Source organism: Streptomyces sp. NPDC001544 (genome assembly GCF_042894285.1).
In the GTDB taxonomy this organism is placed as follows: Bacteria; Actinomycetota; Actinomycetes; order Streptomycetales; family Streptomycetaceae; genus Streptomyces.
Genome location: NZ_JBIAVN010000006.1, coordinates 354,754 through 409,944, shown reverse-complemented (window position 1 = coordinate 409,944; position 55,191 = coordinate 354,754). Strand labels below are relative to the sequence as shown.

The 55,191-nt window shown below is 72.3% G+C and carries 50 protein-coding genes and 6 pseudogenes (2 of these 56 cut by a window edge); 34 read left to right on the top strand and 22 right to left on the bottom strand.

Annotation, left to right across the window (positions count from 1 at the left end):
- The 12 genes and pseudogenes from ACFY0F_RS19135 to ACFY0F_RS19080 form a co-directional block, all read left to right on the top strand.
- Positions 1-682, top strand: partial view of an FAD/NAD(P)-binding protein gene (locus ACFY0F_RS19135; RefSeq protein WP_388795116.1) — the 3' end only. 1,091 nt of this gene lie to the left of the window's left edge; 682 of the gene's 1,773 nt are visible here — the last part of the coding sequence; the start codon falls outside the window, past its left edge; its stop codon occupies positions 680-682.
- Positions 683-720: 38 nt separating this feature from the next.
- A complete protein-coding gene (locus ACFY0F_RS19130; protein ID WP_388795113.1) occupies positions 721-1,482 on the top strand; it encodes an amino acid ABC transporter ATP-binding protein in 762 nt (253 codons plus the stop codon).
- Positions 1,483-1,530: 48 nt separating this feature from the next.
- Positions 1,531-2,493, top strand: a complete 963-nt coding sequence (locus ACFY0F_RS19125) for an LLM class flavin-dependent oxidoreductase (RefSeq protein WP_388795110.1) — start codon at positions 1,531-1,533, stop codon at positions 2,491-2,493.
- Positions 2,490-3,440, top strand: coding sequence for an LLM class flavin-dependent oxidoreductase (locus ACFY0F_RS19120; RefSeq protein WP_388795107.1), 951 nt, complete (start codon positions 2,490-2,492; stop codon positions 3,438-3,440). The genes ACFY0F_RS19125 and ACFY0F_RS19120 overlap by 4 nt, the downstream gene beginning before the upstream one ends.
- 43 nt (positions 3,441-3,483) lie before the next feature.
- Positions 3,484-4,266 (top strand): DUF1684 domain-containing protein, encoded by a 783-nt coding sequence (locus ACFY0F_RS19115; protein ID WP_388795104.1) that lies wholly within the window; start codon positions 3,484-3,486, stop codon positions 4,264-4,266.
- A 261-nt stretch (positions 4,267-4,527) separates the two neighbouring features.
- Positions 4,528-5,427 carry a S1 family peptidase gene (locus ACFY0F_RS19110; protein WP_388795101.1) on the top strand — a complete coding sequence of 300 codons (900 nt, stop codon included), beginning with the start codon at positions 4,528-4,530 and terminating at the stop codon, positions 5,425-5,427.
- A 376-nt stretch (positions 5,428-5,803) separates the two neighbouring features.
- Positions 5,804-5,929 (top strand): annotated as a pseudogene (locus ACFY0F_RS19105) (S1 family peptidase); the annotation flags it as partial.
- A 178-nt stretch (positions 5,930-6,107) separates the two neighbouring features.
- Complete coding sequence (locus tag ACFY0F_RS19100) at positions 6,108-9,569, top strand: DNA polymerase III subunit alpha (RefSeq protein WP_388795098.1); 3,462 nt, start codon at positions 6,108-6,110, stop codon at positions 9,567-9,569.
- Positions 9,566-10,540, top strand: a complete 975-nt coding sequence (locus ACFY0F_RS19095; protein WP_388795095.1) for a hypothetical protein — start codon at positions 9,566-9,568, stop codon at positions 10,538-10,540. Before ACFY0F_RS19100 ends, ACFY0F_RS19095 begins: the two co-directional genes overlap by 4 nt.
- A gap of 117 nt (positions 10,541-10,657) precedes the next feature.
- Positions 10,658-10,765: pseudogene (locus tag ACFY0F_RS19090) on the top strand (enolase C-terminal domain-like protein); the annotation flags it as partial.
- 179 nt (positions 10,766-10,944) lie between these two features.
- Positions 10,945-13,473: an FG-GAP-like repeat-containing protein gene (locus tag ACFY0F_RS19085; RefSeq protein WP_388795092.1), complete on the top strand. Its 2,529-nt coding sequence runs from the start codon at positions 10,945-10,947 to the stop codon at positions 13,471-13,473.
- Between the two features lie 65 nt (positions 13,474-13,538).
- On the top strand, positions 13,539-14,516 hold the full coding sequence (locus ACFY0F_RS19080; RefSeq protein ID WP_388795089.1) for an FG-GAP repeat domain-containing protein: 978 nt from the start codon (positions 13,539-13,541) through the stop codon (positions 14,514-14,516).
- An 86-nt stretch (positions 14,517-14,602) separates the two neighbouring features.
- On the opposite strand, the gene ACFY0F_RS19075 is transcribed toward ACFY0F_RS19080, so the two are convergent.
- Positions 14,603-14,989, bottom strand: coding sequence for a hypothetical protein (locus ACFY0F_RS19075; RefSeq protein ID WP_388795086.1), 387 nt, complete (start codon positions 14,987-14,989; stop codon positions 14,603-14,605).
- Between the two features lie 148 nt (positions 14,990-15,137).
- On the opposite strand from ACFY0F_RS19075, the gene ACFY0F_RS19070 reads away from it, so the two are divergent.
- Entirely contained in the window at positions 15,138-15,362 is a 225-nt protein-coding gene (locus tag ACFY0F_RS19070) for a hypothetical protein (protein WP_388795083.1), read from the top strand.
- A 21-nt stretch (positions 15,363-15,383) separates the two neighbouring features.
- Here the strand turns inward: ACFY0F_RS19070 and ACFY0F_RS19065 are convergent, their stop codons facing one another.
- A complete protein-coding gene (locus ACFY0F_RS19065) occupies positions 15,384-15,797 on the bottom strand; it encodes a winged helix-turn-helix transcriptional regulator (protein WP_388795080.1) in 414 nt (137 codons plus the stop codon).
- A 102-nt stretch (positions 15,798-15,899) separates the two neighbouring features.
- Between ACFY0F_RS19065 and ACFY0F_RS19060 the strand changes: the two genes are divergently transcribed.
- Together ACFY0F_RS19060 and ACFY0F_RS19055 are read left to right on the top strand one after the other, a co-directional pair.
- The gene (locus ACFY0F_RS19060) at positions 15,900-16,751 is read left to right on the top strand and encodes an alpha/beta fold hydrolase (RefSeq protein WP_388795266.1); all 852 of its coding nucleotides are present in this window, start codon (positions 15,900-15,902) and stop codon (positions 16,749-16,751) included.
- 63 nt (positions 16,752-16,814) lie between these two features.
- Positions 16,815-17,251, top strand: a pseudogene (locus ACFY0F_RS19055) (IS5 family transposase); the annotation flags it as partial.
- 4 nt (positions 17,252-17,255) lie between these two features.
- Here the strand turns inward: ACFY0F_RS19055 and ACFY0F_RS19050 are convergent.
- Positions 17,256-17,527, bottom strand: a pseudogene (locus ACFY0F_RS19050) (hypothetical protein); the annotation flags it as partial.
- A 5-nt stretch (positions 17,528-17,532) separates the two neighbouring features.
- A pseudogene (locus ACFY0F_RS19045) lies at positions 17,533-17,742 on the bottom strand (response regulator transcription factor); the annotation flags it as partial.
- A gap of 215 nt (positions 17,743-17,957) precedes the next feature.
- Here ACFY0F_RS19045 and ACFY0F_RS19040 point away from each other — a divergent pair.
- Positions 17,958-18,818: an esterase/lipase family protein gene (locus ACFY0F_RS19040; protein ID WP_388795077.1), complete on the top strand. Its 861-nt coding sequence runs from the start codon at positions 17,958-17,960 to the stop codon at positions 18,816-18,818.
- A gap of 168 nt (positions 18,819-18,986) precedes the next feature.
- On the opposite strand, the gene ACFY0F_RS19035 is transcribed toward ACFY0F_RS19040, so the two are convergent.
- On the bottom strand, positions 18,987-19,121 hold the full coding sequence (locus ACFY0F_RS19035) for a hypothetical protein (RefSeq protein ID WP_388795074.1): 135 nt from the start codon (positions 19,119-19,121) through the stop codon (positions 18,987-18,989).
- 139 nt (positions 19,122-19,260) lie between these two features.
- On the opposite strand from ACFY0F_RS19035, the gene ACFY0F_RS19030 reads away from it, so the two are divergent.
- The gene (locus tag ACFY0F_RS19030; RefSeq protein WP_388795071.1) at positions 19,261-19,875 is read left to right on the top strand and encodes a class I SAM-dependent methyltransferase; all 615 of its coding nucleotides are present in this window, start codon (positions 19,261-19,263) and stop codon (positions 19,873-19,875) included.
- Between the two features lie 12 nt (positions 19,876-19,887).
- Here ACFY0F_RS19030 and ACFY0F_RS19025 read toward each other — a convergent pair whose 3' ends face one another.
- Positions 19,888-20,388, bottom strand: coding sequence for a DUF402 domain-containing protein (locus tag ACFY0F_RS19025; RefSeq protein WP_388795068.1), 501 nt, complete (start codon positions 20,386-20,388; stop codon positions 19,888-19,890).
- Complete coding sequence (locus tag ACFY0F_RS19020) at positions 20,369-21,298, bottom strand: GNAT family N-acetyltransferase (protein WP_388795065.1); 930 nt, start codon at positions 21,296-21,298, stop codon at positions 20,369-20,371. Before ACFY0F_RS19020 ends, ACFY0F_RS19025 begins: the two co-directional genes overlap by 20 nt.
- Before the next feature lie 71 nt (positions 21,299-21,369).
- Between ACFY0F_RS19020 and ACFY0F_RS19015 the strand changes: the two genes are divergently transcribed.
- A complete protein-coding gene (locus ACFY0F_RS19015; protein ID WP_388795061.1) occupies positions 21,370-21,741 on the top strand; it encodes a GntR family transcriptional regulator in 372 nt (123 codons plus the stop codon).
- A 36-nt stretch (positions 21,742-21,777) separates the two neighbouring features.
- Here the strand turns inward: ACFY0F_RS19015 and ACFY0F_RS19010 are convergent, their stop codons facing one another.
- Positions 21,778-22,554, bottom strand: coding sequence for a DUF72 domain-containing protein (locus ACFY0F_RS19010; RefSeq protein WP_388795058.1), 777 nt, complete (start codon positions 22,552-22,554; stop codon positions 21,778-21,780).
- 15 nt (positions 22,555-22,569) lie between these two features.
- On the bottom strand, positions 22,570-23,664 hold the full coding sequence (locus ACFY0F_RS19005; protein WP_388795055.1) for a DUF5925 domain-containing protein: 1,095 nt from the start codon (positions 23,662-23,664) through the stop codon (positions 22,570-22,572).
- 197 nt (positions 23,665-23,861) lie between these two features.
- Here ACFY0F_RS19005 and ACFY0F_RS19000 point away from each other — a divergent pair, with 197 nt between their 5' ends.
- The gene (locus tag ACFY0F_RS19000; RefSeq protein WP_388795052.1) at positions 23,862-24,668 is read left to right on the top strand and encodes an SGNH/GDSL hydrolase family protein; all 807 of its coding nucleotides are present in this window, start codon (positions 23,862-23,864) and stop codon (positions 24,666-24,668) included.
- A gap of 3 nt (positions 24,669-24,671) precedes the next feature.
- On the opposite strand, the gene ACFY0F_RS18995 is transcribed toward ACFY0F_RS19000, so the two are convergent.
- The 4 genes from ACFY0F_RS18995 to ACFY0F_RS18980 all read right to left on the bottom strand — a co-directional run bounded on the left by ACFY0F_RS18995 (position 24,672) and on the right by ACFY0F_RS18980 (position 31,045).
- The gene (locus tag ACFY0F_RS18995) at positions 24,672-26,276 is read right to left on the bottom strand and encodes a protein kinase (protein WP_388795049.1); all 1,605 of its coding nucleotides are present in this window, start codon (positions 26,274-26,276) and stop codon (positions 24,672-24,674) included.
- Between the two features lie 27 nt (positions 26,277-26,303).
- Positions 26,304-27,869: a sulfite exporter TauE/SafE family protein gene (locus ACFY0F_RS18990; RefSeq protein ID WP_388795046.1), complete on the bottom strand. Its 1,566-nt coding sequence runs from the start codon at positions 27,867-27,869 to the stop codon at positions 26,304-26,306.
- Positions 27,866-29,398: a tetratricopeptide repeat protein gene (locus ACFY0F_RS18985; protein WP_388795043.1), complete on the bottom strand. Its 1,533-nt coding sequence runs from the start codon at positions 29,396-29,398 to the stop codon at positions 27,866-27,868. The genes ACFY0F_RS18990 and ACFY0F_RS18985 overlap by 4 nt, the downstream gene beginning before the upstream one ends.
- A 108-nt stretch (positions 29,399-29,506) precedes the next feature.
- Positions 29,507-31,045: a DUF4331 domain-containing protein gene (locus tag ACFY0F_RS18980; RefSeq protein WP_388795039.1), complete on the bottom strand. Its 1,539-nt coding sequence runs from the start codon at positions 31,043-31,045 to the stop codon at positions 29,507-29,509.
- A 179-nt stretch (positions 31,046-31,224) separates the two neighbouring features.
- Between ACFY0F_RS18980 and ACFY0F_RS18975 the strand changes: the two genes are divergently transcribed.
- The 3 genes from ACFY0F_RS18975 (at position 31,225) to ACFY0F_RS18965 (ending at position 33,009) form a co-directional block, all read left to right on the top strand.
- Positions 31,225-31,809 (top strand): sigma-70 family RNA polymerase sigma factor, encoded by a 585-nt coding sequence (locus ACFY0F_RS18975; protein ID WP_388795037.1) that lies wholly within the window; start codon positions 31,225-31,227, stop codon positions 31,807-31,809.
- Complete coding sequence (locus ACFY0F_RS18970) at positions 31,806-32,618, top strand: anti-sigma factor domain-containing protein (protein WP_388795034.1); 813 nt, start codon at positions 31,806-31,808, stop codon at positions 32,616-32,618. The genes ACFY0F_RS18975 and ACFY0F_RS18970 overlap by 4 nt, the downstream gene beginning before the upstream one ends.
- A gap of 115 nt (positions 32,619-32,733) precedes the next feature.
- Positions 32,734-33,009, top strand: coding sequence for a hypothetical protein (locus ACFY0F_RS18965; protein WP_388795031.1), 276 nt, complete (start codon positions 32,734-32,736; stop codon positions 33,007-33,009).
- Positions 33,010-33,034: 25 nt separating this feature from the next.
- Here the strand turns inward: ACFY0F_RS18965 and ACFY0F_RS18960 are convergent, their stop codons facing one another.
- From ACFY0F_RS18960 to ACFY0F_RS18950, 3 genes are read right to left on the bottom strand one after another with little or no spacing between them, the layout of a single operon-like run.
- Positions 33,035-34,231 carry a CaiB/BaiF CoA transferase family protein gene (locus ACFY0F_RS18960; protein ID WP_388795028.1) on the bottom strand — a complete coding sequence of 399 codons (1,197 nt, stop codon included), beginning with the start codon at positions 34,229-34,231 and terminating at the stop codon, positions 33,035-33,037.
- 31 nt (positions 34,232-34,262) lie between these two features.
- The gene (locus tag ACFY0F_RS18955) at positions 34,263-35,039 is read right to left on the bottom strand and encodes an ABC transporter permease (RefSeq protein ID WP_388795025.1); all 777 of its coding nucleotides are present in this window, start codon (positions 35,037-35,039) and stop codon (positions 34,263-34,265) included.
- Positions 35,036-36,007, bottom strand: a complete 972-nt coding sequence (locus ACFY0F_RS18950; RefSeq protein WP_388795022.1) for an ATP-binding cassette domain-containing protein — start codon at positions 36,005-36,007, stop codon at positions 35,036-35,038. The genes ACFY0F_RS18955 and ACFY0F_RS18950 overlap by 4 nt, the downstream gene beginning before the upstream one ends.
- Positions 36,008-36,070: 63 nt before the next feature.
- On the opposite strand from ACFY0F_RS18950, the gene ACFY0F_RS18945 reads away from it, so the two are divergent.
- Positions 36,071-36,790: a TetR/AcrR family transcriptional regulator gene (locus ACFY0F_RS18945; protein WP_388795019.1), complete on the top strand. Its 720-nt coding sequence runs from the start codon at positions 36,071-36,073 to the stop codon at positions 36,788-36,790.
- Positions 36,791-36,862: 72 nt separating this feature from the next.
- Here ACFY0F_RS18945 and ACFY0F_RS18940 read toward each other — a convergent pair whose 3' ends face one another.
- The 3 genes from ACFY0F_RS18940 to hmgA all read right to left on the bottom strand — a co-directional run bounded on the left by ACFY0F_RS18940 (position 36,863) and on the right by hmgA (position 40,730).
- Entirely contained in the window at positions 36,863-38,029 is a 1,167-nt protein-coding gene (locus ACFY0F_RS18940; protein ID WP_388795016.1) for a type ISP restriction/modification enzyme, read from the bottom strand.
- Between the two features lie 600 nt (positions 38,030-38,629).
- Complete coding sequence (locus ACFY0F_RS18935) at positions 38,630-39,376, bottom strand: GntR family transcriptional regulator (protein ID WP_388795013.1); 747 nt, start codon at positions 39,374-39,376, stop codon at positions 38,630-38,632.
- Between the two features lie 28 nt (positions 39,377-39,404).
- Positions 39,405-40,730: a homogentisate 1,2-dioxygenase gene (gene hmgA / locus ACFY0F_RS18930; protein WP_388795010.1), complete on the bottom strand. Its 1,326-nt coding sequence runs from the start codon at positions 40,728-40,730 to the stop codon at positions 39,405-39,407.
- 152 nt (positions 40,731-40,882) lie between these two features.
- Here hmgA and ACFY0F_RS18925 point away from each other — a divergent pair, with 152 nt between their 5' ends.
- The 10 genes and pseudogenes from ACFY0F_RS18925 to ACFY0F_RS18880 all read left to right on the top strand — a co-directional run bounded on the left by ACFY0F_RS18925 (position 40,883) and on the right by ACFY0F_RS18880 (position 52,069).
- Positions 40,883-41,506, top strand: a complete 624-nt coding sequence (locus ACFY0F_RS18925) for a hypothetical protein (protein ID WP_388795007.1) — start codon at positions 40,883-40,885, stop codon at positions 41,504-41,506.
- Positions 41,507-41,584: 78 nt separating this feature from the next.
- Positions 41,585-42,205 carry a TetR family transcriptional regulator gene (locus ACFY0F_RS18920; protein ID WP_388795004.1) on the top strand — a complete coding sequence of 207 codons (621 nt, stop codon included), beginning with the start codon at positions 41,585-41,587 and terminating at the stop codon, positions 42,203-42,205.
- A 101-nt stretch (positions 42,206-42,306) separates the two neighbouring features.
- Positions 42,307-44,559 carry a molybdopterin oxidoreductase family protein gene (locus tag ACFY0F_RS18915; RefSeq protein ID WP_388795001.1) on the top strand — a complete coding sequence of 751 codons (2,253 nt, stop codon included), beginning with the start codon at positions 42,307-42,309 and terminating at the stop codon, positions 44,557-44,559.
- A 133-nt stretch (positions 44,560-44,692) separates the two neighbouring features.
- Complete coding sequence (locus tag ACFY0F_RS18910; RefSeq protein WP_388794998.1) at positions 44,693-46,108, top strand: CitMHS family transporter; 1,416 nt, start codon at positions 44,693-44,695, stop codon at positions 46,106-46,108.
- 21 nt (positions 46,109-46,129) lie between these two features.
- The gene (locus tag ACFY0F_RS18905; protein WP_388794995.1) at positions 46,130-47,377 is read left to right on the top strand and encodes an MFS transporter; all 1,248 of its coding nucleotides are present in this window, start codon (positions 46,130-46,132) and stop codon (positions 47,375-47,377) included.
- A 102-nt stretch (positions 47,378-47,479) separates the two neighbouring features.
- Positions 47,480-48,268, top strand: a complete 789-nt coding sequence (locus ACFY0F_RS18900) for a hypothetical protein (protein WP_388794992.1) — start codon at positions 47,480-47,482, stop codon at positions 48,266-48,268.
- The gene (locus ACFY0F_RS18895) at positions 48,255-48,887 is read left to right on the top strand and encodes a class F sortase (protein WP_388794990.1); all 633 of its coding nucleotides are present in this window, start codon (positions 48,255-48,257) and stop codon (positions 48,885-48,887) included. The genes ACFY0F_RS18900 and ACFY0F_RS18895 overlap by 14 nt, the downstream gene beginning before the upstream one ends.
- A 109-nt stretch (positions 48,888-48,996) precedes the next feature.
- Positions 48,997-49,349, top strand: a pseudogene (locus ACFY0F_RS18890) (ATP-binding cassette domain-containing protein); the annotation flags it as partial.
- A 233-nt stretch (positions 49,350-49,582) separates the two neighbouring features.
- A complete protein-coding gene (locus ACFY0F_RS18885; RefSeq protein WP_388794987.1) occupies positions 49,583-50,971 on the top strand; it encodes an aldehyde dehydrogenase family protein in 1,389 nt (462 codons plus the stop codon).
- Between the two features lie 15 nt (positions 50,972-50,986).
- Positions 50,987-52,069, top strand: a complete 1,083-nt coding sequence (locus ACFY0F_RS18880; RefSeq protein ID WP_388794984.1) for a zinc-binding dehydrogenase — start codon at positions 50,987-50,989, stop codon at positions 52,067-52,069.
- A 4-nt stretch (positions 52,070-52,073) separates the two neighbouring features.
- Here ACFY0F_RS18880 and ACFY0F_RS18875 read toward each other — a convergent pair whose 3' ends face one another.
- The 3 genes from ACFY0F_RS18875 to ACFY0F_RS18865 all read right to left on the bottom strand — a co-directional run bounded on the left by ACFY0F_RS18875 (position 52,074) and on the right by ACFY0F_RS18865 (position 54,599).
- On the bottom strand, positions 52,074-53,024 hold the full coding sequence (locus ACFY0F_RS18875; RefSeq protein WP_388794981.1) for a DMT family transporter: 951 nt from the start codon (positions 53,022-53,024) through the stop codon (positions 52,074-52,076).
- A gap of 165 nt (positions 53,025-53,189) precedes the next feature.
- Positions 53,190-53,900, bottom strand: a complete 711-nt coding sequence (locus ACFY0F_RS18870; RefSeq protein WP_388794978.1) for an ArsR/SmtB family transcription factor — start codon at positions 53,898-53,900, stop codon at positions 53,190-53,192.
- Positions 53,901-53,957: 57 nt separating this feature from the next.
- The gene (locus ACFY0F_RS18865) at positions 53,958-54,599 is read right to left on the bottom strand and encodes a TetR/AcrR family transcriptional regulator (protein ID WP_388794975.1); all 642 of its coding nucleotides are present in this window, start codon (positions 54,597-54,599) and stop codon (positions 53,958-53,960) included.
- 90 nt (positions 54,600-54,689) lie between these two features.
- Between ACFY0F_RS18865 and ACFY0F_RS18860 the strand changes: the two genes are divergently transcribed.
- Positions 54,690-55,191: the start of an acyl-CoA dehydrogenase family protein gene (locus ACFY0F_RS18860; RefSeq protein ID WP_388794972.1), read on the top strand. 650 nt of this gene lie beyond the right edge of the window; only the first 502 of its 1,152 coding nucleotides appear in the window; it begins with the start codon at positions 54,690-54,692; the stop codon falls past the right edge of the window.

Genomic DNA, 55,191 nt, shown 5'->3' with positions numbered 1-55,191 from the left:
ACTCGACCACCCCCTGCGCGGGGCGCGGTACACCTCGCACGAGGAGTTCCAGAACGGGCTGCGGGAGTACGTCGAGGGCGACCTGAGCCGGCGGCACGACGCACGGCACAGCCCCGACCTGGCGGTCTTCCTCGGGCTTCTCTCCGTCTACGGGCAGCTGATCCGGCTCGGCTCCATCGGTCCCTGGTGGCACGGGTTCTTCAGCTACCTCGCCTCCGGACCGCCCGGACCCCGGCTGCGCCAGATGCTCGCCCTGTCCCGGGCGGGTCTGCTGAAGTTCGTCGGCGCCGACATGACCGTCACCGCCGAGCACGGGGAGTTCCGGGCGTCCAGCCCCACCGTGCCCGGCTTCTCGGTGGGGGCCCGGGCGCTGGTCGAGGCACGGCTGCCCGAACCCACCGTCGGCCGGGCCCGCGACACGCTACTGCGCGCCCTGCACGCCGATGGCGCCGCCGAGACCCCCGACGGGCTGCTCCGGGTGGACCCCTCCGACGGGCGGATCCTCGACCGGTCCGGCCGGCCGCATCCCCGGCGCTTCGCCCTCGGCCCGTACACCGACGGACGTACCCCCGGCGCCTTCACCCGGCCCCGCACCGGCGGTCCCGCCTTCCGGCAGAACGACGCCACCGCCCGGGCCGCGCTGGCCTTCCTGGGCGGCCTGGCGTTCCGCGCCGCCGCGTGAACCGCCCCCCACCACACTTCCAGTAAGGGATTCACTCGATGAGCGTCATGGTCGACATCAGGTCCGTCCACAAGAGCTTCGGCCCGCTGGAGGTGCTCAAGGGCATCGACCTGCAGGTGCGCGCCGGCGAGGTCACCGTCGTCCTCGGCCCCTCCGGCTCCGGCAAGTCGACGCTGCTGCGCACCATCAACCACCTGGAGAAGGTGGACCGGGGTGTGATCAGCGTGGACGGCGCCCTGATCGGCTACCGGCGATCCGGCGACAGACTGCATGAACTGCCCGAACGCGAGGTGCTCGGACAGCGCACCCGGATCGGTTTCGTCTTCCAGAACTTCAACCTCTTCCCGCACCTCACCGTGCTGGACAACGTCACCGAGGCACCGGTGTCCGTGTTGAAGCGGCCTCGCAGGGAAGCCGCGGAACACGCCCGCGGGCTGCTCGCCCGGGTGGGTCTCGCCGAGAAGGCCGACGCCTACCCCAGGCAGCTCTCCGGCGGTCAGCAACAGCGGGTCGCCATCGCCCGCGCGCTCGCCCTGGAACCGAAACTGCTGCTCTTCGACGAACCGACCTCCGCGCTCGACCCCGAGCTGGTCGGTGAGGTCCTGGACGTCATCAAGGACCTGGCCCGCCAGGGCACCACGATGATCGTCGTCACGCACGAGATCGGCTTCGCCCGCGAGGTCGCCGACACCGTCGTCTTCATGGACGGCGGCCGGATCGTCGAGCAGGGCACACCCGCCGACGTACTCGACCGGCCACGGCACGAGCGGACCCGGGCGTTCCTGTCCAAGGTCCTCTGAGCGACGGCCCCGCACAGCCCGAAGGTCCCCGAGAAAGGGTTGCTCCCCATGAGCTCAACGTCCGGCCGGGCGCTGCTGCACCTGGCCGCCGCCGTCGACCAGCCGTCGGCGTACGACGCCGGCTCCTACGTGGAGCTGGCCCGGCTCGCCGAGAGCGGCGGGCTCGACTTCGTCACGCTCGACGACACCTTCGCCGGTCCCGGGCCCGAGCCGCTCGCCGTGCTGTCCCGGGTGGCGCCCGCCACCCACCGGGTCGGTCTGGTCCCGACCGTCACGACCACGCACACCGAGCCCTCGCACGTGCGGTCCGCCGTCGCCACCCTCGACTGGGTCAGCCGCGGCCGGGCGGGCTGGCGGATCGGCGTCTCCACCACGGAGGGCGAGGCCCGTCTCCTCGGCCGTCGGCAAGCCGCTCCCGCCGACGAGTTGTGGCGGGAGGCGGCCGACGTGGCCGCGAGCCTGTGGGACGGCCGCATCGTGCCCCGGCCCCCGCAGGGCCACCCCGTCCGGGTGGTCGACGCGACCGACGGCCCCACTCGGTCGGTCGCGGCGCGCTACGCCGACGTGGCCCTGGTCCGCGTCGCCGACCCCGCACAGGCCGCCGCCGTACGCGACCGGCTGCGCGACGAGGCCGCCGCGTCCGGGCGGCACCCGGACACCCTTCGGGTCCTGGTCAGCCTGATCGTCGACCTCGGCGACGGCGAGCACGCGGCCGCACCGGGCCACGGCGGGGGCGGCCCCCGGCAGACCGCGCAGGGCCCGCTGTACCGGGGCGGCCCCGTCGACCTCGCGGAGCTGATCGCGACCTGGCACGCGGACGGCGTCGTCGACGGCTTCCACCTCGTCCCCGCCGAGCCGCGCCGTGACCTGGAGCGGCTCGTCAACGGCACCGTCGCGCTGCTCCAGCACCGCGGCCTGTTCCGCACCTTCTACCCGGGCAGCACGCTCCGGGAGCACCTGGGCCTGGCCCGGTCCGCCCACCAGTACGCCGTGACGGGGGGAGTGCGATGACCGTACGGCCCCGAAGACGTATGCACCTGGCGGCGCTCTCCCACCTCGACCCGAGCTCGACGCCGCGGATCGAGTTCTCCGCCTTCGAGCACCTGGCCCGCACCGCCGAGCGGGGCCTGCTCGACTTCCTCTTCCTCGCCGAGGGGCCGGAGCCGCGCGAGCACGACGGCCGTATCCACGACCCGGACGCGGTGGAGCACCCCGAGCCGCTCACCGTGCTGAACGCCCTGGCCGCCGTCACCGAGCGGCTGGGGCTCGCCGCCACCGTCGACGCCGCCCGCGACCACCCGTACGAACTCGCCCGCCGCCTCGCCACCCTGGACCACCTCAGCGCGGGCCGGTCCGCCTGGCACCCGGTGACCTCTTCGGACGCCTTCACCGGGGAGAACGGGGTCGTCGAGTCCGTCGCGGTGGCCCGGCGGTTGTGGGACTCCTGGACCCCGGACGGGCTGTCGGGGCATCCGGTGGTGATCCAGACGGGGGACTCCGACGAGTTCCGGGAGTGCGCCGCGTCCACCGCCGACGTGCTCTTCACCGGGCACGGGACCCCGGAGGCCGGGCGCTCCTTCTACGCCGACGTCAAGCGCCGCCTGGGGAAGCACGGCCGCTCACCGGACGACCTGAAGATCATGCGGGGTGTCACCGTCGTCCTCGGCGACACCGCCGCCGAGGCGCAGGAGCGGGCCGCCGGGAGCGGAGCGCAGCAGACGGACCGTCAGTTCCTCGCCGGCACTCCGGAGGCGGTGGCCACGGAACTGGAGGAGCTCGTACGACGGGGCGCCGCCGACGGCTTCGTCCTCGTCCCCCACGGCATCTCCGGCGGATTGGACGAATTCGTGGACCGTGTCGTGCCGCTGCTGCAGGAGCGCGGTGCGTTCCGCATGCGGTACGAGGGCGCCACGCTGCGCGCCCACCTCGGCCTGCCCGGCCCGGTATGGAATGGCTGAACCCCTATGGAATTGTTGATCAGCATATGGAAGGTTTGATCATATGACGACCGATGCGTCCTCCGACTGGAGGCGGTGGCACGAGGAGCGCGTGGACACGGTGTCCGCGCCCTACGGGCCGCTCGCGCTGACCGGCACGTACTGGATCGAGGACTATCCGGAGGGGCAACTTCCGGACATCCCCGGTCTCTGGGCCGTGGACGGTGACGAAGTGGTGCTCACCGCCACGGCGGCCGACGGCCTGACCGTGGACGGCCGGCCCTTCTCCGGCGGGACGCGCCTGACCGCCGACAGCGGGCCGGAGGAGTCGTCCAGGGTCGCGCTCGGCAAGCGGCGGCTGGTCGTGCTGGTGCGTGAGGGGATCTGGGGAGTCCGGGACTACGACCCGGACGCCGAGGCCCGCCGGGCGTTCCGGGGCATCGACGCCACCCCGTACGACCCGCGCTGGTCGGTACCGGGGCGCTTCACCCCGTACGACGGGACACGCACCGTCCGGGTCGGTACCGCGGACGGGATCGAGCGCGGGCTCGCCCTCACCGGAGAGCTCGCCTTCACCCTGGCCGGGCGAGAACTGACGCTCCAGGTGGCGCGGCAGGCGAGCGGTGTGCTGTGGGCGGTGTTCGCCGACGCCACCAGCGGCGACAGCAGCTATCGGTTCCGGTTCCTGTACCCGGCCGCTCCCGACGCCGACGGCCGGACCACCGTCGACTTCAACCGGGCCCTGCTGCCACCGTGCGCCTTCGCAGACCACTTCATATGCCCCTTCCCGCCACCGGGGAACACGCTGGACGTCGCCGTCGAGGCGGGGGAGCGGGGACTTCTCTGAACCATCCGGCTCCCATGCGGTCCTGACAGGGTGTCAAAGCGCACGAATCACATCGAGAACGCGCACAGTCGGCACAGACCGCACACAGTCGCACGGCCGAAAGGCGCCCTTGCGCCTACCGGCCGTTCGATCGAATACTCCCCCACAGCGCTTGTCAGGGGCACGGTGTGTCCGGATTCCGCACGTTGACACCCCCCTGGCTGCGCCTCACGGGCCCCGACCCCACGCGGGCCCCCGACTTCCCCTGGGAGGGAACGAAACGTGAGGATCAAGCGCAACATCCCCCGCAGCCCCATCGCGAGACGGACCCGGCTGACCGCCGTGGCCGGCGCACTGGTGGCCGCGGCCGCGTTCGCCGTCCCCACCGCGAACGCGAGTGACGCCCAGACCTTCAGCTCCGCCCAGCTCAGCACGGTGAGCAGCTCCGTGCTCAAGGCGGACGTCCCCGGCACGGCCTGGGCGGTCGACAGCAAGAACGACCGGGTCGTCGTCACCGTCGACAGCACCGTGTCGCCGGTCGAGATCGCCAGGATCAAGCGGCAGGCCGGCGCCGGCTCCGGTGCCATCAGCATCAAGCACACCCCCGGCACGTTCAAGAAGCTGATCAGCGGCGGCGACGCCATCTACGGCGGCTCCTACCGCTGCTCCCTCGGTTTCAACGTGCACAAGGGAAGCACCTACTACTTCCTGACCGCCGGGCACTGCGGTGAGGTCGCCTCCACCTGGTACAGCAACTCCAGTCACAGCACGGTGCTGGGCACGAACGTGAGCTACAGCTTCCCGGGCAACGACTACGCGCTGGTCAAGTACACCAACTCCTCGATCGCGCACCCGAGCGCGGTCGGCAGCCAGACCATCTCCAGCGCGGCCACCCCGTCCGTGGGCACCACCGTGTACCGCCGGGGCTCCACCACCGGGACCCACAGCGGCCGGGTCACCGCGCTGAACGCCACCGTGAACTACGGCAGCGGTGACGTCGTGTCCGGCCTGATCCAGACCACGGTCTGCGCCGAGGGTGGCGACAGCGGCGGCCCGCTGTACGGCGGTTCCGTCGCCTACGGTCTGACCTCCGGCGGCAGCGGTGACTGCAGCTCCGGCGGTACGACCTTCTTCCAGCCGGTCACCGAGGCGCTGAGCGCGTACGGCGTGAGCGTCGGCTGACGGTCCCTCCGGGCCGGTTCGGGCCGCCGCGCGCGATCGGCGGATTCCAGTGATCGCCGCACCATGTGATCACTGACGTGTGGCGAGCAGTTCGGACAGACGCTCGGCTGGGGTTTCCCAGCCGAGCGTTTTGCGTGGGCGGCCAACGCCGCGAAGTATGACGTCACCGGTGCCGGTCAAGTGTGTGGTGCCCGCCGCGCACGGGTCGCCAAGCGTGTTCGGGCGCGGACTCCTGCGGCGACCGGTGCGAGCGTAGGTGGTGGCCAGGTACGTCCACGAGGCGGCGGGCGAACGGTACCTCGCAGACACCTGCGAGCAGGTCGTCATCGGGCCCCCGGATCGACACGCTGCGCTCGGCGGACGGGCCTGCTTGGCTGGTTCCCGATCCAGTGGCAGTCTCGGCCTGACCTCCGGGGGCAGCGGTGACTGCGCCCTGGGCGGTGCGACGTTCTTCCATCCGGTCACGGAGGCCCTGTCGGCGACGGGTGCCAGGATCGGCTGATCCGCGGACCCGGCAGCCGGGCGGTTGCGTCCAGAGAGGGCTGGACTGCCGCGTTTGCGCAGGTGGACGTGCCCGAACGCATGTCGCACGCTTGTTCGGGGATGAGGGTATGGTGGGGGTGGGAGTAGGGAACTGATGTTCGAGAGTCGTTCGGGGCTCATGAGAGCGGGAGGTGCGTGTGCCGGGTTTCACGCATCTGCACACCGTCTCCGGGTTCTCCCTGCGCTACGGCGCCTCGCACCCGGAGCGGCTGGCCGAGCGTGCCTCCGAACGCGGCATGGACGCCCTCGCCCTCACCGACCGTGACACTCTCGCCGGTGCGGTCCGCTTCGCCAAGGCCTGTGCCGGAGCCGGCGTCCGTCCGCTGTTCGGGGTGGAGCTGGCGGTGGAGGGACCGGAGGGGCGGGACGGCGCCGCGCGCCGGGACGCGGCCGCCTCGACGGAGCGGCGGCGTACCCCCGTCCGCGGCGGTGCCTTCATCGACGAGTCGACACCCCGAGTGACCTTCCTCGCCCGGGACGGGGCCCGTGGCTGGGCCGGCCTGTGCCGGCTGGTCACCGCCGCCCACACCGCCGAGGGCGTCCCGCTGCTGCCCTGGTCCGACAACCACGGCGACGGCCTGACCGTCCTGCTCGGCCCCGCCTCCGACGTCGGCCGCGCCCTCGCCGCGGGCCGCCCCGACCGGGCCGCGAAGCTCCTCGCGCCCTGGCGCGAGGTCCACGGCGACGCCCTGCGCCTGGAGGCCGTCTGGCACGGCCGCAAGGGCACCGGCCCCGGCTCCCTGCGGCTGGCCGCCCGCACCGTCGGCTTCGCCGCCGAGCAGGGGATCCGGCCGGTGCTCAGCAACGCCGTCCGGTACGCCGACCCGGGCCTCGGCCCGGTCGCCGACGTCCTGGACGCCGCCCGCCGCCTGGTCCCCGTCGACCCCGCCAAGGAGCTGGACTCCGGTGAGGCCTGGCTGAAGGACGCGGAGGCGATGGCGCGGGTGGCCGAACGGGTCGTGGAGGCCGCGGGCTACCGGCGCGACACCGCCCACCGCCTGCTGGAGCAGACCCGGGCGACGGCCGCGGAGTGCCTGGTCGACCCCGAGGACGACCTCGGCATCGGCACCGTCCACTTCCCCGAGGCGCACCTGGTCGGCGCCGGCCGGCGCACCGCCCAGCGGACGCTGGCCTCGCGGGCGGCGGCGGGGATGGTGCTGCGCGGCTACTCCGGCGACCGCGCCTACTGGGAGCGGATGCACCGGGAGCTGGACATCATCGCCCACCACGGCTTCGCCTCGTACTTCCTGACCGTCGCCCAAGTGGTCGACGACGTACGGGAGATGGGCATCCGGGTGGCGGCGCGGGGCTCCGGCGCGGGCAGTCTCGTCAACCATCTGCTCGGCATCGCGCACGCCGACCCGGTCGAGCACGGACTGCTGATGGAGCGCTTCCTGTCGAAGGAGCGGGTCGTGCTGCCCGACATCGACATCGACGTGGAGTCCGCGCGCCGTCTGGAGGTCTACCGGACGATCATCGGCCGGTTCGGCACCGAGCGGGTCGCGACGGTCGCGATGCCGGAGACGTACCGGGTCCGCCACGCGATCCGCGACGTGGGCGCGGCCCTTTCCATGGACCCCGCCGAGATCGACCGCGTCGCCAAGTCCTTCCCGCACATCCGGGCCCGCGACGCCCGCGCGGCCCTGGAGGAACTGCCCGAGCTGAAGGAACTCGCGGGGGAGAAGGAGCGTTACGGCAGACTCTGGGAGCTGGTCGAGGCCCTCGACGCCCTCCCGCGCGGAGTCGCCATGCACCCCTGCGGAGTGCTCCTGTCCGACGCCTCCCTCCTGGCCCGTACGCCGGTCGTGCCGACCAGCGGCGAGGGCTTCCCCATGTCGCAGTTCGACAAGGACGACGTGGAGGACCTCGGCCTGCTCAAGCTGGACGTGCTGGGCGTGCGGATGCAGTCGGCGATGGCGCACGCGGTCGCGGAGGTGAAGCGGGCGGCGGGCACCGAGGTGGACCTCGACGGCCTGCCGCCCGGCGACCCGGCGACGTACCAGCTCATCCGCTCCACCGAGACGCTCGGCTGCTTCCAGATCGAGTCGCCGGGGCAGCGGGACCTGGTGGGGCGCCTGCAGCCGGCCACTTTCCACGATCTCGTCGTCGACATCTCCCTCTTCCGGCCCGGCCCGGTCGCCGCCGACATGGTGCGGCCGTTCATCGAGGCCCGGCACGGGCGGGCGCCGGTCCGGTATCCGCACCCGGATCTGGAGGGGCCGCTGAGGGAGACGTACGGCGTCGTCGTCTTCCACGAGCAGATCATCGACATCGTCGACATCATGACCGGCTGCGGGCGCGGCGAGGCGGACCGGGTGCGGCGCGGGCTGTCGGACCCGGAGTCGCAGGGGCGGATCAGGTTCTGGTTCGCGCAGCACGCGGCGGCGAACGGCTATGACGCGGAAACGATTCAGCGGACCTGGGAGATCATCGAGGCCTTCGGCTCCTACGGCTTCTGCAAGGCGCACGCGGTCGCCTTCGCCGTGCCGACCTACCAGTCGGCGTGGCTGAAGGCGCACCACCCGGCCGCCTTCTACGCGGGGCTGCTCACGCACGACCCCGGGATGTACCCCAAGCGGCTGCTGCTCGCCGACGCCCGGCGGCGCGGGGTTCCGGTGCTGCCGCTGGACGTGAACGTGTCGGGGGTCGCACACAGGATCGAACTGGTGTCTGAATCTGACCCGGTGTCCGCATCTGATGGGGTGTGGGGGCTGCGACTCGCCCTTTCCGACGTGCACGGCATCAGCGAGGCCGAGGCCGGCCGGATCGCCGACGGGCAGCCCTACGCCTCGCTGCTGGACTTCTGGGAGCGGGCCCGGCCCAGCCGCCCGCTCGCCCAGAGGCTGGCCCAGGTCGGTGCGCTGGACGCCTTCGGCGCCAACCGCCGCGACCTGCAGCTGCACCTGTCCGAGCTGCACCGGGGCGCCCGGGGCGCGGGCGGCGGCCAGCTCCCCCTGGCCGGCGGGCGCCGGACCGCCCCGGCCGGGCTGCCCGACCTCACCTCCCAGGAGCGGCTCAGCGCCGAGCTGGGCGTGCTGTCCATGGACGCCTCACGCAATCTGATGGACGACCACCGGGAGTTCCTCGACGAGCTCGGCGTGGTGGCCGCACGCCGGCTGCGTACGGCCCGGCACGGCGAGACGGTCCTGGTCGCGGGCGCCAAGGCGGCCACCCAGACCCCGCCGATCCGGTCCGGCAAGCGGGTCGTCTTCACCACGCTGGACGACGGCACGGGCCTGGTCGACCTGGCCTTCTTCGACGACTCCCACGACGCCTGCGCGCACACCGTCTTCCACTCCTGGCTGCTGCTGGTGCGCGGGGTGGTGCAGCGGCGCGGTCCGCGCAGCCTCAGCGTGGTGGGCTCCGCGGCCTGGAACCTCGCCGAGCTGGTCGAACTGCGCGCCGAGGGCGGCCTCGACGAGGTGGCGGCACGGCTGGCGGAACCCGTTCCCCAGCCGCGGAGAGACGCGGCCGAGAGCCGGACGATCCGCATGCCCACGGGGTACGAGATGCACCCCTGGGCCGATCTGCGTCCCGCGGGCGAGGGCCCGGCGGGTGGGAAGAAGTTGTGGCACCAGAGTCCGGGGAGTGCGGGATGACCATCCTCTGCGTACGTTTCCAGCTGCCGCCGGCGCACGAGGCGGCCCTGCCCGCACTGCTCGGGCTGCTGCAGGACTTCACCCCGGTCGTCGAGGCGCTGCCGCCGGACGGGGCGCTGGCCGATCTGCGGGGCGCGGAACGCTACTTCGGGCGCAGCGCGGTCGAACTGGCGGCGGTGATCCGGGTCCGCGCCCTCGCGCTGCACGGCGTCGACTGCGCGATCGGCGCCGGGCCGGGCCCGCTGCTGGCCCGTATGGCGCTGCGCGAGGCGCGGCCCGGGACGACCTGTGTCGTGCCCGAGGACCCCGACGCCATCAGGGAGTTCCTCGCCGACCGCCCCGTGGCCGCGCTCCCGGGTGTGGGCACCGCCACCGCCCGCACCCTGTGCGACTACGGCCTCGACACCCTGGGCCGGGTCGCCGCGGCCCCCCTGTCCACGCTGCAGCGCCTGGTGGGCGCGAAAACGGGCCGTGAGCTGCACGAGAAGGCGAACGGGACCGACCGCGGCCGGGTCGTCCCGAACGCCGTCTCCCGCTCTCTTGCCGTCGAACGCCCCTTCGGCCGCGACGAACTGGACCCGGACCTTCACCGCAGGGCACTGCTGTCCGCCGCCGAGGAACTGGGCGCCCGGCTGCGCGCCCTGGAGAAGGTCTGCCGCACCCTGACCCTCACCGTGCGCTACGCCGACCGGAGTTCCACCACCCGCACCCGCACCCTCAAGGAGCCGACCGCACACTCCGCGGCGCTGACCAGGACGGCGTACGGCATGTACGAGGCCCTCGGTCTCCAGCGCGCCCGGGTCCGCGCCCTCGCCCTGCGCGCCGAGGGACTCACCCCCGCCGACCAGGCCTCCCACCAGCTCACCTTCGACCCCGTGGACGAGAAGGCCCGCCGCATCGAGGAGGTCGCGGACCGGGCGCGGGCGAAGTTCGGACCGCGAGCGGTGATGCCGGGACGGCTGGCCGCGTAGGCCCCCTCGGTCACCAGCTGACGCGGGCCGCCACCGGACGGTGGTCGCTCCCGGTGGCCGGCAGCACCCATGAACTCCGCGGCTCCACGCCCCGGGTGAGGATCTGGTCGATCCGGCACCGACCACCACTACTGGGGCGGGCTGCGCCGCACCCGCGAACTGGCCGCCCTCTGCGAGGCGTTCGGCATCGCCCTGTCGATGCACTCCAACTCGCACCTGGGCATTCAGGACCGTCTCTCCACTTGCGCGCCTCCCCCCAAAGGCTGTTTCCAGCCGCAAGGTCGGAGCTCTTCCGCGAGGGGTGTTCTACTTGTCATGTCCGCCTGAATGAGGCGGGGATTCCCGTTGCCGCGCGCCCATTGCCTGGTCCTGGCTCGGGGACAGTGGCGAGGGAAGGCAGAATCATGCAGTTACCCAAGCAGCATCCGGATGCTTACCGTCCGCATGCCTGGCGCCGCGCCCCGCGCCGTGGGTCGCCGGACCGGCGGGCCGGCTTGCTGCGGCGCGCCCCGTCCTTCGCCATCGTTCTCGCCATGATGGCCGGGCTGTTGGGGGCCGTCCCGAAGGCCGCCGAGGCCGCCGACCGGCCGCTGGACGTCACGCCGCTGATCAGCTGGAACATGCAGGGGTCGGACAACGGCGCGAAGTGGCGTGACTGCGTTGAGGGAATGGCGCTGCAGGCGCCGATCCTGATGTTGCAAGAGGTGGGCCCGACACCGCCCGCGGGAGCGCAACGTGGCCAGTCGATACAGCGCACCACTACCGACTCCCAAGGGGTGCAGAGAACTTACGAGGTGCTGAGCGCCCAATGGCAGATCGGCAGCACCAGCAGAGGCACCACTCGCTACGTGTATTTCCTGCAGACACAGGACGATCCCAACTTCAACCCGCGAGTCGAGGGCGGCCGGGTGAACATCGCCCTGGTGCTCAGTGAAATACCGGACGAGATCCAGGTGGTGGAGAACCCGGTTGCCGCAGGTCGCACCGCGCTGGGGGCCCGGTACGGTTCGCACTGGTACTTCACGGTGCACGGGCTGTCCGGCGGCGGTGGGGACTCCGCGGTACTGCTGGACGCGATCGACCGCGCCGTCACCGGCTGGCAGCCGCCGGGACAGACCTACACCTGGACCGTCGGTGGCGACTTCAACGTCGACCCCGGCATCCTTCAGACCCGCTACTCACTGCCGGCCGGCGTGATCTTCCACGACACGCCCCAGAACATACCCACGCACCAGAACGGCGGCCGACTGGACTACTTCGTCACCACCCAACGTCCGCAGATCGATCTGGGTCACGCCGACCGCAGGGACGGCCTGAACTCCGATCACTTCCCTGTCGGGCTGGGCCGGATGCAGGCCGCGGCGGAGCCGTTGCCCCTGTCCGACGTGCGGTGGGAGGCGACCGGTGACTCGATCACGTACGCCGACGGTTTCGGCAGCAGTACCGGCGGTGGGTACATCGAAGACCTCGACATCAAGCTCGGCACAGCGACCATCTACAGTCTCCTGGGAATGGGAGCGAGCAACGATCTGCTCATCACCAAGCGTGCGTTCGTGGGTGACCGCAGTGCCGGCGGCTTCGCCAACGAGGCGTGGCCCGGCGAGGAGATCGCCCAGATCGAGCACGACTCCGAGGCGTCCTTCGCCCGTTACCGGCCGAACGTGGTGAGCGTTCTGGCGGGTACCAACGACATGGTCCACAACACCGACGTGGCGCATGCCCCGGACCGGCTGGACGCCTACCTCGGGCAGATCCTGACCGACGACCCGGGCGTGACCATCCTCGTCGCCACCGTGCCGCCTTCGACGAACACCCAGTACCAGGCCAGGATCGACGCCTACAACGACGGTGTGCGCCGGGTGGCAAAGAAACGCCGTGACGACGGACAGCACGTCTTCCTGGTGGAGCTCTCCTCGCTGACCACCGCGGATCTGCACGACGTGGTGCACCCCAATGACGCCGGCTACCAGAAGATCGCCGACTCCTTCTACATGGCACTGCTGACCACCATCTACCTGGGATGGGTGGCCGAGCCGGGAACGCCCACTTCGCCGAACACTCCCGCGGAGTGCAACGAGCGCGGCGGCTGGCAGCCGAAAGGCATCGTCGCCAAGGGAGTGAACGGCAAACCGTCCGACGACCTGCCGCACCGGGTGCGGTTCGCCGATCTCGACGGCGACGGCAAGGCCGACTACCTCATCCTCGGCGACGGCGCCTCCATCGTCGCCTACCTCAACCGGGGCACCGATGCCCCCGGCGGCGCCGGGTGGCAGTACAGGGGCGAGTACGCCGCGGGCGGCAACTTCACCATCGACCAGGTACGGCTGGCCGACGTCAACGGCGATGGCAAGGCCGACTACCTCGTAGTGCACGACGGCGGCGAGGTGGACGCCTGGATCAACCACGGCGGGGACTCCGTGGACCACAACGGGTGGCATCCGACCTGGGAGGCATGGCCGCAGTTCGCCCGGGGCGGCACCGGCGCCACCGTCGACCAGATCCAGTTCGCCGACATAGACGGCGACGGCAAGGCCGACTACCTCAAGGTCGATCCCACCACCGGCGCGCTGACCGAGTGGCGCAACGCCGGGGGCGACCGGCCGGGCGTGAACGGCTGGGAACCACGCGGACAGATCGCCCGCGGCGGCACGAGCCACGACTGGCCCTACCTGCACTTGGCCGACGTCAACTGCGATCACCGCACGGACTACCTGGTGACCAACAACAACGGTGGCGTGACCACCTTCCTCGACCACGGTGGCGACCATGACGGCGTCGACGGCTGGCAGCCGATCGGAGTGACCGCCCCGGGGATCGGCAACCCGCTGGTCCAGTTCGCCGACCTGGACGGCGACGGCAGGGCCGACTACCTCGTGGTGGACTACAACGGATCGGTCACCGAGTACCGCAACAACGGTGGTGATCCGGCGTGACCGGTACGGAACCCTCGCACCACCGGCCCCACCCCGTATTCCGCCCCACGAAGAGGAGGCCGAGGATGGGCGTTCGGTCCAGGAGACAAGTACGACCCGGGAGCATCGCCGTCGTCATGGTGACCGTGCTGTCGACGCTGATCCTGCCCGGACGGGCGGTTGCGGCCGCCTGCGGCACCGAGCGCGGCGGGTGGCGGCCCATCGGTCGGATCGCCGCAGGCCCGCAGGACGGCGTCGTCAGGTACCGCGACAAGATCCGGTTCGCCGACCTCGACGGAGACGGCCGAGCCGACTACATCGTGCTGGACGTCGGTGGCGGTGTGCGGGCGTGGATGAACCGCGGTGGCGACGGCAATGGAGACTGGGCGTACCGCGGTCGGATCGGCAATGGCAATGGAGCGGCACCCAGTCAGATCCGGTTCGCGGACGTCGACGGCGACGGCAGGGACGACTACCTCGTCGTCAACGCCGACGGTGAGGTCGACGCCTGGTTCAACCGCGGCGGCGACACCTACGACAACGACGGCTTCCACCCCGGATGGGAGGAGCACCTGCAGTTCGCACGTGGCGGCGCCGGCATAGACAGCGGCTGGGTCCAATTCGCCGACATCGACGGTGACGGCAAGGCCGACTACCTTGTACAGGACCGCACGACCGGCGCGCTGACCGAGTGGCGCAACGCCGGAGGCGACCGGCCGGGCGTGAACGGCTGGGAACCGCGCGGGCAGATCGCCCGCGGCGGCCTCGACAACTACGGTGACAACCCTCAGTTCACCTCGCTTCGCCTGGCGGACATCACCTGCGACGGGCGGGACGACTATCTCGCCTTGCACAGGAGTTCCGGAGCGGTGAAGGCCTGGGTGAACAACGGGGGCGACCATGACGGCGTCGACGGCTGGGCGCCGTTGGGACAGATCGCTCCGGGAACCGGCACCAGCCTGGTCGAGTTCGCCGACATCAACGGCGACGGTCGCGCGGATTACCTCGTGGTGCCGCCGGACGGCAGCGTAGAGGCGTACCTCAACCAGGGCGGAGACCCGTAACCGTCGAGCTCACCGGCCCAGGTCCTCATGACATCGGCCTTGAGGACCTGGGCGCGGGTGTCGCAGCCGTCCGTGTGGGCGTGGGCTCAGAAAGATACGAGGGTCGCGACGAGGTCGTGACACGGATTGCGGGGCCGTCCACCGCGCCCCTCCCCTACGAGCCGGGGCGCAGGAGACCCCCGGGTCAGGGTGAAGGCCGCGGTGGCTGTGGACAGCAGTGCGTTGATCCTTGCCAGGATGCGTGCTGTTCGGTCCGTGTCCTGGGCGTCCACGGCCGAGGCCAGGTCGTCGGCGTACTCCCGCGCCCGGACCGCCTCGTCGGGTGTGGCCGCGTGGGCGTCTGTGCGCAGGGCTTCGGTCAGCTGCTGGTGCGGGATGTCGGGCCCGTTCGCCCGGTTGCCGTAGCCGCCGTGGGCCACGTCGAGCCAGTGCCGGACCCAGGCGCGCAGTTCGGCGATGTGGACGGGGCTCATGTCATACGTGGCGTACTCGCGGTCGGAGGTGAAGTCGACCGCTTCCAGCCGGCCGTGCAGTTCCTCCAGGTCGAACTCTTCGTTCCCCGATGGTGTACAGCTCGCTGGCGCTGAAGACGTCGATGACGTCGCGGGGGAAGCCTCGGTCGTGCAGGGCACGGACAAGGCCGACCAGGCCCGCAACCGCAAGAAACGTGGCTCGATTGGCGGTCGGCCGCCGAAGTCCGACCCGATTGACTACTGCGAGCGGCATGCTGTCGAGTGCGGGATTGACCGCCTCAAAAGACACCGGGCCGTAGCCACGCGGTATGACAAGTTGGCGGTCCGCTACGAGGTGACCGTCCTTGTCCCGGCCATCAACGAGTGGCTGTGACCAGCACATTCGATCCACGCGCTAATTGGGGGGTGACTCGTCGGCGAGCTGATTGCTGCGGTCGATCTCCGGCATGTGCGTCTCGGCCCAGACCCGCAGGGCGGAGAGCGGTCTTTCGAGGGACAGGCCGAGCTCGGTGAGCCGGTAGTGGACGGCGGGCGGCACGGTCGGTTCCACGCGGCGCGCGACCAGGCCGTCGCGGGCCAGGCTCTGCAGGGTGACGGACAGCATCTTCTGTGAGATGCCGGGGATACGGCGTCGCAATTCCGCGAAGCGGAGCTCGCCCGGGGCCTCCTCGGCCAGCACCTTGACCACCATCGACGTCCACTTGGTGCCGATACGGTCGAGCAACCGGCGGGTCGGGCAGCGCGGATCCAGCAGATCACCCCGCTCGCCGGCCCGCTGACCGGGCTCGCCGGACCTCGACGTGGTCACCCGGGGCTCACCACCTGAAGGAGAAGTGCCGTCTTGGACGGACCAGGATAGTTCCTTAGCGTGAGCAGGTCACCACCGCTCACCACACACCTGGAGCCCTCCGTGCCCGACCTGCGACGCGTCCTCGCCAACGGTGTCGAACTGAACGTCGCCCTCAGCGGATCGGGCCCGGCGGTCCTGCTGCTGCACGGCTTCCCGCACACCTGGGAGCTGTGGACCGACGTCATGGCCGATCTGTCCGGCCGCTACCGCGTCATCGCGCCGGACCTGCGCGGGTTCGGCGCGAGCAGCCGGGCCGCCTCCGGGTACGACGCGGGCACCCTGGCCGAGGACGCTGCGGCGCTTCTCACCACGCTCGGCGTGTCCTCGGCCGCGGTGGTGGGCATCGACGCGGGCACCGCCCCGGCCTTCCTCCTCGCCCTGCGCCGTCCCGGTCTCGTCCGGCGCCTGGTCGTCATGGAGTCCGTTCTGGGCAGGCTGCCCGGCGCCGAGGACTTCCTCGCCGACGGGCCGCCGTGGTGGTTCGGCTTCCATTCCGCCGCGCCCGGCCTCGCCGAGACCGTGCTGGAGGGCCACGAGGCCGCCTACGTCGACTGGTTTCTGAGCGCCGGCACACTCGGCGACGGGGTGCGCCCCGCCCTCCGGGACGCCTTCGTCCGCGCATACACCGGCCGCCAGGCATTGAGCTGCGCGTTCTCGTACTACCGGGCCCTTCCCGAGAGCGCGGTACAGATCGAGCAGGCGGTCGCCACCGCCCGCCTGACGGTGCCAACGATGGCGCTGGGCGCCCGGCCCGTCGGTGCTGCGCTGGAACGCCAACTCCGCCCGGTCACCGACGATCTCACCGGACACGTCATCGAAGACTGCGGCCACATCATCCCGCTGCACCGGCCGCACGCGCTGCTCGCGCTGCTGCATCCGTTCCTGGCCGGTGAAGACGCGAAAGCAGCGTGACCGGGGCGGGGCTGACATTCGATACACGCCCTTAGAGTTCCTAACAGAAGCCGTTGATCATGTGAGCGCGCACGGCCGGGCAGCAAGCACCACGTCCTCACCGACGGCCAGGGCATCCCTCTCGCGGTGTCGCTGACCGGCGGAAACCGCAACGACGTCACTCAGTTGCCGCCCCTGCTCGACAAGATCCCGGCGGTTGCCGGCGTTGTCGGCCGGCCCAGACATCGGCCTGACGCCCTGCTTGCCGACCGCGGCTACGACCACGACAAATGCCGACGCCTACTGTGGCAGCGCGGTATCCGCCCTGTCATCGCGGAGCGAGGCGTGGAACACCGCTCTGGCCTGGGCATTTTCCGCTGGTCGTAGAGCGCACCATTGCCTGGCTGCACGGATTCCGCCGCCTGCGGATCCGCTGGGAGCGACGCGACGACATCCACGAGGCCTTCCTCGGTCTCGCCCCCTGCCTGATCACTCACCGACACATCCAACGCCTTTGTTAGGACCTCTAAGACTCACGCGAACGGATCCCAGATGGGCCACATACACGGCCAGTGGCCAGTGGCCCGTGGCCACCGTCGCACGCAGCGCCCGGCTGTCGGCCAGCTTGACGTCGGCCGGCTTGGAGTCCCCCAGCGGCCCGACGTCCTGCTCCACAGCCCCACCGTGCCCAGCACGGAGTGGTACCGGCACGCCTTCGCCAGCTCCTACTCGTACACCGGCTTCGCCTGTGCGGCGATCTCCTCCAGGGCCAGCAGGTCCGCGCCGGAGGCGGCCAGGGGGCAGAGCCGAGCGCGAACCCGGTGGCCTTGTCGTCGAGACGGTCGGCAGCGGTGAGGATGAGGATCGGCATGCCACTGCCGGAGGCGACGACGCTCTTGGCGACCTAGGTGTCGCCGTCACCCGCGATGTCCGCCGCGATGGCTTCCAGGCGCAGGCCATGGCAGATGGCCTCTGCCATATAGGGCTCGTCCTCGACGATCAGCACACGCATGTTCCGAGGCTACGAGCCCGGACATGTCGCCGTCGTACCGAAAACCGCGCCCGTGGGCCGTCGACGGACCCCCGGTTATCACTGGAAGTTTTTACTGACGCGTAACTTCACATAAGTGCTACTCATCCGTAACTTGACGAATGAACAGCATCCCGTGATCCGGATCACAGGGCGTATGGCCGTCGAACTCCCTTGAGCCGCGAGGAGATCACCCGATGCTGCCCTGGAAGAGAGTGCTCAGACCCCTGGCCGCGCTGCTGCTGACCGCCGCCGTCGCCGCCGTCCCCGCCGCAACCGCCCATGCCTCCACCACGAGTTCCAGCGGATGGAACGACTACTCCTGCAAGCCCTCCGCCGCCCATCCCCGCCCCGTCGTCCTCGTCCACGGCACGCTGGGCAACTCCGTCGACAACTGGCTGTCCCTCGCGCCGTACCTGAAGGACCGCGGGTACTGCGTCTACTCCCTCGACTACGGCCAGCTGTCCGGCGTCCCCGTCTTCTACGGTCTCGGACCCATCGACAAGTCGGCGCAGCAGCTGTCCGATTTCGTCGACAAGGTGCTCGCCGCCACCGGCGCCGCCAAGGCCGACCTGGTCGGGCACTCGCAGGGCGGCCTGATGCCCCGCTACTACCTGAGGTTCCTCGGCGGGGCCGCCAAGGTGAACGCCCTCGTCGGTATCGCCCCCGACAACCACGGCACCACGCTGAGCGGTCTGACCAACCTGCTGCCGTACTTCCCCGGCGCCGCGGACCTGCTCAAGGCCACCACCCCCGGCCTTGCCGACCAGATCGCCGGATCCGACTTCCTCACCAAGCTCAACGCGGGCGGCGACACCGTCCCCGGGGTGCGGTACACGGTGCTCGCCACCAAGTACGACGAGGTGGCCACTCCTTGGCGCACCCAGTATCTGAGCGGGTCGGACGTCACCAACGTCCTGCTGCAGGACCTGTGCCCGCTCGACCTCTCCGAACACGTGGCGATCGGGCTCTTCGACCGCATCGCCTTCCACGAGGTGGCCAACGCCCTCGACCCGGCCCACGCCACCGCCACCACCTGCGCGTCGGCGTTCAGCTGACCGTCGCCGGAGCCTGTCCGGCCTGAGCCGCCGGACAGGCCCCGTCGGGGACCTGACCGGCACCAGCAAACCGTGGAACCGCCGGCTCGGGGCGGTTCACGGGGATCTTTATGGTGGCGTTAAGGGAGGGATCAGACCGGGATCAGGTATCCGGCGTGCGCACGCCGGTCAGCCGTTCGGCCACCATGTCCGCGCGATGTCCTTGCGCACCTCCGGGCGGCCCGCGGGGAGCTCCTCGGTCTCCTCGCGGACGCGGCGGGCGTCCGTCCTCTTCAGGGGCTTGTGCACGGTTACGCGGCGCATGGCTGCCTCCTTCAGTGCCTACCGGGTTCCCTGATGCCAGGGAGGCAGACGCTTTCGGCGAGAGTTCCTCATCGATTCGGGTCTGTCAGTGGCGGTTGTCACGATTCGGATGTCAGTGGCGGGTGTCACTCTTTGCGGCATGACAAACAACAGTGGTCGGGCGATCGCGGTGAGTGTCGACTGGGACGCCGAGGCCGCGGGTTTCGACGAGGAACCGGACCACGGTCTGCGCGACCCGGAGGTGCGTGCGGCCTGGGCGGCCCGGCTCGGGACCTGGCTGCCCGACCGTCCCGCCGACGTCCTGGATCTCGGCTGCGGCACCGGCAGCCTGGCCCTTCTCGCCGCCGAGCGGGGGCACCGCGTCACCGGAGTCGACCTGTCCCCGCCGATGGTGGAACTGGCCCGGGCCAAACTCGCCGGCCGCGACGCGGTCTTCCTGGTGGGCGACGCGGCGGCACCCCCGGTAGGGGAGCGGCGTTTCGACGTCGTGCTGGTACGGCACGTGCTGTGGACGCTGCCCGACCCGGCCCGCGTCCTGCGCCGCTGGCGCGGACTGCTGCGGCCGGGAGGGCGCTTCGTGCTGGTGGAGGGCGTGTGGGGGACGGTCTCGCCGGTGGGCATACCCGCGGACCGGCTCGCCGGCCTCCTGGAGGCGGTCGCCGGGGAGGTGCGCGTGGAGCGGCTGTCGGACGACACGGCGCTGTGGGGCAAGACCGTGGGCGACGAGCGGTATGCGGTGGTGGCGAGGGTCTGAGTCAGGCACGCGTCAGGTCAGCAGGGTGCCGAAGCCGTCACCGCGGGCCAGGGCCTCCAGTTCGTCGAGCGCCGCCAAGGCCGCCGCGGCGGCCTGCGGGTCGCTCTCCGCCAGGCCGCTCTCGGCGAACTCGTCCTCGTCCAGCCGTCGTACGTCGCTGCCGTCGGCGGAGCGCCACAGGTCCAGGTCGAGGTCCTCGACGACCAGCTCGGTGCCGGTCAGGACCGCCGGGCGGGTGATGTCGCAGTACCAGCCCTTCAGGGTGCCGTCGGCGGCACGGACCTCCTTCACGGAGTACCACCGGTCGCGCCAGTAGTGCTCGGTGAAGAGGTCACCCGGCTCGAAGCGTACGAAGCCGAAGTCGCGGACCCCGGCGCCGGCCCACGGGGCCCTCACGGTGACCCGGGTGCCGTCGTCCCCCATGAGCGCGCTGTCGTAACGGATCTTCGTCCGGCCGCCCTTGACCAGGACGACCTCCACCACGGTCGCCCCGTCAGCCGAGTTCGCGGACATGGCGCACCTCCGTCGCGCAGACCTCGTACCCGAACCACTTGTTGATCGCCAGCATCGGGCCGTTACCCGTGTCATTGCCGGTGAACGCCTCGGTGAACCCGGCCGCGCGGGCCCGGTGCAGGGAGTCGTTCTTGGCCAGCTTGGCCAGGCCCCGGCCGCGCAAGGCACGCGCGGTGCCGGTCATGACGGTGCCGTAGCGGGTGCCGCCGTCCATGCGGGCCACGCTGAAGGCGGCGGGGCGGCCGTCCACCACGGCCACCGAGGTCAGTTCATGGCTGACCAGCGGGTGGTTCCAGCTCTCGGCGAGCCAGGCCTCGTAGTCCGTGAACTCGTAGGCGATGTCGCTCGGCTCGTCGGACATCGTCTCCGCGTCCAGCTCGAACAGCGGGCGCGGATCGGCCGCGAAGTCGGCTCCGGTACGCAGCTCCACGCCGGGCGGGAGCTCCCCGAGCGGCGGCAGGGTGCCGTTCGCCAGGTCCAGCCGGAGGAAGTGCGCGGAGCGACTGGACCGGTAGCCGTGCCGCTCGGCGAAGAGGCGGTTGCCGGGCTCGTCCAGCACCCAGGCGAACACCTTCTTCGCCCCGTGCGCGGCCAGATGCTGCTCGGCGGCGCGGACCAGGAGCGAACCGGCACCGCGGCGGGTCCGCTCGGGGTGGATGTACACGTTCAGGTAGCCCATGCCGGGGTCCGCGCTGTCGTGGACGATGCCGAGCTGGGCCGAGCCGATGATCTCGCCGCCCTCCTCGGCGACGAGGGGCCGGTAATGGCTCTCCGGGTGCGCGTGGGTGAGGTCATGGACCAGGGAGTCGGGGGTGATCAGGAAGAACGGGAGTGCGAGCATCCGGACGCGGGCGAAGCCCTCCACGTCGGTCCGGACGTCTGGACGCAGGTCGCGCACGATCACTGTCATGGAGCCGCACGGTATGCGGCCACCGTGCCCGGATGCCTCTTATTTTCCGGCGGGTACGGGACAATCGGCCCGTGACCTTGAAGATCCACATCGACGACAGCGCGCCGCCGTACGAGCAGGTGCGGGCGCAGATCTCCGAGCAGGCCCGGTCCGGTGAACTGCCGGTGGGATACCGGCTGCCGACCGTGCGCGGACTGGCCGAGTCGCTGGGGCTCGCGGTGAACACGGTGGCCAAGGCGTACCGGGCGCTGGAGACGGACGGGGTGATCGAGACGCGGGGCCGCAACGGGACGTTCGTCGCTGCCGCGGGCTCGGCGGCGGTGCGTGAGGCGGCGGCTGCGGCTCAGGCCTACGCCGAGCGGGTGCGGCGGCTCGGGCTGGACGAGGGCGCGGCGCTCGACGCCGTGCGGGACGCACTGCGTGCGGCATACGGGCAGGGGTGAGGGGAGGGGGCCCCGATTCCGGGTACCGGCCGCCGTTCACTGCCCGCTGAGCGCCGGCCGGCCGGGCGTGCGGGTCACCGTCAGGCCCGCTCTCGTCGCCGCCCTGCCGAAGGCCGTCGCGTCGGCCACCGCCGCGCCGCCCGGGTCGTTGTTGAAGTAGGCGTAGACGTCGAGGACATCGGGCCAGGTGGTCGCGATGCGGTCGACCCATGTCTCCAGCGAGCGCCGGCCGTAGCGCGGCCACGGCCGGGCGCGGCCCTGGTGGAAGCGGACGTACCCCCAGTCGGCGGTGCGCCAGAGCGGGGCCACCGGGCGGGCCAGGACGTCCGCCCAGCACAGGGCGGCACCCCGGGACTCCAGCACCTTGCGCGTCTCGGGCGTCCACCAGGAGTCGTGGCGCGGCTCGACCGCGACCCTCGTGGTGGACGGGAAGCAGGCCAGACAGGCGTCGAGCAGCGGCGGGTCCGCGCGCAGGGTCGGCGGGAGCTGGAGCAGCACCGGGCCCAGACGGCCGCCGAGGCCCGCCGCGTGGGTCATCAGACGGTGGACCGGTTCCTCCGGGTCCTTGAGGCGCTTGATGTGGGTCAGGTAGCGGCTGGCCTTGACCGCCACCACGAAGTCCGGCGGGACCCTCACCCGCCAGGAGGCGAAGGTGTCGTACGACGGCAACCGGTAGAACGCGTTGTTGATCTCCACCGTGGCGAAGAGCCGTGTGTACTCCTCGAGCCACAGCCGCGCCGGCACCCCGGCCGGGTACACGAGCTCCCGCCAGTCCTTGTACTGCCATCCCGAGGTGCCGACGAACAGGGTCATAACCTCATCAAAGCACTACAGGTAGAGCCCCGCGTCCGCCCCGTCCCGCGCCCCCGGCACCGACGTCGGCGACGTGCCCCGGCGCAGCGCGTACAGCTCCGCCAGTGTCGCCCCGTCCCGGCCCACCCCCTCCTCGGTGCCCAGCCAGGCCACCGCCTCCGGACGGGTCAGCCTGCCGACCTCGATACGGGCCAGGCAGCGGCCGGGCCGGACCACCGCGGGGTGCAGTCGCTCCAGGTCCTCGTTGGTGGTGACGCCGACCAGGACGTTGCGGCCCTGGCCGAGCAGGCCGTCGGTCAGGTTCAGCAGACGGGACAGGGCCTGGCCGGCGGTGTGCTTGGCCTCGCCGCGGATCAGTTCGTCGCAGTCCTCCAGCAGGAGCAGCCGCCAGCGGCCCTTGCCCGCCGCGTCCTCCTCACCGATCGCGATGTCCATCAGATAGCCGACGTCGGAGAACAGCCGCTCGGGGTCGAGCACGCAGTCCACCTGGCACCAGTCCCGCCAGGAGCGGGCGAGTGTGCGCAGCGCCGAGGTCTTCCCGGTCCCGGGCGGGCCGTGGAGCAGCAGCAGGCGGCCCGAGATGTCCTCGGGGGTGGTCTTCATCAGGCGGTCCATGGCCTCCGCCACCGGTGCGGTGTAGTTGACGCGGACCTCCTCCCAGGTGCCCGCGGAGATCTGACGGGTGGTGCGGTGCGGGCCCCGCCTCGGGGAGACGTACCAGAAGCCCATCGTCACGTTCTCCGGCTGCGGCTCGGGCTCGTCGGCCGCGCCGTCCGTCGCCTCGTTCAGCACCTGCGCGGCCAGTTCCGCCGTGGTCGCGGTGACGGTGACGTCCGCGCCCCGGTTCCAGCGGGAGACCAGCAGGGTCCAGCCGTCGCCCTCGGCGAGGGTCGCGCTGCGGTCGTCGTCCCGGGCGACGCGCAGGACCCGGGCGCCGCACGGCAGCAGGCTCACGCCGGAGCGGACCCGGTCGATGTTGGCCGCGTGCGCGTACGGCTGCTCGCCCGTCGCGAAGCGGCCGAGGAACAGCGCGTCGACGACGTCGGACGGCGAGTCGGAGTCGTCGACGTTGAGCCGGATCGGCAGAGCGTCGTGTGGGTTCGCAGACATGCCGCCATGATCCGGCACGGGACCGTCCGGCGCACCCGGTTTCCGCCGTGCCGCCCTGTTCCGCACAAGAGGTGACGGCCAGTCATCGAGATGGGCATGCGCATGAAAGGCGAACGAATTTTTGGCATGGACACTTCCCGTCAACACGCCTAGTTGCTACGACAGTTACGGCAGAGATCCTGCTAAAGGGAGGTTCCATGAGACGTTCCCGATTCACGGCATTCGCGACCTCACTCCTCCTCGCCACCGGCCTCGCCCTCACCGGGGCCGCCACGGCGCAGGCGTCCCCCCTCGCCGCGACCGGCGGCTACGTGGCGCTCGGCGACTCCTACTCCTCCGGGGTGGGTTCGGGCAGCTACATCAGTTCCAGCGGCAGTTGCGACCGCAGCACCAAGGCGTACCCGTACCTGTGGAACGCCGCGCACGCCCCGTCCTCGTTCGCCTTCAACGCCTGTTCGGGTGCCAAGACGGGCGACGTCCTGAACAACCAGCTGGGCTCGCTCAACTCCTCCACCAGCCTGGTCACCATCACCATCGGCGGCAACGACGCGGGTTTCGCCGACGTCATGACGACCTGTGTGACAGGTTCCGACAGCACCTGTCTGGCCAAGCTCGACGCCGCGAAGGCGTACGTCGACTCGACGCTGCCCGGCAAGCTCGACAGCGTCTACTCCGCGATCAGCGCCAAGGCCCCGTCCGCCCATGTGGTCGTGCTCGGCTACCCGCGCTTCTACAAGCTCGGGACGACGTGCGTCGGCCTCTCCGACACCAAGCGCGCCGCGATCAACGACGCGTCCGACTACCTGAACAGCGCCGTCCAGAAGCGCGCCCTGGACCACGGCTTCGTCTTCGGCGACGTCCGCACCCCGTTCACCGGCCACGAGATCTGCTCCGGCAGCTCCTGGCTGCACAGCCTCGACTGGCTGAACATCGGTGAGTCGTACCACCCGACCGCGTCCGGCCAGTCCGGCGGTTACCTGCCCGTCCTCACGGGTGCCGCCTGACCGTCAGGGAGAGGCCGAAGGCGAGGAGGAGGCCCCGTCCGACGGGGTCTCCGTCGTCGCGCAGGTCACCGAGAACGGCACCTGGTCGGACGTCGTACGCACCGGGCTGCGCACCTCGACGCCGATCGCGTTCTCGACCGTCCCGCTCTCCTTGTAGGTCGTCACGACGACCCTGTCCTGCTTGGACTTCTCCCCGCCCGCCGGGAACGACAGCGTCTTCCAGCCCGAGTCGGAGACCGAGCCGCTCTTCACCACCCACCGGTACTCGACCTGCGCGGGCAGCCGGCCCACCGTGAACGTCGCCGTGAACGCGGGCGCCTGCGCACTCGGCGGCGGACAGCTCCCGGAGTACTCCGTGTGCGCCCCCGTCAGGGTGACGTGCACGGACTGGGCCGGGGCCGAACTCGCCGGGCTGCTGCCCCGCGAGGGCGGCGGTGCGCCCGTGTGCGAGCCGGTGCTGCGAGTCGGAGCCGGCGAACTGAGGCTGCTCGCCCGGTCGGTGCTCGCGCCGCCGCTGCTCTCGTCCTTCGCGGTGTGGTGGTTGAGCAGTACGTACGTCAGCCCGGCCAGCGCGAGCGCCACGACGACCAGGCCGGCCACCAGGACGACGCCGGCACGCCGATTGCGGTCCGGCTCCGGCTGCGGTGCCGTGGCGGTCGGCGAGGGCATGGCCATCGGCGGCGTCGGGGACGCCGGCCGCTGCGGACGGGTCGGGGCCGTCGGCGCGTACGACCCCATGGCCACGGAGTCCGCACGCGGCGTACCGCCCGCCGCGACCAGCCGCAGGTCCTGCTCGGCCGGTTCGGCGGCCAGACGCTCGGCCGGATCCTTGCGCAGCAGCCCCTCGATGACCGGGGCGAGCGGCCCGGCCCGGCGCGGTGGCGGCAACTCCTCGTCGACGACCGCGCGCAGGGTGCTCAGCGGCGTGTCCTGACGGAACGGCGAACCGCCCTCGACCGCCGCGTACAGCAGTACGCCCAGGGACCACAGGTCCGACTCGGGGCCGGGCGTCCGCCCGAGCGCCCGCTCGGGGGCGAGGTACTCGGGCGAGCCGATCACCTCGCCGGTCATGGTCAGCGCGGAGCTCCCCTCGACCGTGGCGATGCCGAAGTCGGTGAGCACCACCCGGCCGTCGTTCGCCAGCAGCACGTTGGCCGGCTTCACGTCCCGGTGCAGCACCCCGGCCGCGTGGGCGGCGCGCAGCGCGGCCAGCACCTCGGCGCCGATGTGCGCGGCGCGCTGCGGGGGCAGCGGTCCCTCCGCCTCCAACTGGTCGGCGAGGGACAGCCCGCGCACCAGCTCCATGACGATCCAGGGCCGGCCGCCCTCCACGGCCACGTCGTACACCGTGACCACATTGCGGTTCGCGACCCGCGCCGCCGCCCAGGCCTCGCGTTCCAGGCGGGCGTACAGCCGCTCGACGTCCGCACCGGGCAGCCCGGCCGGGGCCCGCACCTCCTTGACGGCGACCTCGCGGTTCAGCACCTCGTCGAGGGCCCGCCACACGGTTCCCATGCCGCCCTCGCCGAGCGGCGACAGCAGACGGTAGCGGCCGGCGATCACACGTTCACTGCCCGGCTGTTCGGACACGGGTGCCCCCCATGGCATCTCGCGTGATTTCTCCACAAAAGTAGCTCAGCCGAGTGCGGATGCCGCCCCCTTGAGCACCAATCCGGCGCCCAGGACCAGCACGACGAACGCGGATGCCAGGGGCGTGGTCCTGCGCACCAGGGCGGCCACGGGGCCGGCCGTCCACCGGGGGCGACGGTTCAGCACCCGGTTCATTCCGCTACCCAGCTTGACGACGGCGAATCCGGCCGCGGTGAGCGTGAGCGCCAGCCCCACGCCGTACGCGACGACCAGCAGCAGACCGAACCACGCCTGCCCGAGGGCGGCCGCACCCACCAGCACGACGACCGCGGAGGGACTGGGCACCAGCCCGCCCGCGAAGCCGAGCAGGATCGTGCCGCGCAGGGTGGGGGCGGTGGCGTGGGTGTGGGTGAAGCCGCCATGGGTGTGCTCGACGGCGCCGTCGTGATGGTGGTGGTCGTGGTCGTGCGGGTGGCCGTGCTGATGGTCGTGACTGTGGTCGTGCTGATGGTCGTGGTCGTGGTCGTGCTCATGGGTGTGGTCGTGGTCGTGAGCGTGGCCGTGAGCGTGGTCGTGCTTGTGCCCCTGTGGCCGGTTGCGCAGTGCCCGGCGTACGAGGTTCGCCCCCGCGCCGGTCACCAGCAGGCCGCTCGCGATGCCCAGCCAGGCGATCACCGAGGGGGTCGCGGCCGAACCGGCGGTGACGAGGAGTCCGAGGGCCACCACGCCCAGGGTGTGGGTGACCGTGACCGAGGCGGCCAGCGGGAGCACGTCCCGCATACGGGCCCGGCCGCCCCGGGCCGCCGCCGTCGCGGCCATCAGGGTCTTGCCGTGGCCCGGGGCGAGGGCGTGCATCGCGCCGAGCCCGATCGCGATGAGCAGGGCGAGGGCGGCGAAGCCGACGGTGAGGTCGTGCTGGGCGACGAGGTCGTCCAGGGCGCGGGTCCACCGGTCGGCGCCGCGGGGCAGGATGGCGGAGGCCGGGGCGTCCTGGCGCTCCTCCGAGAGGGCCGGTCCGCCGGGCCGCGCGTGCACGGAGGCGGTGACGGTGTCGGCCGGGGAGGAGAGCAGGTCCTTCGGGTACGCCGTGAGTTCGTGGGAGACCGAGGTCTTCGGCACGTCCGAGGCGGTGAGCGTCATCCGGTCACCGCGCCCGGTGATCTCCCGCCAGCCGGGTCCCGTGGTGACGCCCGCGCTGTGGAAGCCGAGGGCCACGGTGTCGCCCTTGGGGAGCGGGGCGGTGAACCGGCATTCCACGCGCAGGGTGTTGAGCCCGGCCTGGCCGGGGCGCAGCTTCGCGTGCGCGGTGCCGGCCGACAGGGCGGTCCTGTGGCCGTCGACGGTCAGCCTGCTGCCCTCGGCGGCCGTGGCGCACCGCTGCCGCGCCCACTCGGTCAGGCCCAGCTTCCTGATGTCGGGCTTGGCCTGGGTGGCCGGGATCTCGGCGAGGTCCTCGACGTGGTCGACGCGGAGCTGTCCGGGGGCGGCGACGAGACCGTCGTAGCGGTTGACGGTGAAGTTGCCCAGCGGGTGGGCGCTCGCGGCCGTGGCGGGCAGGAGCACGAGTGCGCCGGCGGCCAGGGCGGCGGCGAGGAGGCGGCGGGACTTCACTTGGCCGCCTCCAGGGCCTTGCGGGCCTCACGGGCACCGAGCGGGGAGAAGCCGGGGTTGAGCTTCAGGGCGGCGGTCAGGGAGGCGCGGCCGTCCTTCCGGTGGCCGGTGGCCAGTTCGATCATGCCCCGGTGGTAGAGGAAGGAGGCGTTGCGGTAGCCCGTGGCGGTGGCCTGGCGGGCGTGGGCGAGGGCCTCCTGGTCCTTGCCGTTGACGTGCAGGGCCCAGGCGAGGGCGTCCGCGGTGTGCACGGTGTGGCGGCGGGCCCACTCGGCGCGGGCGGCCCGCAGGGCGGCGGCCTTGTCGCCGTGGTCCGCGGCGGCCAGCGCGGTGTCGAGGTCGGCGTTGACGCCGTTGGCCTTCGCCAGGGCGATCCAGGCGTCGACAAGGGAGTACTGGTCCCGGGCCTTCGCCTTGTCGCCGTCCTTGCCGCGCGCCTCGTACAGCTCGCCGAGCTCGACGAGGGGGCCGGGCAGCGGGTACCGCGAGACGACGAGCTCCATGCCCTTGATCGCGCCGGCCCGGTCACCGCTCGCCGCCTGGGCGCGGGCGCGGCCCTCCAGCGCGGGGAGGTAGTTCTCGTCGGCGGCCAGGGCGCGGGCGTAGTGATGGAGCGCGCTCTTGTAGTCGCCCTGGTTCCAGGCGAGTTGGCCGAGCTGGGCGGAGACGTACGCGATGTCGCCCCGGGAGGTGGCGGTGGACAGCGCCTGCTGGAGCACCCGGCGGGCCGTCTTCACGTCACCGCGCAGCTCGTGCACGTACGCGTACCGGGTGAACACGGGGACACCGGGCTTGCGTGCGTCGGCCGTGTCGGCGGCCTTCGACGCCTCGTCGTACCGGCCGAGTTCGACCAGGGCGTCGATACGGGAGGACAGGGCGCGCTCGCTGTACGGATTCTCCTTCAGGGCCCGGTCGGCGTAGGTGAGGGCCTGCGCGAACTGGTGCCTCGCGGCGGCGAGCGCCGCGAGGCCGGCGAGGGCCTGGTCGTTGTCCGGGGACAGCCGCAGCGAGCGCTTCAGGGCCTTCTCGGCCTGCGGGTACCGGGACGGGTCGCCCTTGGTCCGCGCCTGCTCGTCGTAGGCCAGCCCCAGGGTGGCCCAGCTGCCGTAGTCCTTCGGCTGGGCGCGCAGATGGGCCTGGAGGGCGGTGATGGTCGAGTCGAGGTCACCGCTCGCCAGCAGCCCCGGGGAGACCGCCGTGGAGCTGGCGGCCACGGTCGCGGGCGAGCCGTCCCGCGCGGCACCCAAGGCGATCGCCCCGCCGGTCAGCGCGACCGCCAGCAGCGCCGCACACCCTGCGAGCCGGGCCGCCCGCCACTTCCGCCCGGCGGCCCCGACCCGCCGCACGGCGACGACACGCTCGTCGTTCTGGGAGGCGGCCTCCGTGGCCGGGGGCCGCGCCGCGGCGGTGGTGGGTTCCGTTGCGGCGGCAGCGGAGTCGGCGACAGCGGGGGCGCTGTCGGGCACGTCGCCCTCGGGTGCGTCCACCGGCCGGCCGGCGGGCTCGTTGTCGTTCGTGCGCGGGGACATGCCCTCTCCTGGGTCGCCTGGTCGTCTTGCGGAAAAGTCATGGGGCGGCGCGGCCCGCGCCGTGGGGGAATGGTTACGCGGGCCGCGCCAGTCGGTGGGGGCGTGGGATCAGTACCCGCGCGACATGCGCCGGCGCCACCATGAGAAGCCGGTGCCGAGCACCAGGACTCCGGCCGCGCCCGCGGCCGCCGACCCGGCGATCAGGGTCGTGTTGTCGCTGCCGCCGGAGGTGCCCGCCGGCTGGAGCGCGTCACTGAGCTGGCTGCGCACGTCGGCGCCGCTGGTCGTGCCCTTGGCGAGCTTGCCGCGCGAACCCGGGGTCGGCTCCGCCACGTACGGGAAGTACTTCTCGAACTTCTTGTCGTTCTCGTTGACCGCGTCGCTCAGGTCGTTCTTCGAACCGACCAGCTCGCCCTCCATGACCTGGAGCGCCTCGTCGACCACGTCGTCGGTGAGGCGACGGCCGTTGGGGAAGCCGGCGTTGTCACCGTCGAGGACGCCGAGCCGCTTGGGGTGCATGGCCGGCTTGATCGAGGTGTTGAGGCGCAGCTCCTCCGAAGGCTTCACGTACGGCGGCTGGTTGAGCCCCTTGACGCCCTTCAGGAACACGTCGACCAGGTCGTTGCGCGGCTCGCTCGGAGCCTTGATCTTGTAGATCGACTCGATGAGCTTCGGCAGCTCGGGGTTGGTCACGTTCTTCAGGAACTGCCCGTCGTACGCCGGCGAGGACGCGTTGAACCTGTCCTTGTCCTTCAGCGGGTTGACGACCTCGTTGACCAGCGGGTTGCCCAGGCGCGAGACCTGCGAGTAGTAGCCCTGCGCGTTCCTGCGCTGCGTCGTCGACCAGATGCCGACGATCGGCTGCTTGGAGGACTCGCGGATCAGGTCGTTGGGCACCTGCAGGGCGATCGTGTTGACGTTGTAGCCCTTGAGCGTGTCATTGCCGACCTCGGAGAGGTTGCCGCCGTACAGCAGGTCGAAGACGCGCAGGTCCAGGAAGAACGGGTCGTCCGCCTGCCCGGCGAAGGTCGCGCCGCCGTTCGCCGTCTTGTAGATCGCCTGCGAGCGCAGCTTGGCGTAGTCCGGCATCGACGCCTTGCCGACGTCCGACGGGGCCACCGGGACGCCGCTCGCGACCCTCGTCTTGTACACCTGCTTGCCGTGCTTCATACGGATCAGGTCGATGTTGTACGACTGCGTGACGTTGAGGTCGGGGTCGTTCAGGCTGTCGACCACACCGGTGTTGTAGAGGAACGTGTTCTCGTTCTTCCGATGTGTCCTGAAGGTGTAGCGGAAGAGCAGGTCGTCCTGCGCGTCACCGTTGTTGTCGATGTGGAGGTCGTACTGGGCGTCGTCCGCGAACGTGAAGAAGTTCGGGCCGCCGGCCGGGTCCTCCATCGGGATCCAGTTCGCGACGATCGTCGTCGTGTCGGGCTTGTCGGGGCTGACGAACGCGTACACGTCGGTGTTGTCGTACTGCGGAGTGCCCGAGATGAGCGGGGCCTCCCGGTGGCTGGAGGCGAAGGCCGCCCCGGGTGCCAGTGCGGCGGCGCCGGCGGCTGCGAGCCCACCGGCGGCCAGCGCACCACAGACGAGAGTGACAAGGCCCTTGCGCCCCGCACCGCTCCTGGAAAAGTGAGGTGTCATGCCGTCCGTCCTCAGTCCCAACTTGCTTGACGGACGGGTATACGGAGCGGAAGGCGGGTTCGGATTGGTCTGGAGGAAAAAAACTTTTTCGAGTTTGAGACCCGCGTTTTCGGCTCCCGCATCCGTAAGCCCTGCTGGAGGTGTGTCCGTTGGGCAGAACCGGTGCGACGGGAGCTGGCGTGGCGGGATGGGGGCGGTGCGGCCGCTCGGAGGGGGACCGGTCGGAGGCGGACCAACTCCTGGTGCGCGTGGCGGGCGGTGACCAGATGGCGTTCGAGCGGCTGTACGGCATGGTGTCCGGGCCGCTGTACGGGCTCGTACGCCGCGTCCTGCGCGATCCCGCCCAGTCGGAGGAGGTGGCCCAGGAGGTGCTGCTCGAACTCTGGCGCTCCGCCGCCCGGTTCGATCCCTCCCGGGGCAGCGCCCTGTCCTGGGTGCTCACCCTCGCCCACCGCCGCGCCGTCGACCGGGTGCGCAGCGCCCGCGCGGCCGGGGAACGCGAGCAGCGCGAGGCACTGCGGGCCACCGAGCCCGCCTTCGACCATGTCGCCGAGGAGGTCGAGGTGGGACTGGAGCGCGAGTCGGTACGGCGCTGCCTGGGCCGCCTCACCACCCTTCAGCGGCAGTCCGTCACCCTCGCCTACTACGACGGCTACACCTACCGGGAGGTGGCCGAGCGGCTCTCGCTGCCGCTGGGTACGGTGAAGACGCGGATGCGTGACGGACTCACCCGGCTGCGCCAGTGCCTCGGAGGTGCCGCATGAGTGTGCTCGACCGTCTCCTCGGCCGCGAGGCACTCCACTCGCTGGCCGCGCCGTATGCCCTCGATGCCCTGGAGCCGGCCGAGCGCGTCCGCTTCGAGAAGCACCTGCGCACCTGTGACCGCTGCGGCGCCGAGGTCCGCCAACTGGCCGAGGACGCGGTGCGTCTGGCCTGGTCCGCCGCCGCCCCACCGCCGGCCGCGATGCGCGACCGGGTGTTGGCGGCCGTCCGAACCACGCCGCAGGACCCGGCCCCCGCCCGGGAGCGCGCCGCTCAGCTCCCGCCGCACGTCTGGGGCGGTCAGCCTCCTCCGGCCCGCACCCGCACGCCTCGCCCGCGCCCCCTGTTCGTCCCGTTCGCCACGGCCACGGCCGCCGCGGCGCTCGTCGTCGCCGGGCTCTTCGCCGTCCAGGCCGACCGGACCCAGGGCCAACTGGACGCCGCGCGCGCCCAGTCACGTGAGATCGCCCACGTTCTCTCCGCCTCCGACACCCGTGCGACCACTGGCAAGGACGAAGAGGGCCGCACCATCGGAGTGATTGCTTCCGCTTCCGAGGGCCAGGTCGTCGTCACGCTCAGCGGATACGGCACCCCGCCCAGCGGACGGGTGCGTCAGCTCTGGCTCATGCGCCCCGGCGCGCAGCCGCGTTCCCTCGGGCTCTTCGACGGCGACACGCCCTTGATCGCATCGGGTCTGGCCAAATCGGCGGCATCACTCGCCGTAACCGTGGAACCCGACGGGGGGTCGGCGCAGCCCACCACCCAGCCGATTGCCCAACTCGCGTTGAATTCGGTCGGATTCGGAGAGTAATCGTCAACCTCCTTGCGGGGTAGGTGAATACTGCGACCGAGATACACGAGTGCCTCGTCGGGGCGATAGGGTTACCCTGCCCGGGCCGGGTGGACTCGTACGGGTGGGGAGTGACATGGATCAGATAACAGTGCGAAGCAGGGCGCGGGTCCCTGCGATCACCTGCGGCAGCAGTGCGACCAGCTCGCGTCTGGACCGCCATCTGTCGGTGCTGGGTGGTCCCGCCATACCGCAGCGGGAGACGGTCGAGGCGACATCGCTGATGCGTGAGCTGACCGCACGTGAACCCGCCCACAAGCGCAGCGGCAGGGGCGCCCGGGTCAGCCGGGTCTCGCTCTTCGCGCCGCTGCGCCGACTGCGCCGTTCACTCTTCGGCGGCAACAAGCACTGAGCCCGGCCCGCGCTCAGGGCAGGCCCTAGGCCACCACGCCGTCCCGGCGCAACGCTGCGATCTCGTCGTCCGTCATCCCCACGGCACGCAGCAGCGCGCCGGTGTGCTGCCCGAGCGCGGGCACCTCACCCATCCGTGCCTCGTCCCCGCCCGGCAGCGTGATGGGCGGCAGCAGCGCCCGCAACGGTCCGGCCGGCGAATCCACCTCGCGCCAGCGGTCCCGGGCCGCCAGCTGCGGATGCTCCGCGACCTCCCACAGGTCCCTCAGCCGTGCACAGGCGATGCCCGCCGCCTCCAGCCGTGCCACGGCCTCGTCCGCCGTCAGCGCGCCCAGCGCCTTCCCGACCAGCTCGTCGGTACGGGCCCGGTCGGCCACCCGGGCCGCGTTCGTCGCGAGCCCGGGGTCCGTGCCCAACTCGGGTCGCCCGAGCACGTGTTCCGCCAGTCGTCGCCACTCCCGGTCGTTCTGCACCGAGAGCAGCACCCGCCCGCCGTCCGCCGTCGGGTAGGCGTCGTACGGGGCGATGACGGCGTGTGCGAGCCCGGTGCGCGCCGGGGGAGTGCCGCCGTGCATCGAGTGGTGCAGCGGGTGCCCCATCCACTCGGCGAGCGCGTCCAGCATGGACACCTGCACCGGACCGCCGCGCCCGGTCGTCCCCCGCCGTACCAGCGCCGCCAGCACTCCCGAGAAGGCGTACATGGCCGCCGCGATGTCCGCGGCCGGGATTCCCGCCTTCACCGGCTGCTCCGGTGTCCCCGTCACCGACACCAGCCCCGCCTCGCACTGCACGAGCATGTCGTACGCCCGCTTGTCCGCGTACGGCCCCGAAGCCCCGTACCCCGAGATGTCGACCGCGACCAGCCGCGGGTGCGCCGCGCACAGGGTGGCCGCGTCGAGGCCGAGCCGGGCCGCCGCGCCCTGGGCGAGGTTCTGCACGAACACGTCCGCGTCCGCGACGAGCCGCCGTACGAGGTCCAGGCCGCGCGGGTCCTTCAGGTCCAGCGCGATGGACTCCTTGCCGCGGTTGCACCACACGAAGTGCGAGGCCAGTCCGTGTGCCGCGGTGTCGTAGCCGCGCGCGAAGTCGCCGCCGTCGACCCGCTCCACCTTGATGACCCGGGCGCCCAGGTCGGCGAGCTGCCGGGTCGCGAAGGGCGCGGCCACGGCCTGTTCGACGGCGACGACGGTGATGCCCTCCAGGGGCAGGGGGAGACGGTCCATGACTGGATCATCGCCCCTGACCGGCGGCTTGTCAGCCGTGCGCGTAGCGGCGGACCGCGAGCGGCGCGAAGAGAGCGAGCAGCACGGCGCACCACGCGAGCGACCCCGCGACCGGGTGCGCCACGGGCCAGGCCGCGCCGCCGGGCACGGGCGCATTGCCGAACAGGTCCCGCAGCGCCGTGGTCACCGCGCTGATCGGGTTCCACTCGGCGAGCGCGCGCAGCCAGCCGGGCAGGTTGCCGGTCGGGATGTAGGCGTTGGACAGCAACGGCAGCATGAAGGTGGCGCCGCCGAGCTGGCCGGCCGCCTCCTCGCTGCCGGTCAGCAGCCCGAGGAAGATCCCCACCCAGGTGCAGGCGAACCGGAACAGCAGCAACAGCCCCACCGCCTCCACCGCGTCGAGCGCCGAACCCTCGATCCGCCACCCCATGGCCAGCCCGACCAGCAGGAACGGCACCGTTCCGGCGGCCGTGGTCACGAGGTCGGCCAGCGCCTGCCCCAGCGGGACGGCGGCCCGGCTCATCGGCAGTGTGCGCAAGCGGTCCCGCACGCCCCGGTGGGTGTCCTGGGCCGCCTGGAACATACCCGTCATGATGCCGCCCGCGGCGGTCGCCACCAGCAGCCCGGGCACGAGGAAGGAGCGGTACTCCCGGCCGGGCATCGCCAGCGCGCTGCCGAAGACGTAGCCGAAGAACAGCAGCATGCTGATCGGCATGCTCTGGGAGAGGATCAGCAGCCCCGGGTTGTTGCGGACCCGGCGCAGCTGGCGCCCCAGCATCGCGGTGCCGTCGTACGCCAACATGCTCATGCCGCGGGCTCCTTGGTGTGGGTGCCGTCGACGTCCCCGGTGCTGCCGGTCAGCCGCAGGAACACGTCGTCGAGGGTCGGTGGCCGCAGACTCGCGTCGAGCAACGGCAGGCCGGCCGCGTCCATTTCGCGGACCAGGCGGGGGAGGGTGAGCGTCGGGTCGGTGGTGACCGCGCCGACGCTGTGCCGCTCGTGGTCGCTCACCGGCTGCCCGCCGGTGAGCCGGCCGAGCACGGCCGCGGCCTTCTCCAGGCTGTCGGCGTCCGCGACGACGACCTCCGCGAGCGTTCCGACGAGCGCCTTGAGCTGGGCCGGTGAGCCGCGGTGGGCGACCTGTCCCCGGTCCACCAGGGCGATGTCGTCGGCCAGTTGGTCGGCCTCCTCCAGATACTGGGTGGTGAGCAGCACGGTGGTGCCGTCCGCCTTGAGCTCGCGCACGGCGTCCCAGATGTGGGCGCGGCTGGCCGGGTCGAGCCCGGTCGTCGGCTCGTCGAGGAACAGCACGTCCGGGCGGCGTATCAGGCTCGCGGCGAGGTCCAGGCGCCTGCGCATCCCGCCGGAATAGGTGGACGAGGGCCGGTCGGCGGCCTCGGTCAGGCCGAAGCGCTCCAGGAGTTCCGCGGCCCGGTCGGCGGGCCCGCGCACCCGGTGCAGCCGGGCGAACAGCCGCAGGTTCTGCCGCCCGGTGAGGTCGCCGTCGACCGAGGCGTACTGCCCGGTGACACCGATCCGCTTCCGCACGGCCGCCGCCTCCCGGACGAGGTCGTGCCCCGCGACCCGGGCCGAGCCCGCGTCGGGCCTGAGCAGCGTGGTCAGCAGCCGGACGGCCGTCGTCTTCCCCGCCCCGTTGGGGCCGAGCAGCCCGCAGACGGTGCCCTCCGCCACGGCCAGATCCAGCCCCCGCAGGGCGTGCACGGTGCCGAAGCGCTTCCCCAGACCCTCACTGAGTACAGCGTACGTAGTAGCCATGGGAGGACCATAGCGCACTACGTACGCTGTACGTAACTAGGATGGTGGGCGAGGTGATGACCGATGCCAGGCCAAGGGGGCCGAGGGGCCGTGCCCGAAGTGATCTGGGCGCGCCCCGAGCGCGCCGGACGGGGCCCACGGCCCGCGTACACCCGCGCCGACATCGCGGCCGCCGCCGTACGGATCGCCGACGACCGGGGGCTGGACGCGGTGTCGATGCGGAACGTCGCGGCCGAACTGGGCTGCGGCACGATGTCGCTGTACAACTACGTCCCCCGAAAAGAGGACCTGTACGAGCTGATGGTGGACGCGGTCAGCGCCGAGCACGAGCTGTGGGAGCCGGTCGGCGACTGGCGGGCCGACATGCTCCGGGTCGCCCACCAGACCCGCGGCCTGCTGCACCGCCACCCCTGGATGCCGCGCCTGATGTCCCCCGTCTACGGCTTCAGCCCGAACGCCCTGCGCTACATCGAGCACTGCCTGGCCTGCCTCGACCCGCTGGAGGCCTCCTCCGGCACGAAGATCGAGCTCATCGCCATGCTGAACGGCGTGGTGACCACGTACGTCCGCAACGAACTCGACACCGCCGAGCGGGTCCGCTCCCTGCCCTGGTCCGAGGACGAGGAGAACGCGGCCCGCATCGCCTACCTCAGCGGCCGGATCGCCTCCGGCGCCTATCCGCGCATGGCGGCGGCGTTCGGGGCGGACCCGGGGCCGATCGACCTGGAGGCGGTGTTCCAGCGGGCGCTGGAGCGGGTGCTGGACGCGTTCACGCCGCGCTAGCTCGGGGAGTTCGGCAGGTGAGGGATCGTCGTGGCTGGGCGCGCAGTTCCCCGCGCCCCTTGGGGGCTCCGCCTAAAGCAGCGCGAACTGGCCCTCCGGGCCCTCCTCGTGGTGGTCGAGGACGGAGGCGGGACGGCGGGAGGCTTCCGGGGGCGGGAGCACGCCGGCCTTGCGGAGGTCGGTGGCCGTGACGGGTGCCGTCGGCTGCAACTCCTGCTGCTGCGGCTTCAGTTCCGCCAGCAGCGCGAGCACCGTGATCAGTTCCAGCAGCTCCGACGTCCAGGTCTGCGGCCAGGTGCGGGGGCGGATCGCGGACAGGGTGCCGGGCTCGGCGGGTACGGTCCGGGCCGCGAACCACCCCTCGACGACTCGGACCCCGGACACCTCGAAGCCCCAGGCGTCCGGGGGCACCGGCGCGATGCGGCCCTCGTCGAGGTGGAGGGTCTCCTCCTCGCGGTCGTAGTGGAGGGTGAGCGGGAGCGGGGGCAGGGGAGCGCGGACGTAGGGGCGGCGGCCACCGGGGAGTTTGGGCCGTTCGCCGTCGCGGCGCATCAGCCAGAGCATGCGGTGGCCCAGTCGCACGCCCCGGGACCAGAGTTCGGCGTCGCCAGTGAGCGGGACGGTGAGGTCCGGGCGGGCCGAGGCCAGGATCCAGGCGAGGACGTCCAGCGGGGTGGGGGACAGGCCCAGGCGGCCGGCCAGGAAGTCCCGCAGGCCCGGCGCGAGGTTGGGCTCCTCGCCGCCCGGACGCCGGTACAGGGGACGGATCCGGCCGGGGCGCAGGAGCGGCAGATACGAGGTCGCCAGGAGGGGCGAGCCCAGGGCGGGGGAGTCCCCGGCCGTCTCCACCGTGAACACCTGCTGGGCGTCCGCCACCCGCCACAGCTCGGGGCGGGCCGTGTCCAGCAGGCGGTGGTCGGGGATCAGCCACTGCTCGTCGAAGGGGGCCGCCAGCACCCGCACCGGCTCCGGGCAGGGGCCCGAGGCCCGCACCAGCTTCTCCGTGCCGCTGGACTGGCCCGGCAACTGCCCCACCGCCGAGTACGGCGTCCGCGAGCGCGTCGGCTCGAACAAGCCCTCCCGGTCCGGGCCCTCGGCCTTCAGCAGGGCCTCCCAGCGGGCCTTCAAGGAGGCCGCGTCGGGCGCCACCGGCCAGGCGCGGCCCGGCCGCAGCGGTGCGACGGACCACGGCATGAGGTCCGCCAGCAGCGGAGCGTCGTCGTGCGTCACGCTGGGCATCGTACGGCAGCACACCAAAGGGCCGCGGGCCTCCGCTCGACATGCGGGGCCCGGCCCTCGCGTCCCCGCGACACGGGCGGGCCGGCCCCGACGAGCGGGCAGGCGGCCGACGGTCCACCGCGCCCCCGCGACGCGGGTGGCCCTGTCGGGCGGCCGTCGGCCCCTGGTGTTCGCGTCCGGCGGACGGGCTGCCACGATGATCCGCAGATGACCGGCGGCCTGTCGCAGCCCTGCTCGGCAAGCGCGGCCCGGATGTGCGGGAGCCGGCAGGCGGGCCCCGGTCTCCCGGGCGGCCCGGTGGGCGGCGTGCTCCCACGACGGCGCCCTGCCCGGCGGGCGGGCCGACCGTGGTGTGTCCGCAGGCGTCCTGCGGCCGGCCGGCCGGCGACTCGCTCCCATCACGGCGCCCTGCCCGGCGGGTCGGTCAGCGGCGGCGAAGGGGCAGGCGATCGGCGCCCGTCGCGGCCTTGCCCTGCGGGCGGGCGGCTACGGCGAACGGGCAGGCGGTCGACGGTCCGTCGCGTCTCCGCCACGCGGGCGTTCCCGCCCCGCGGAATCCGCAGGCGGCCGCCGCCCCGTCGTGCCCCCTCGGCGGAGCCGCTACGCGTCCAGGGTGACCGTGAAGGAGAAGCGGTCGCCGCGGTAGTGGATGACCGCGACGTCCAGCACCCGGCCCGCGGCGTCGTAGGTCACGCCCGTGTAGTGCAGTATCGGGCTGAGCAGCGGTACTTGGAGCAGACGTGCCGTCTCGGGGTCGGCCAGCCGGGCCTCGACCGTGTCCGTGATGCGGCTGATGTCCGCCCCGACCACGTCCCGCAGCACCTTCGTCATCGGCCAGCGGAGCAGGTCCTCCGGGTCGATGCGGCGGGCCAGTTCGGGGCGGACGTGGTTGTAGGCGTGGTTCGTCGGCTCGCCGGTCTTCTCGTCGCCGCGCAGCCGGTGGTACGTCGCCACCTCCGCCAGGTCGGGGAAGTACGGGGCGAGTTCGCTCGGCACGGGCGCGCGGCCGTGGTCCAGCAGCTCGGTCGTCATGCCGGACTGCTGGGCCACGATCGCGTCCACCGAGCCCAGCAGCCGCACCGGAGCACTCCGCCTCGCGTCCGGCTCGATGAACGTGCCGCGCCGGCGATGCCGGGTGATCAGCCCCTCGTCCTCCAGCTCCTTCAGCGCCTGCCGCATGGTCAGCACGCTCACCCCGTAGTGCTCCGCCAGCCGTTCCTCGGTGGGCAGCCGCAGCGGGTCCCGGGCCGAGCGGCCGAGGATCGAGGCGCGCAGCGACTGCGACACCTGGTACCACAGCGGCAGCTTGCGGTTCAGGACGATGGAGTCCGGGGCGAAGGAGGTCACGGGGCTATCCGTACCGGTCGGGGGCCGTTCAGCGCAACGGACGGAAGTGCCGCTCCAGGCCCCGCCAGACGTCGTCGTAGCCCTGCTGGAGATGGCCGGCCCGCGCCGCGTGCGGGGCGAGCGTCACCGGCCAGCGCGTCTCGAACATGAACGCCAGCCCGTCGTCGACCTTCCGCGGCTCCAGCTCGGCCGCGCTCGCCCGGTCGAACGTCTCCCGGTCCGGGCCGTGCGCCGACATCATGTTGTGCAGCGAGCCGCCGCCCGGCACGAATCCCCCCTCCCCGGCCGTCTTCGCGTCGTACGCGCCCTCGATCAGGCCCATGTACTCGCTCATCACGTTCCGGTGGAAGTACGGCGGCCGGAAGGTGTCCTCGCCCACCAGCCAGCGCGGCGCGAAGACCACGAAGTCGACGCCCGCGAGACCCGCCGTGTCGGACGGCGAGGTGAGCACCGTGAAGACGGACGGGTCGGGGTGGTCGTACGAGATCGAGCCGATCACGTTGAAGCGGCGCAGGTCGTACACGTAGGGCACGTGGTTGCCGTGCCAGGCGACCACGTCCAGCGGCGAGTGGTCGTACGTCGCCCGCCACAGGTTGCCGCAGAACTTGTTCACCACCTCCACCGGTCCCTCCACGTCCTCGAACGCGGCGACCGGCGCCCGGAAGTCCCGGGGGTTGGCAAGGCCGTTCGCGCCGATCGGGCCGAGGTCGGGCAGGCGGAAGGGGGCGCCGTAGTTCTCGCACACGTACCCCCGGGCGGAGGCGTCCAGCAGCTCCACCCGGAAGCGCACGCCACGCGGCACCAGCGCCACATGACCCGGCTCCGCGTGCAGCAGCCCGAACTCCGTGCGCAGCAGCAGCCCGCCCCGTTCCGGCACGATCAGCAACTCCCCGTCGGCGTCGCTGAAGACACGGTCCATCGAGGAGTCGGCGTGATACAGGTGCACCGCCATACCGGTGCGCTGGGTCGCGTCCCCGTTGCCGCCGAGCGTCCACAGACCCGCCAGGAAGTCCGTCCCGGCGGGCGGCTCGGGCAGCGGGTTCCAGCGCAGCCGGTTCGGGTCCGGCACGGTCTCGGTGAAGGGCGCCGTGCGGAGCGCGCCGTTGCCGGTCCGGGTGAAGGGGGGATGCGCGGCCGAGGGGCGGATGCGGTACAGCCAGGAGCGGCGGTTGTGCGCCCTGGGCTCGGTGAACGCCGTGCCGCTGAGCTGCTCCGCGTAGAGCCCGAGCGGCGCGCGCTGCGGTGAGTTGCGGCCCTCGGGCAGGGCGCCCGGCACCGCCTCCGAGACGTGCTCGTTGCCGAATCCGGACAGGTAGGCCAGTGCTTCCGCGGTCTTCCGCGCGTCCCCGCTCATGATCGCTCCCTTGCGGACCATATTCCTATGCACCACCGTAGGATTGCGTTTTCCCGGGCGCAAGAGGGACCGGTCTCCTACGGGAGAGGTAGGGGCGGAACCAGACTTCAGAAGGATTCGTACGCCGGTGCGGTTGTTCTACAGTCCCGGACATGTCGTGGAAGCGGGGACTGCTCGCCACGCTCGTCGTCTGCGTTCCGCTGCTGCTCGGACCGGCGGGCTGCGGCACGAGCGGCTCGAACGAACGCAAGGACGGGGAATCGCCCTCACCGGTGGGGAAGGTCCTCGACGAGACGGACCGGGAAGGACGGCACTACCGTGAGGTCGGCAAGGGCGGGGCCCCCGACGTCGGCGTCGAGGTGGCCCCCGACGCCGGCGGGAGCTGGGACGTACGGCTGACCCTCCACCACTTCCGTTTCTCCGCGCCCGGCGTGCGGCCGCACGCGGTCGCCGGCCGGGGCCTCGCCTACCTCTTCGTCGACGGCGGCCAGGTCACCCGGCTGCGCAGCCCCGAGTACCGCCTCGCCGCCCGCCTCGTCCCCCGCGGCACCCACCACGTCACCGCCCGCCTGTACGCGGACGACGGCACGGTGTGGGCGGTGCACGGCAAGCCGGTCGAGAGCACGGCCGACATCACGGTGTCCGCGACCGAGGCGAAGGCGGTGCCGGAGTCGACGCCGAAGCCGAGGCCGAGGGTGACGCCGAGGACGACGCCGGAGTCGGCGCCGTCCGCGAGCCCCACCCGCACGACGGGCACCGCGCCCACGGCGGAGTGACCCGGGCGAGGTGAGTGTAGTGGCCATCCGTCTCCGTACCCGGGGGTGAGGTTCACCGGACTCCCATGGAGAGGCATCATGAAGCCCGTGCCCCACGACGCGACACCGCTGCGCCGTGCGCCCGTGCAGCGGCGCAGCGCCGAACGGCTGACCAGGATCCTCGACGCCTGCGCCGACCTCCTCGACGAGGTCGGCTACGACGCGCTCAGCACCCGGGCCGTGGCGCAGCGGGCCGGTGTGCCGATCGGCTCGGTCTACCGCTTCTTCGGCAACAAGCGGCAGATGGCCGACGCACTCGCGCAGCGCAACCTCGAGCGGTACTCCGAACGTGTCACCGAGCGCCTGAAGGACGCGCGGGTGGGGGACTGGCGGGCGGCCATGGACGCCGTCCTGGACGAGTACCTCGCCATGAAGCGCACCGCCCCCGGCTTCTCCCTCGTGGACTTCGGCAACCAGATCCCGGTCGGCGCCCGCCACGCCGAACCCAACCGCCGCGTCGCCGACCGGCTCACCGACCTCCTCTCCGGCTACCTCGACCGCGAGCCCGACGACGATCTGCGCCGCGCCTTCCTGGTGGCCGTCGAGGCCTCGGACACCCTGGTCCAACTGGCCTTCCGGGTCGACCCGGAAGGCGACGAGGCGATCATCGGCGAGACCCGGGAGCTGCTCAGGGCGTATCTGGGTCGAGTGCTCGACTGACGGTTCCCGGCTTTGCGGACCGCGGGCGCGGTGACCCCTCCCGCTCGTGCATACCGGTCGGTATGCTCGGGCCAGCCGCCGCCACCCCACCGGGAGGACCCGTGTCCCGCACCGCCCTGCGAATCTGCCCCCTGTGCGAGGCCACCTGCGGCCTGACACTCACCATCGACGGGAGCCGGGTCACCGGCGCCCGGGGCGACCGCGACGACGTGTTCAGCAAGGGATTCATCTGCCCGAAGGGCGCCTCCTTCGGGGCCGTCGACGGCGACCCGGACCGGCTGCGCGCACCGCTGGTACGCAGGGACGGCGAACTGCGCGAGGCGAGCTGGGAGGAGGCCTTCGACGCCGTCGCCGCAGGGATCCGACCCGTCGTCGAGCGGTACGGGGCGGACTCCGTCGGCGTGGTCCTCGGCAACCCGAACGTGCACACCATGGCCGGCGCCCTCTACCCGCCCGTCCTGCTCGCCGCGCTGCGCACCCGCAGCGTGTTCACCGCCTCGACGGTCGACCAGATGCCCAAGCACGTCTCCAGCGGGCTGCTGTTCGGCGACGCCAACGCCATCCCCGTACCGGACCTCGACCACACCGACCACCTGCTGCTGATAGGCGCCAACCCGCTGGAGTCGAACGGCAGCCTGTGCACGGCCCCCGACTTCCCCGGCAAGCTGAAGGCGCTCAAGGCCCGCGGCGGCACCCTCACCGTCATCGACCCGCGCCGCACCCGCACCGCCAAGCTCGCCGACCGGCACATCGCGATCCGCCCCGGCACCGACGCGTTGCTGCTGGCGGCCATGGCGTACGTCCTCTTCGAGGAAAAGCTGGTCGACCTGGGCGAGTTGTCGCCGCACGTCCAAGGGGTCGGCGAAGTGGAGGCCGCCGTCGCGGAGTTCAGCCCGGACACGGTGGCCGGCGCCTGTGACGTGCCGGCCACCGAGATCCGCACCCTCGCCCGGGAACTCGCCGCCGCCCCCACCGCCGCCGTCTACGGCCGCATCGGCAGCTGCACCGTCCCGCACGGCACCCTCGCGAGCTGGCTCGTGGACGTCCTCAACGTCCTCACCGGCAACCTCGACCGCCCCGGCGGCGCACTCTTCCCGCAGGCGGCCACCGACAAGAATCCCCGGCCCGCCGGACCCGGGCGCGGGTTCGCGCTCGGCCGCTGGTCGTCGCGGGTGCGCCGGCACCCGGAGGCGAAGGGCGAGTTGCCGCTCTCCGCGCTCGCCGAGGAGATCGACACCGCCACCGAGGAAGGGGAGCCGATCCGCGCCCTCGTCGCCGTCGCCGCCAACCCGGTGCTGTCGGCCCCGGACGGCGACCGGCTCGACAAGGCCCTGGACTCCCTCGACTTCATGGTCAGCGTCGACCCCTACCTGAACGAGACCTCGCGCCACGCGCACGTCGTGCTGCCCCCGCCGCCGCCCTCGCAGAGCCCGCACCACGACTTCGCCTTCAACACCCTCGCCGTGCGCAACCAGGTCCGCTACACCCGCCCCGCCGTCTCCCTCGAGCCCGGCCGGATGGCCGAGACCGAGATCCTCGCCCGGCTGATCCTCGCCGCGACCGGCATGCACGGCGCCGACCCGGCGGCCGTCGACGCCATGGTGATCGACCAGACCCTGGGCAAGGCCGTGCGGGACCCGCACTCCCCGGTGCACGGCCGCGACCCGAAGGAACTCGCCGCACAGCTCACCGGCGTGAGCGGCCCGGAGCGGCGACTGGACATGATGCTGCGCCTCGGCCCCTACGGCGACGGCTTCGGCGTACGTCCGGACGGGCTGAGCCTGGCCCGGCTCCTCGAGCACCCGCACGGCATCGACCTCGGCCCGCTCCGCCGGCGCCTGCCGCAGCCGCTGAAGACCACGAGCGGCAAGGTCGAACTCCTGCCGAGGCCCATCGCGGACGATCTGCCCCGCCTGCGCGCGGCCCTCCATGAGCGCGCCGACGGACTGGTCCTGGTCGGCCGCCGCCATCTGCGGTCCAACAACAGCTGGATGCACAACGTGCCCGCCCTGACCGGTGGCACCAACCGCTGCACGCTCCACATCCACCCCGAGGACGCCGAACGCCTCGGCGTGCGGGACGGGGCGGTGGTCCGCGTCAAGGGCGCCGGGGGAGAGGTGACCGCCCCGGCCGAGGTCACCGAGGGGGTGCGGCCGGGCGTGGTGAGCCTGCCGCACGGCTGGGGCCACGACCGGCCCGGCACCCGGCTCAGCCACGCCGCCACCGACCCCGGCGTCAACGTCAACCAGCTCCTCGACGGCAGCCTGCTCGACCCGTTGTCCGGCAACGCGGTCCTGAACGGCGTGCCCGTGGAGGTCGCCGCCGTGACCGAAAACCTGGAGCCTGTGACCTGAGCAAAGCCGTGACCTGGACTTTCGCGCTTATTGCTCGCAGGTCAACGTCTTGTTAACGCCGTTTGAACGGACCTAACGTCGTCGCACCGCCTGCCCGGTGGAATGTTCAAGGGCGAACGTTAGGTATCCACTCATGCTGACCATCCTCGGCTTCGCCATGATCGCGACCTTCCTGGTCCTGATCATGCTGAAGAAGATGTCGCCGATCGCGGCGCTCGTGCTGATCCCCGCGCTGTTCTGCGTGTTCGTCGGCAAGGGAGCCAAGCTCGGCGACTACGTCCTCGACGGCGTCACCAGCCTCGCGCCCACCGCGGCGATGCTCATGTTCGCGATCGTCTACTTCGGTGTGATGATCGACGTCGGGCTCTTCGACCCGATCGTCCGCGGCATCCTGAAGTTCTGCAAGGCCGACCCGCTGCGGATCGTCGTCGGCACCGCCGTCCTCGCCGCGATCGTGTCGCTCGACGGCGACGGCTCGACCACCTTCATGATCACGGTCTCGGCGATGTACCCGCTGTACAAGCGCCTGAAGATGAGCCTGGTCGTGATGACGGGTGTGGCCGCCATGGCGAACGGCGTGATGAACACCCTGCCCTGGGGCGGGCCGACCGCCCGCGCCGCGACCGCGCTGAAGCTGGACGCCAGTGACATCTTCGTGCCGATGATCCCGGCCCTCGCCGTGGGCCTGCTGTTCGTCCTCGCCCTCTCGTACGTCCTCGGCCGCCGCGAGCGCAAGCGGCTCGGTGTGCTGACGCTGGACGAGGCGCTGGTGGAGGAGCCGGAGACGGAGACCGTCCTGGTGGGCGCCGGTTCCGGCAAGGGCACCGGTTCCGGCAAGGCCCCGGCGCGCACCGGCGGTGCGGGCTCCGGTACCGACGCGGACGCCCCCGAGGACGAGGACGACGGCCTGCAGGGCCTCGACCCGAACCGGCCCACCCTGCGCCCCAGGCTCTACTGGTTCAACGCGCTCCTCACGGTCGCCCTGCTCACCGCCATGATCATGGAGTGGCTGCCGATTCCGGTGCTGTTCCTGATCGGCGCGGCCCTCGCGCTGACCGTCAACTTCCCGCACATGCCGGACCAGAAGGCCCGCCTCGGCGCGCACGCCGAGAACGTCCTCAACGTCTCCGGCATGGTCTTCGCCGCCGCCGTCTTCACCGGCGTCCTGCAGGGCACCGGCATGGTCGACCACATGGCCGAGTGGCTGGTCGCCAACGTCCCCGACGGCATGGGCCCGCACATGGCCTTCGTCACCGGTGTGCTGAGCATCCCGCTCACGTACTTCATGTCCAACGACGGCTTCTACTTCGGCATCCTCCCGGTGCTCGCCGAGGCCGGCCACGCGCACGGCGTCTCCTCCCTGGAGATCGCCCGCGCCTCCCTCGTCGGCCAGCCGCTGCACATGTCCAGCCCGCTCGTCCCGGCCGTGTACGTGCTCGTCGGCATGGCCAAGGTCGAGTTCGGCGACCACACCCGGTTCGTGGTCAAGTGGGCGGCCCTGACCTCGCTGGTGGTACTCGGCGCGGGAATCCTGTTCGGCATCATCTGACCTCCACGGAAGGGAACGTCCATGGGGCCCGGTGGGAACCGCGGCTGGCTGCTCCGTCTCGTCATCGCCTTCGGCTTCGCGCAGGGGGCGGTGTCGATGGCCCGGCCCGCCGTCTCCTACCGGGCCCTCGCGCTGGGCGCGGACGAGCGGGCGGTCGGTGTGATCGCGGGTGTGTACGCCCTGCTCCCGCTCTTCGCGGCCGTACCGCTCGGCCGCCGCACCGACCACGGCCGCTGCGCGCCCCTGCTGCCGGTCGGAGTGGTGCTGATATCCGGCGGCTGCGTGCTCAGCGGCCTCGTCGGCTCGCTGTGGGCGATGGCGCTGTGGAGCGGGGTGATGGGTCTCGGCCACCTCTGCTTCGTGATCGGCGCCCAGTCGCTGGTGGCCCGGCAGTCGGCGCTGCACGAACAGGACCGCAACTTCGGCCACTTCACCATCGGCGCCTCGCTCGGCCAGCTGATCGGCCCGGTGGCGGCGGGCACGCTGATCGGCGGGCCCGACATGGCGGGCTCCAGTGCGCTGGCCCTCGTGGTGGCCGGTGCGGGCGCGGCCGTGGCCTGCACGTCGCTGTGGCGCATCGAGGACCGCACGGCGGTCAGGTCCGGCGGTGGACAGGGCGAGCGCGTCGCGGTCGGCCGCATCCTGCGCGCCCGGGGCGTCCCCGCGGGGATGCTCATCAGTCTGTCCGTACTGTCGGCCACCGACATCCTCACCGCCTATCTGCCGGTGGTCGGCGAGCACCGGGGCATCGCGCCGTCGGTGGTCGGCGTCCTGCTCAGCCTGCGCGCCGGGGCCACCATCGCCTGCCGGCTGGTGCTCACACCGCTGCTGCGGCTGCTCGGCCGCTCCCTGCTGCTCACCGTGACCTGCCTGCTGGCGGCGGTGCTGTGCGCGGGGGTCGCGCTGCCGGTGCCGGTGTGGGCGCTCGGCCTGATGCTGACCGCGCTCGGCTTCTGCCTCGGCGTCGGCCAGCCGCTGTCCATGACGACCGTCGTCCAGGCCGCACCCGACGGAGCCCGTTCGACGGCCCTCGCGCTGCGCCTGACCGGAAACCGCCTCGGCCAGGTCGCCGCGCCCGCCGCCGCGGGCCTGGTCGCCGGGCTCACCGGGGTGGCGGCGCCCTTCGTGATGCTCGGGGCGCTCCTGCTGCTGTCGGCGGGCTGTGCCCTGCGGGCGCCGGGGGACCCGGCGCAGGCGCGGGACGCGGCCGAGCCCGGCGTGCACGAGCGGCGCGGGGGGCCCGCGTTGCGCCGGTCGGGCGACACCTGACGGCGCGTCGGGCGCGGTTGCCGCGAGGCCAGGGGTGGGTGTGAAAGAGAGTCAGGTGAAAGGTCGATTTGTATGAAAATCGTCTGACTCGGAGGAGTACGCATGCCCACCTTGACACTCCCACCCGCCCTCGGCACCCGGCTCGGCGCCGCCGCCCTCACCGTCCTCTCCGCGGCGGGGGCCACCTGGCTGGCGACGCCGACCGCCATGGCGCAAGGGGAAGCGGGCGACATCAGGATCCACCGGGTGGGCGTGCCCTTCGGCGTCTCGAAGGACGACCCCGTGGTCTGCCGGTTCTACCTCGACGCCGTCAACTTCGACTCCCTGCCGAGCGTCGCCTACCTCATCCAGGCCCAGCCGCCGCTGCCCACCAGCGCGACCGTGACGGGCACCATCGCGCTCGGTCCCGGCTCCGGCGCCGGCCACACCGACCCGCTGGGACTGGCCGACGGCCAGTACCGGCTCACCTGGACCGCGGGCAACACGCCCAGGGAGAAGATCTTCCGCGTCGACTGCCACGACGGCCGGGACGCCGGCCGGCCCGGGGCACCGGCCGACCCGGGCGGCAACGGGGCCGCCGCCAACGGGGCGGGCGGCAACGGGTTCGCGGGCAACCAGGGCGCCGACGGCAACGGTGACCCCGGCCGCATCGAGGACCACGGCGGCAACGACGAACACGGCGGCGACGACCACGGTCGCGACGCGGCAGCGGGAGCCGGCGGGCACGAGGACGGCGGGCCGAAGGGCGGCGTCCACGCCGGCGGCGGCGGCCTCGTCGACACGGCCGCGGCCTACACCCCGCTGACCGCCGCGGCGGCCGTGGGGCTGGTCGTGGTCAGCGGAGCCGTGTACCTCCGGCTGATCCGCCGGCGCCCCCATGGTGCCGCGTAGGCGCAGACGCAGGCCCTGGCACCGGACCCGGGCGTACCGCCTCACCAGGACGGCCGTGCTCGTGACCGTCCTGGTGGCCGCGGTCCGGTGCGGCGGGCACGAGCAGCCGGAAGGAACGGGCCCGGCGGCCCACGGGCGGGCCGCACCCCCGCCCCGGCCCCTGCCGCGGTCCCCGGCGACCAGCCTGCGGGTCCCCTCCCTGGGAGTCGACGCGCCGGTCGTCGGTGTACGGCTCGGCGCGGACCGCCAGTTGGAGACGCCGCCGCTGGACAAGCCCAAGCTCGTCGGCTGGTACCAGGACGGGCCCACCCCGGGCGAGACGGGCACGGCCGTGGCCGTCGGCCACCGCGACACCAGGACCGGCCCCGCGGTGTTCGCCGCCCTCGCGCAGGTGCCGCCGGGCAGCCGCATCGAGGCCCGCCGAGTCGACGGCCGCACCGCCGTCTACACGGTGGACCGCGTCCGCGTCTTCGACAAGGACGACTTCCCCGACAAGGAGGTGTACGGCCCGAGCAGCCGTCCCGAACTGCGGGTCCTCACCTGCGGCGGCCTCTACAACCGGAGAACGGGCTACACCAGCAACGTGGTCGTCTTCGCCCATCTGACCGCGACACGGTGAGCGCCGGGCCGCCCCCGTCCGGCGCACATCCCGTCCGGTATCTCACCTGTCGGACGGGGACGCCCTGATCTCGCCCGATCCCTTCCGCCGGACGCGCACATTCCGTTAGCTTCTGCTCGGGCCGTCCGGGTGCGGCAAGTCCACCGTGCTGAGGATGATCGCCGGGCTGGAGGAGATCGACGAGGGGCAGCTGCTCCTCGACGGCGAGTACGCCAACCACCTCACCCCGTCCGAGCGGAACATCGCGATGGTCTTCCAGAACTTCGCCCTGTATCCGAACATGACCAGCCGGGACAACATGAGTTTCCCGCTGCGCATCGAGGCCCCCGGCGAGGATCCCGGCCCCCGGGTGGACGCCACCGCGCGCATGCTCGGCATCGAGGACCTCCTCGACCGCTTCCCCGGACAGCTGTCCGGGGTGAACGCCAGCGCGTGGCCATGGGGCGGGCCATCGCCCGCCACCACGGAATGCAGATCCCCCTCCTCGTCGACCTCGCCCATCTCTTCGTCTTCGACGACCGGGGCGAGCGCATCTCCCCGTCCCCCGCCCGGGTTCCGGACCTGGGAGAGTGAGCCCATGGCAGGACGTGCTGGCGCGCGAAAACTATCGCCGCTAGTTTGTGAGTCGTACGGCGGCCCATGAGCCATACGGCGGCCCACGAGCCGGACGAAACGCCCGCCGGGAGGAAGCAGCAATGAAGCCACACGACGGCCTCTACATCGACGGTGCCTGGCGCCCCGCCGCCGGCGGCGATCTGATCCAGGTCGTGAACCCGGCCGACGAGCAGGTCATCGGTCAGGTCCCGGCGGCCGGCGCCGAGGACGTGGACACCGCCGTACGGGCCGCCCGCGCCGCCCTCCCCGCCTGGGCCGCCACACCCCCCGCCGAGCGGGCGGCCCGGCTGACCGCGCTGCGGGACGTGCTCGTGGCCCGCCAGGAGGAGATCGCCGAGACGGTCACCGCGGAACTCGGCGCGCCGACGAAGCTCTCGCAGGTGGTGCACGCCGCTCTGCCGATCGCGGTCGCGGGCTCGTACGCCGAGCTGGCCGCCACCCACCCCTTCGAGGAGAAGGTCGGCAACTCCACCGTCCACCTCGAACCGATCGGCGTGGTCGGCGCGATCACCCCCTGGAACTACCCCCTGCACCAGATCGTCGCCAAGGCCGCCCCCGCGCTGGCCGCGGGCTGCACGATCGTGGTGAAGCCCGCGGAGGACACCCCGCTCACCGCCCAGCTCTTCGCGGAGGCCGTGCACGAGGCAGGGGTACCCGCCGGGGTCTTCAACCTGGTCACCGGTCTCGGTCCGGTCGCGGGCCAGGCCCTCGCCGAGCACCCGGACGTCGACCTGGTCTCCTTCACCGGCTCCACGGCCGTCGGCAGGAGGATCGGCGCGGTGGCCGGCGGCGCGCTGAAGAAGGTCGCCCTCGAACTCGGCGGCAAGTCCGCCAACGTGATCCTGCCGAGCGCCGACCTCGCCAAGGCCGTCAACGTCGGTGTGGCCAACGTGATGAGCAACTCCGGCCAGACGTGCAGCGCCTGGACCCGCATGCTGGTGCACGCCGACCAGTACGACGAGGCCGTGGAGCTGGCCCGGGCCGCCGCCGCCAAGTACGGAGACCGCATCGGCCCGGTCGTCAACGCGGGGCAGCGCGACCGCGTGCGCGGCTACATCGAGAAGGGCCTGGCCGAAGGGGCCCGCCTGGTGGCCGGCGGCCCCGACGCCCCGCGCGAACGCGGCTACTACGTCAGCCCCACCGTCTTCGCCGACGTCACCCCGGAGATGACCATCGCCCAGGAGGAGATCTTCGGCCCGGTCCTCACCGTCCTGAAATACGTGGACGAGGAGGACGCCCTGCGCATCGCCAACGGCACGGTGTACGGCCTCGCCGGTGCCGTCTGGGCGGGTGACGAGGCGGAGGCGGTGGCCTTCGCCCGCCGCATGGACACCGGCCAGGTCGACATCAACGGCGGCCGCTTCAACCCCCGCGCGCCCTTCGGCGGCTACAAGCAGTCCGGGGTCGGCCGGGAACTCGGCGTCCACGGACTCACCGAGTACCTCCAGACCAAGTCCCTCCAGTTCTAAGGGAGTCCGCGAGTCATGGCCGTACGAGCCGCAGTCCTGCCCGCCATCGGCGCACCCCTGGAGATCACCGGCGTCGAACTCCCGGATCCGGGCCCCGGGCAGGTCCGCGTCCGCCTCGCCGCCGCCGGCGTCTGCCACTCCGACCTGTCCCTGTCCGACGGCACGATGCGGGTGCCGGTCCCGGCGGTCCTCGGCCACGAGGGCGCGGGCACGGTGGTGGCCGTCGGGGAGGGCGTCACCCACGTCGTCCCCGGCGCACCCGTGGTCCTCAACTGGGCTCCCTCCTGCGGCCGTTGCCACGCCTGCACCTTGGGCGAGGTCTGGCTGTGCGCCAACGCCCTGAACGGCGCCGCCGACGTGTACGCACGTACCGTCGACGGCACCGACCTCCACCCCGGACTGAATGTCGCCGCCTTCGCCGAGGAGACGGTCGTCCGCGCGTCCTGCGTGCTCCCCCTCCCGGACGGCGTCCCGCTCACCGACGCGGCCCTCCTCGGCTGCGCCGTCCTCACCGGCTACGGCGCCGTCCACCACTCGGCGCGGGTCCAGCCGGGCGAGACCGTCGCGGTGTTCGGAGTGGGCGGCGTCGGCCTGGCCACCCTCCAGGCGGCCCGGATCGCCGGGGCCGCGCGGATCGTCGCCGTCGACGTCTCCCCCGGGAAGGAGGAGCTGGCCCGGGGCGCGGGCGCCACCGACTACGTCCTCGCCTCCGAGAACACCCCCCGGGAGATCCGCGCCCTCACCGGCAAGCAGGGCGTCGACGTCTCCGTGGAGTGCGTGGGCCGCGCGGTCAGCATCCGCGCCGCCTGGGAGTCCACCCGCCGTGGCGGCCGTACGACGGTGGTCGGCATCGGCGGCAAGGACGAGCAGGTCACCTTCAACGCACTGGAGATCTTCCACTGGGGCCGCACCCTGTCCGGCTGCGTCTACGGCAACTGCGACCCGGCCCGCGACCTGCCGGTGCTCGCCGAGCACGTACGGGCGGGCCGGCTGGACCTCGGCGCGCTGGTCACCGAGCGGATCGCCCTCGACGGCATCCCGGCCGCCTTCGAGAACATGCTCGCCGGCAAGGGCGGCCGGGCCCTGGTGGTCTTCTGACCGGTCAGGACACCCGCGCGGAGCGCGGCTCCGGCTCGGGGGCCGCGGCCCGGGCCGTCCGCGCCCGGGACCGGGACACCGCCACACCCGCCAGGCACAGCACCCCGCCCGCAAGCGTCAGCGAGCCCGGGACCTCACCGAGCGCCAGCCAGGACATCAGGACGACCAGCGCGGGCACCGCGTAGGTGGTCGCGCCCATACGGCTGGCGGTGGTACGGGCGAGGGCGTACGCCCAGGTCGTGAAGGCCAGTGCGGTCGGGAAGACGCCCAGGTAGACCATGTTGAGCGTGGCGGAGAGCGGGGCGTGGGCGGCGTCCCGGACCAACTGCCCGGCGAAGGGCAGGCAGCACACCGCGCCCACCAGACACCCGAAGGTCGTCACCTGCAGGGCGCTCGCCGCACCCAGCGCCGGCTTCTGCGCCACCACCCCGGCGGCGTACGTCATCGCGGCGAGCAGGCACAGCGCCACTCCGAGCACCGAGGAACCGCCGCCCCCGGACATCGACAACCCCACGGTCACGGCACCGGCGAAGGACACCGCCATGCCCGCCAGCAGCCGCGGCGGCATCGGGTCCCCCAGCAGCCGGGAGCCGAGCAGCGCGATGAGCAGGGGGCCGATGTTCACCACCAGGGCGGCCGTACCGGCGTCGACCCGCTGTTCGCCCCAGTTGAGCACCACCATGTAGACGCCGAACCACAGCAGCCCGGATATCGCGATGCCGCGCCAGGCGGGCCTCGGCGGAACCCCCTCCCGCCGGACGAGGCAGATCAGCCCGAGCACCAGCGCTGCGGACAGCAGCCGTCCGAGCGCCAGCGCGCCCGGCGAGTACGCCGCGCCCGCGCTGCGGATGGACACGAACGCGGAGGCCCAGCACACGACGGTGACGACGGCCGCACCGGCGGCGAGCACCCCGGGGCGGCGGCGGGTGGTCGGGGAAGGGGCGGGGTTCATCATGCTCCTCAGGCTAGGGACGGGCGGGGCGGAGGACCGGCGGAAAACGGACGGGGGCGGGCTCGCTCGGGCCGGGGGTGTGTGCACCTGCCAGGGGCGCGGGGAACCGCGCGGCCGGCCCCCGCGCACCCGCGCCCGGGACGGTGCACGGCCGCGCTCCCGGCATGGTCAGCACAGTGCCGCCGCCGGGATGCCGAGCAGCGCGCTGAGCGCGTGCTCGCCCCGGGCCGTCAGCTTCACCGCCCGCTCGGAGCCGATGCGCACGCACCAGCCCGCCTCCAGGGCGTGCCGGCACAGGGCCGCGCCTGCGACCCCCGCGAGGTGAGGGCGGCGCTCCGTCCAGTCGAGGCAGGCCCGGGCGAGCGGCCGGCGCCCCGCGCGCTCCAGGGCGATACCGGCCGAACCGAACCAGGCCAGCCCGGCGTCCGTCAGCGCGAACCCCATGTCCTGGCGGAGCAGCCCGCGCTCGGTCAGCGCGTCCGTGACCGTGATGCCGAGCCGCCCGGCGAGGTGGTCGTAGCAGGTGCGGCCACGGGCCATCGCGGACCCGGCGCTCGACTCGCGCAGGGTGCGCGGGCGCCGGGCCGCGGCGGGCGTGACCTGGGCGGTGAGGTCCTCCACCAGCTGGGCCACCCGCGCGTCGGCCAGCCGGACGTACCGGTGCCGGCCCTGTCGTTCCTCGAAGAGCAGCCCGCCCGCGACGAGCTTGCCCAGGTGCTCGCTCACCGTGGAGGCGGCGACCCCCGCGTGCCGGGCCAGCTCACCCGCCGTCCAGGCCCGCCCGTCCAGCAGCGCGAGCAGACACGCGGCCCGCGTCTCGTCCGCGATCAGCCCGGCGAGGCCGGCGAGCCCCGCCGCCTGGGGGTCCTTGGTGGTCATGCCCTCCAGCATGGGGTACGGACGGTTCGGTGGCCGCCGAAGTGTCCGTGCGGTCCGCTACCCGGCCCGGCCGAGCCGCTCGTACTGCCGCACCAGCCCGTCCAGCAGCGCCGTGAGGCCCGTCTCGAAGGCCCGCTCGTCGATCTTCTCCGGCTGGTCGGCGAGGAGGTGGGCCTGGCCGAGGTGGGGGTAGTCGGCGGGGTCGTACGCGCTCTCGTCGTCGACGAAACCCCCGGCGAAGGAGCCGAGCGCGGAGCCCATGATGAAGTACCGCATCAGCGCGCCGATCGAGGTGGCCTGGGCCGGCGGCCAGCCCGCCTCGACCATCGCGCCGTAGACGGCGTCGGCGAGGCGCAGCGCGGCCGGGCGGCGGCCGGGGCCGCGGGCCAGCACCGGGACGATGTTGGGGTGGTCGCGCAGGGCCGCCCGGTAGGAGACGGCCCAGTCGTGCAGGGCGGTCCGCCAGTCCCTGCCGTCCTCGAACATCGTCAGGTCGACCTGCGCGCTCACCGAGTCGGCGACCGCCTCCAGGATCTCGTCCTTCGTGCGGAAGTGGTTGTACAGCGAGGGTCCGCTCACGCCCAGTTCGGCCGCGAGCCGGCGGGTGGAGACGGCCGCGAGCCCCTCGGCGTCCACCAGTTCCCGTGCCGTCGTGACGATCCGGTCGGTGCTGAGGAGGGGCTTGCGCGGTCGGGCCATGGCGCACATAGTAGGGCTGTGACCAGAAACTAGCAGTGCTAATTTAAATGTACGGCTTTCAAGATCCGTCGATTGTGGGGTGGCCTCGTCGTGAACCTGGAGCTCAGTGAGGAGCAGGGCGCCGTCCGGCAGCTGGCCCGGGACTTCGTGGAGCGTGACATCGCCCCCCACGTCGTCGCCTGGGACCGGGCCGAGGAGGTCGACCGGGGCATCGTGAAGAAGCTCGGCGAGGTCGGCTTCCTGGGGCTGACCATCGACGAGGAGTACGGCGGCTCGGGCGGCGACCACCTGGAGTACTGCCTGGTCACGGAGGAGCTGGGCCGCGGCGACTCGTCCGTGCGCGGCATCGTCTCCGTCTCGCTCGGCCTGGTCGCCAAGTCGATCGCCGTCTGGGGGAGCGAGGAGCAGAAGCGGCGCTGGCTGCCGGGACTCACCTCCGGTGAGCACGTCGGCTGCTTCGGCCTGACCGAACCGGGCACCGGGTCCGACGCGGGCAACCTCACCACCCGTGCGGTCCGTGACGGCGACGACTATGTCGTGAGCGGCACCAAGATGTTCATCACCAACGGCACCTGGGCCGATGTCGTGCTGC

What these genes read in the sequence shown, in the direction of transcription:
- ACFY0F_RS19130 (WP_388795113.1), top strand. Translation starts at nt 721, where the DNA reads ATGAGCGTCATGGTCGACATCAGGTCCGTCCACAAGAGCTTCGGCCCG.
- ACFY0F_RS19125 (WP_388795110.1), top strand. Translation starts at nt 1,531, where the DNA reads ATGAGCTCAACGTCCGGCCGGGCGCTGCTGCACCTGGCCGCCGCCGTC.
- ACFY0F_RS19120 (WP_388795107.1), top strand. Translation starts at nt 2,490, where the DNA reads ATGACCGTACGGCCCCGAAGACGTATGCACCTGGCGGCGCTCTCCCAC.
- ACFY0F_RS19115 (WP_388795104.1), top strand. Translation starts at nt 3,484, where the DNA reads ATGACGACCGATGCGTCCTCCGACTGGAGGCGGTGGCACGAGGAGCGC.
- ACFY0F_RS19095 (WP_388795095.1), top strand. Translation starts at nt 9,566, where the DNA reads ATGACCATCCTCTGCGTACGTTTCCAGCTGCCGCCGGCGCACGAGGCG.
- ACFY0F_RS19085 (WP_388795092.1), top strand. Translation starts at nt 10,945, where the DNA reads ATGCAGTTACCCAAGCAGCATCCGGATGCTTACCGTCCGCATGCCTGG.
- ACFY0F_RS19080 (WP_388795089.1), top strand. Translation starts at nt 13,539, where the DNA reads ATGGGCGTTCGGTCCAGGAGACAAGTACGACCCGGGAGCATCGCCGTC.
- ACFY0F_RS19075 (WP_388795086.1), bottom strand. Translation starts at nt 14,989, where the DNA reads ATGAGCCCCGTCCACATCGCCGAACTGCGCGCCTGGGTCCGGCACTGG.
- ACFY0F_RS19040 (WP_388795077.1), top strand. Translation starts at nt 17,958, where the DNA reads ATGCTGCCCTGGAAGAGAGTGCTCAGACCCCTGGCCGCGCTGCTGCTG.
- ACFY0F_RS19035 (WP_388795074.1), bottom strand. Translation starts at nt 19,121, where the DNA reads ATGCGCCGCGTAACCGTGCACAAGCCCCTGAAGAGGACGGACGCCCGC.
- ACFY0F_RS19030 (WP_388795071.1), top strand. Translation starts at nt 19,261, where the DNA reads ATGACAAACAACAGTGGTCGGGCGATCGCGGTGAGTGTCGACTGGGAC.
- ACFY0F_RS19025 (WP_388795068.1), bottom strand. Translation starts at nt 20,388, where the DNA reads ATGTCCGCGAACTCGGCTGACGGGGCGACCGTGGTGGAGGTCGTCCTG.
- ACFY0F_RS19020 (WP_388795065.1), bottom strand. Translation starts at nt 21,298, where the DNA reads ATGACAGTGATCGTGCGCGACCTGCGTCCAGACGTCCGGACCGACGTG.
- ACFY0F_RS19010 (WP_388795058.1), bottom strand. Translation starts at nt 22,554, where the DNA reads ATGACCCTGTTCGTCGGCACCTCGGGATGGCAGTACAAGGACTGGCGG.
- ACFY0F_RS19005 (WP_388795055.1), bottom strand. Translation starts at nt 23,664, where the DNA reads ATGTCTGCGAACCCACACGACGCTCTGCCGATCCGGCTCAACGTCGAC.
- ACFY0F_RS19000 (WP_388795052.1), top strand. Translation starts at nt 23,862, where the DNA reads ATGAGACGTTCCCGATTCACGGCATTCGCGACCTCACTCCTCCTCGCC.
- ACFY0F_RS18995 (WP_388795049.1), bottom strand. Translation starts at nt 26,276, where the DNA reads ATGCCATGGGGGGCACCCGTGTCCGAACAGCCGGGCAGTGAACGTGTG.
- ACFY0F_RS18985 (WP_388795043.1), bottom strand. Translation starts at nt 29,398, where the DNA reads ATGTCCCCGCGCACGAACGACAACGAGCCCGCCGGCCGGCCGGTGGAC.
- ACFY0F_RS18980 (WP_388795039.1), bottom strand. Translation starts at nt 31,045, where the DNA reads ATGACACCTCACTTTTCCAGGAGCGGTGCGGGGCGCAAGGGCCTTGTC.
- ACFY0F_RS18970 (WP_388795034.1), top strand. Translation starts at nt 31,806, where the DNA reads ATGAGTGTGCTCGACCGTCTCCTCGGCCGCGAGGCACTCCACTCGCTG.
- ACFY0F_RS18965 (WP_388795031.1), top strand. Translation starts at nt 32,734, where the DNA reads ATGGATCAGATAACAGTGCGAAGCAGGGCGCGGGTCCCTGCGATCACC.
- ACFY0F_RS18960 (WP_388795028.1), bottom strand. Translation starts at nt 34,231, where the DNA reads ATGGACCGTCTCCCCCTGCCCCTGGAGGGCATCACCGTCGTCGCCGTC.
- ACFY0F_RS18955 (WP_388795025.1), bottom strand. Translation starts at nt 35,039, where the DNA reads ATGAGCATGTTGGCGTACGACGGCACCGCGATGCTGGGGCGCCAGCTG.
- ACFY0F_RS18950 (WP_388795022.1), bottom strand. Translation starts at nt 36,007, where the DNA reads ATGGCTACTACGTACGCTGTACTCAGTGAGGGTCTGGGGAAGCGCTTC.
- ACFY0F_RS18945 (WP_388795019.1), top strand. Translation starts at nt 36,071, where the DNA reads ATGCCAGGCCAAGGGGGCCGAGGGGCCGTGCCCGAAGTGATCTGGGCG.
- ACFY0F_RS18940 (WP_388795016.1), bottom strand. Translation starts at nt 38,029, where the DNA reads ATGCCCAGCGTGACGCACGACGACGCTCCGCTGCTGGCGGACCTCATG.
- hmgA (WP_388795010.1), bottom strand. Translation starts at nt 40,730, where the DNA reads ATGAGCGGGGACGCGCGGAAGACCGCGGAAGCACTGGCCTACCTGTCC.
- ACFY0F_RS18925 (WP_388795007.1), top strand. Translation starts at nt 40,883, where the DNA reads ATGTCGTGGAAGCGGGGACTGCTCGCCACGCTCGTCGTCTGCGTTCCG.
- ACFY0F_RS18920 (WP_388795004.1), top strand. Translation starts at nt 41,585, where the DNA reads ATGAAGCCCGTGCCCCACGACGCGACACCGCTGCGCCGTGCGCCCGTG.
- ACFY0F_RS18910 (WP_388794998.1), top strand. Translation starts at nt 44,693, where the DNA reads ATGCTGACCATCCTCGGCTTCGCCATGATCGCGACCTTCCTGGTCCTG.
- ACFY0F_RS18905 (WP_388794995.1), top strand. Translation starts at nt 46,130, where the DNA reads ATGGGGCCCGGTGGGAACCGCGGCTGGCTGCTCCGTCTCGTCATCGCC.
- ACFY0F_RS18900 (WP_388794992.1), top strand. Translation starts at nt 47,480, where the DNA reads ATGCCCACCTTGACACTCCCACCCGCCCTCGGCACCCGGCTCGGCGCC.
- ACFY0F_RS18895 (WP_388794990.1), top strand. Translation starts at nt 48,255, where the DNA reads ATGGTGCCGCGTAGGCGCAGACGCAGGCCCTGGCACCGGACCCGGGCG.
- ACFY0F_RS18885 (WP_388794987.1), top strand. Translation starts at nt 49,583, where the DNA reads ATGAAGCCACACGACGGCCTCTACATCGACGGTGCCTGGCGCCCCGCC.
- ACFY0F_RS18880 (WP_388794984.1), top strand. Translation starts at nt 50,987, where the DNA reads ATGGCCGTACGAGCCGCAGTCCTGCCCGCCATCGGCGCACCCCTGGAG.
- ACFY0F_RS18875 (WP_388794981.1), bottom strand. Translation starts at nt 53,024, where the DNA reads ATGATGAACCCCGCCCCTTCCCCGACCACCCGCCGCCGCCCCGGGGTG.
- ACFY0F_RS18870 (WP_388794978.1), bottom strand. Translation starts at nt 53,900, where the DNA reads ATGACCACCAAGGACCCCCAGGCGGCGGGGCTCGCCGGCCTCGCCGGG.
- ACFY0F_RS18865 (WP_388794975.1), bottom strand. Translation starts at nt 54,599, where the DNA reads ATGGCCCGACCGCGCAAGCCCCTCCTCAGCACCGACCGGATCGTCACG.